Raw genomic sequence first — 56045 nt, 5'->3', positions numbered from 1 at the left:
TCGCCACATAGGTGCCGACCGCAGCGGCCGGCTCCGACCAGTTCAGGCTGCTGAAGCAGACCTGCACCTCCTGCGGGTTGCCGTTGCTATCCAGGTACACGTAACGGTCCTGCTGGCCTTCGGTGCGCCCGGTAGGGACACGGATGCCTGCGGCCAGAAAGGCGTTAATCATGGCGGCACCACACAGGGGCGTTCCGGCAGGCGTCACCGCACCATTGACCCGGCCAGTGGGCGCCAGCGCATTGTCGCCTGGCGGGCGCCCCACGCCGTTGAAATACGCCTCGTAGGCCAGTTGCCAGCCCTGGATGAAGTCCGTGGACAGGCGTTGGTTGGCCGCAGAGCGCTGCAGATCGCGCCCCACGGCCACGGCGCCGATCAACAGGCCGATGACGACCAGAACGACGCTCAGCTCCAAAAGCGAGAAACCACGCTGGCGGCGCACACGGGTGCGGCAACTGGATGCGGTGTGAAGTGAGGTCATGGTAGGCGACTCGGTAAGCGTGAAATCAATGGCCAATCGCATCGGCTGTCAGTGTGTTGTTGTTGATCGAGATCGACAGGTCTGTCATGGCGGTGGTCCGTTCGGCAAAGTCTTTGTGCACTTCCTTGGCCTCGGCCAACGACGCAATCGCGTCAACCTGAGCGAATGCCGCCAGTCCCACGCTGATCCCCGCGGCCACAATGCCCCCAGCAGCCAATCCGATCTGAGCAGACCGGACACCGGCGCTGTAGGTGGTGTCGCCAACGGCGGACACCATTTCCTTGGCGGCATCGAGCACGCCTGCGGCAGCACCTGCAATGCCTGCGGCAGCGGCTGCGACGTCGGCTTCTGCCAGCTTGACGGAGATGAACAACTGGTCACGGTAGTCGTACAACGAGCGTTCAATCACAAAAGCACCCATGGCCGCGTTGAAGTGGGCGTGGGAGATTGCGGACAACGCGGCACCGCAATGCAATTCGGCAAACAACTCCGCGTGGCTGGCAGCCATCACGATGTCGTCGTAGGTGTTGGTGACGCGCGTTGCGGGTGCCTCAAAGGTAGGCGCAGCACTGGTGGCGGTGGCATTCGCTCCATCGAACGATTGCCCATCGCCGTTGGCGTCCAACATGCCCGGCGCTGCGATCACGAACGCCACCGAACGCCTCACGCCACCCAGCGTGGTGGCGAGGCCTCCGGCAGGCGCAGGGATGACGACACTCCCCAGGTTCAGCGCAAGGCAGGCGTCGACCAGCGTGGTCGACTTGCCTGCCAGCGGGCACGGCGGACCGTTGGCGGCATCGCACAAGGGATTGAAGATGGGAGCCGCAGGCGGCGCGGATTGGGTCGCGGGCTGGGTCGCCCCCAGCAGGACCGCCGTGGACTGGGGAATGGGCGGCGCGGTGGCGTTGGGACCATCCGCATTTTGAGGCCGGGGCTTTGGCGTGCGAATGCGCAACGGGTTCATTCGGTCACGGGCAACAGCCAGGTCCTGGTCCAGTTGCGCGGTTGCCGCATTGGGCCGGCGGTAGACGCCATAACGCAACGCCTTCGCCTCCAGGCTGGGAATCCCCAGCGCTCGCCACGGCAGGAAACCCACCTGGCGCAGCCCCGCGCCGTCGGAGCAGGCCTCCACGCCATTGGCGTCCGCCGCAGGGCAAGGCAGGCGGTAATTGGCATGCAGAAAGCCCACAAGGGCATCGCGCGCCTGCTGCTGCGCCGTTATCTGCACCGACGTGACGCGCTGGCGCTCAGCCAGCTGCCAAAGGATCACCGCAGCGGGCAGGATGATCCCCAGGGCCAGAAGCACCACCGACAGTTCGACGAGAGTAAAGCCCCTCACTTTGCGCTTCATGGATTGAGCCCTTTCTCGTCCAGATTGATGGCATCGGTGAGGGCATTCGTGAACGACTCGTAGACCTGGATGGCGTAGGTGTCCGCGGCGAGGCGCTTTTGCCGCGAGACCTCCAGCGCTGCCTTCGCTTCGTCAAGCGCTTGGGCCGCAAGCACGGTTTCAGCAATCGATGCGCCCAGGTTCACGGCGGCAATCGCAACGGTAAAGGCGGTCACCCCCTCGGTGTTCGCGGCCGACGCAATGCTCAGCACCCCCCCGGCCGTCGCAAGTGCCAAGCCCATCGCGGCAACCGCCACACCCGTCTCTGCGCTTTGAACGGCAGACTCTGATGCTGTGATGTCGAACAATCGCAGGGACCAATACTCCTGCATCACCCGTGCAGTGTCGTAAGCGGCATAGGCCCCCTGCGCCGCCGCCTGCATTTCACTCAGGCGGGCCGCGCATCCAATGCGTGCGCTCAGGTCGGATGGACCGACCGCCAGGCTCAGATCGTCGAAATCGTGGGTCTGGGGGCGGCCTGGAAAATCGAATTTCCACGCAGGATTGGCGCCTGCGGCATTGTTGCCATCAAAACGGTTGTTCTCACCGGGGTGCACGAGGACGTAAGCCACGGGAATGGAATCCGTTGCATTCCCCGCAGACAGCGCACCTGTCGCCGTGGGGTTGGCAGCATACTGGCGCAGCACGGCGCACCAGTCCAGGCCGTTGAACACGGCGCGGCGGGTATTTTTTGCCCTGCCAATGGCACTGGTCGCATTCGCCAAGGCGGAGGTCACACCTGCGCTCGGTGTAAGCCCCGTCTGGTGCGCGGGCACAGCAAGGCCGGTGAACTCGATATACAAGTCCGGGGAAGCCAGTTTTGGGGCGGTCGCGGTATTGAGCGCCAGGTCCATGGACCCACCGCGGTTGACGCCGTAGTGGATCTGGTTGAATTGGCTGCCCAGGCCCAGGGTACGCCACGGCAGGAACACCGCGTCGGCATCGCCGCAGGCCTGGACCCCCTGGGCATCTGAAGCAGGGCACGGCATGGTGCTGTTGGCAAGCACGAAACCTTCCACGGCCGACTGGGCTTCCGCCAGCTGGGCCAGCATGGCGGGCCGCTGCAGAGGCTCACGCGTGGAAACGACCCAGCGCCACACCAGCACGCCAAGAATACCGATGACGGCCATCGCCACGGCCAGTTCCACCAAGGACAGGCCGCGCTCCCGGTGCAGAAGAAAGCGCTTCATCGGATGCCTCCCTTCTGGTCGGCGCGCAGGAGGATTTCCATGGCCCGTTCGATCGGCATGGGCGTAACGGCCCCATTGTTGGTGATGTTGCAAGGTGGCGGGTTGTCCTGCTGGGTCTTGAGCTGCTGATAGATGGCTTGGGCATCCGTTTCCCGCTTCTGGGCCACTGTCAGCTCGCTTTGCAGAATCGCGAGTTCCTTGCGCAGCCTGATGGGCAAAAGGAATTTCGCGTTCGGGTCAGGGCTGGTCCTGGATCCACCAAACAGATCCACGACACCAGCCAGCACATTGGAGGAAGTGTTGACAGGCCCCAAGGGGCACAGTCCATTGCTCAAAGAGCAACCCGGCTGGATTTCAGTGGCTCCGTTGAAGCGCCGGTAGGGTCCGGCGTCAACCAAAGCGTTGTAGGCTGTTTGGAAAGCCGTGGCCGCAGGCCCCAGGTTGGCCTGCGCGGCGGCCAGATCGCTCTGGGCGGTCGCAAGGTTGGTCTGGGCGTTGTTGCGCTCAGTCACGGCCTTGTCGTACTCTGCCTGCAGCGCCACGGGGTCATTGAGCAGCGTGCGCTGCGAGGTCTTCTCCAGCATGGTCTTTTGCAGCGCCGCCTTGGCAACGGGATCGGTCGCAACAGCAATCTGCGCATTCAGCGAGGCGATGTCCGTATTGAGCTGGGCAAGCAATGCTGTTCTGTTGGTGATCATGTTCCCGTAGGACGTGACTTCACCGCTCCAGGAGGTCACCGCAGCCTGGTAGTCCGCGATCCGGTAGTCCGCGTTGGTTTTGGCCGCCGTGTAGTCGTTCCAGGTGGTGGCAGCCGTCTGCAGGGTCGCCACCCTGTCATCGATGTTCGTGGAAGTGGCGCCCGCTCTCACATACGCGATCAACAGGTTGATGGCATTGGTCCTGTTGGTGTCAGCGTTGTTCACGTCATTGGTTTTGCTCGTGACCGCAGCCTGTTTTGCTTGCCTGGCTGCGATGGCATTGTCCCACTCGGTCTTGGCCGCATTGACCGAAGAGCTGAGGTCGATGGTGGGGCACACCGCGCTCAGATCGGCACTGCCATCGGCCAAGGCCAGCGCGTTTCCGGCCATCACAGCGGCCACAACGTTTGCGGCGATGGAAGCAATGTTGAGGTATATGACCCCTCCCGACAATGCGGTCGCAGTCGCGTGGATGCCGATGGCGGCACAGGCGTTGACGGCCAAGCCCAGCGAGGCAGCACAAGTCACCGTGTCGACAACGGTATTGGCGGCATCCGAGATGGTTTCCAGAACCAATGCACCGGTTTCGACGGCGGTGATGGCGGCGCCCAGCGCGGCAAATGCCACGGCCTCCTTGGCAGAGGCGATATTGTCCGTACGCATGCCATGCACCTGCTCAATCACATCCACCCCCAGGGCCATGGTGTTGATGGAGTCGATCAACGGGTGGCAATGGAATGCGGACAGGAGACTGGCATGTGAACGCTCCAGCACGATGTCGTTGTAGAGCGCCAGCACCGGCCGGCGGCCCGGGTCTTCGACCATGCTGTCGCTCCCGGTGTTGGCTCCATCAAACAGGTTGCCGTCGCCATTGGCGTCCCCATTGCCCGGATGCACGAGCGCATAGGCCACGGTCCTGACAGGTGTCGCGTTCACCTCCGCCATGCCGGCAGCTGGAGCGATGGCCCGCCCTGCGTCCAGCCGCTGGCAGAAGTCCGGCAGCGTAAGGACGTTGGCCGTGTAGGTGCCGCCCGTGGCAGTGGTCTCGCGCATGGTGGCGAAAGTGCGACCGGTTTCGTCATACTCCAGCGGCCTCCAGGAGTCGTCCAGCACCGTCAGGCTGTTCGTGCCCGTCCCACGCTGCACGAGGTAGCGCAACTGGCCCACATCCACACCGGCATCGACACCCGCCAGGGCCATGGTGACCGTTGGCAACCATCCACTTTGGTTGCCGGCGCCACAGTCCGCCACACCATCGCGGTCGATGTCAGGGCAAGGCAGGCTTCCGGCCACCGTGACGTATGCAATGAGGGCCCGGTCTGCTTGCGAAAGGGCCTGGCGTTCCTGGCGGGCGGTGTTCACGGCCGAGCGTTCGCGCCACTGCAGGTAGCCAATGGTTGCAAGGCCTGCCATCACGGAGATCAGCAGCAGCACCTGCACGAGGCCGAACCCGCGTGAGCGGCCGGGCGCTCTGCGTGCGCGGTGGGCATTGGAATGGTTTGTCAGCATGGGAGATATCTAGGCAAACGCCGTTACGGCAGACTTTTGCGCAGCCAGCCGGCGAGTTGGGCCGGGGACTCGGCCACGACCACATCGTCGGAACCGAAGCGCAGGGGCGCCGAGGGGCTTGCAGCACAAGTGCTGACAGGCACATGGGGGGCATCGAATCGGCTCCCATCGTTGTCCTTGTCATCCAGCGGAACGATCACCCAGTAGGCCGCAACCATGACCAGGTTGCCAGCGCAGTCAATGGCGCCAGCGGGCCCGCCATCTCCGGTGAGGTAGGTTCTGGCCGTTGCCGCCGTTTTCCTGGATGCCGTGTTCAATGCCGCAATCAGGTCCGTGGTATCACGGTAGTTGGGACTGGCACTGGCATTGGGGTTGGAAGGATCAGGCACAGGGTCCCCGGTCCGCTCCTTCACCAAGGCAAGGTCTGCATCAGCGGTATCCACGACATTGGGGTCACGGAACACCGAATAGCGCGCACGCAACAGCGGCACCGGAAGCTCCAGCCCCACGCTCACATAGGGGAACCAGCCGACCTGCGTACCTGTGGTGCAGACCCCTGCGGTCAGTGCCTCGTAGCCGGTGCCCGCAACGCTGCTGTCAGGGCATGGAAGCCGCCCATGGCGCAGCGCAAAAGCGCGGACGATGGATTGCAGCTGTTGTGCTTCGGCCCGGCCCCGTTCGATCTGCTGCTGCGCTGTCACGGTTTCGTACCCGCTGAACGCAGCCCAAGACATCAGCCCCGCCACCACCAGCGCAACAGCAAGCTCCACCATGGTGAAGCCCGCCTGCGCAGCACGTTGCGCGGGGAGGTTGCTGCGGAGTGCGGCACAGGTCATTGCGCCTTCCCTGCGGGCGTGGCCCGGCGCGCATAGGTCTGCACATTGGCGGCAGCAACGCTCATGGCTTCGCTGACGCGGGGCAATTCTTCAAGAATGACGCGACGCCGGGCCACGTCTTTGGGGTCCAGGCTGTTGGAGATGGTCTTCAGTTCGCGGTTGAGCGACTGGACCTTGGCACTGCCTTCCAGCATCACCCGCAATGCCTGAAAATAGCGCGGATCCAGCTCACCCTGCGACAGGGACTCCAGTTCGTTGAGCGCTGCAATCACTTCGGTGGGCGAGGCGTCAGGCCCCTGTGCCGTCAGCGTCGCAAAGCGAGCGCGCACCTCAGTCAGGCGCCTGCGGCGCTCCTGCGAATTCATGCCGGAGGCCGGTGCCACAACCGCACTTGCAGCCTGCCCCGGCGCTTGGGAAGCGGGCGCGCCAGCCATCGCCAGATCCCGGCCTTGTTCCTTCACACCAGGAAGGGTTGCTGCGGGCGATACCGCCGCGCCTGCCGCACCAACAGCTACCGGCTCGGGCGCGCCCGAGCTCCCAGTCCACACGCCTACGGCGAATACCAGCGCCAGCACGAGCAGGCCAGCGGCACCGCCGATCAAAACACCCTTGCGCATCATTGCTCCGTCCCAATTTTCACACCCACGCCAGCAAGGCGGCATGAAGCAAGCGATTCACACGCCCGCAGCACACTGCAAAACGCCGTGTCAGAGGCGAAAAGGCTTTCAGCCTTCATTGCCCGCCTCCCAGCGTATGCCCGACCGACTGCCGCACCAGGTCGTACACCGGCAGCAGCAGCGCCACGATGAGGAACAGGAACAGACCGCCGGCGATCAGGATGATCACCGGCTTCAGGATTTCGGCCAGCGACTGGACTACTACTTCCAGGCGCTTGCGGTAGTCTCCGGCCAGGTGGGCCAGTTGCTGGTCCAGGCTGCCGGACTCCTCGCCCACCGAGATCATGCGCACCGCCATGGCCGGGAAGCCGCCCACACGGCGCATGGAGGAAGACACCGATTCACCACGCGACACCGATTCGGCCACCTGGATCAGGCGGGTACGGTAGTAGCGGTTCTTGGTGGCGCGACCCAGGATGCGCAGGCTGGACACCAGGTCTACCCCTGCACGCACCAGGATGGACAGGTGCTCCGTCATGTGTGCCATGCCCGAGGACACCAGCAGCGTGCGCGAGATCGGCAGGCGGTGCAGCAGGTTGTAGGTGGCCAGCTGAAAGCTTTCCGAGCGTTTGAACAGCACGGTACCCGTGATGGCGACCACGGCGACGACGAGCAACACCCAGGGCAGGTGGGTCGAGAGCATGTTGGCGAACGAGACCAGGCCTTCGGTAATGGGCGGCAGCTTGGCCTGCATCTGCTTGAACAGCCGGGCCATGTTGGGCACCACGTAGTAGATCCAGAAGATCGCCACGCCGATGATGGTGGCGAACACGAAGGCCGGGTAGATCAGCGCGGTCTTGATGTCGCGCTTGATGTTGATCATGCGTTCCACGTGCTCTGCCGCCTCGCCCAGCATGCGGTCGAGCGTACCCGTCTGGTCGCCGATGGAGACCAGGTTGCGCACGGTCTCGGGGAACACGTCGGGGTGGCGGTTGAAGGCCTCCGTCATGCCCACGCCCGCGTTCAGGTCGTCAAGCATGTTGCGGGCCACGTAGGCCATGGCGCGGTTCTCGCTGGTGTCGCTTTCGTCCACCAGGGTCTGCAGCGCATCGAGCGCAGGCACGCCGGCACGCATCATGAGGCCCATGTCGCGCAGGAAGCCCGCCAGGTCTTCGCCGCGCACCTGGCGGCGAAACACGTGCATGAGGATCTCGGAAAAGAAGGCCAGCCAGGCAGGAAAGCGGAACAGGCTGAGCACCGTGCCATCGGTGTCCGATTCGATGCGCATGCGCACCGACACCTCGCGCTTGACCGCCAGGCGCAGCAGGCCCGAGCGCACGCCGCCATGCGGCAGCAGCACCCGGTAGTAGTAGGTATTGAGGGATGAGGCCATGGGTGGTGTCCGCCGAAACGGGTCAGTCCTCGCCCACCGTGCGCAGGATCTCTTCCATGGTGGTCTCCCCCGCCAGCACGCGGTTGCGCGCCAGGGTCAGGATGGGGCGCATGCCGGCGCCCATGGCGCGCTGGCGGATTTCCGCACGCGTGGCGTCGGAGGCGATGGCGTCGGCCAGGTCGCGGTTGACGACCAGCATCTCGTACACCGGCAACCGGCCCAGGTAGCCGGTGTCGCGGCAGTGGTGGCAGCCCGCGCCGTGGAACACCTGCGGCGTCGAGTCGGGGTTGGTCAGGCCCAGCCAGCGGCGTTCATCCTCAGTCGCCAGGCGCGGCTTGGCACAGTGCGGGCATATGCGGCGCACCAGGCGCTGGTTGATCACCGCCACCAGGTTTTCGGCAATGGTTTCGGTGTCCACACCCAGCAGCTTGAGCCGGGGCATGACACCGAAGATGCTGCCCACGTGCAGGGTGGAGAGCACCAGGTGGCCGGTGGACGAAGCGTCGAGCGCGGCACGCGCGGTCTCGGAGTCGCGGATTTCACCCACCAGGATGATGTCGGGGTCATGCCGCAGAAAGTGGCGCATGGCGTTGGCGAACTCGTAGCCCGCGCGGCGGTTCACCTCGGTCTGGCAGGCCACGGGCACGCGGTACTCCACCGGGTCTTCCACGGTGAGCACGTTGCGCTCGATCAGCGGCTGCATGCGCAGGGCGGCATGCAGCGTGGTGCTCTTGCCGGAACCCGTGGGGCCGGTGATCAGGATCAGACCGTGCGGCTTGGCAAAGGCCTTGGCCATCACGGTCACGTCTTCCTGCAGAAAGCCCAGATCGGCCAGCTTGTCCAGGCTGCTGCGCTCAGGCAGCAGGCGCAGCACCATGCGCTCGCCGAATTCGGAGATAAGCGTAGACACGCGGATCGTGTAGTTGTGCTCCATCACCTGCGCGGTGAAGCTGCCGTCCTGCGGCAGGCGCTGCTCGCTGGCGTCCATGTCGGCCTGCAGCTTGACGTAGACCACCAGGCGGTCGAGTGCGGGCGACAGGGCGAACACCGGGCGCAGCACGCCGTCCACCCGCAGCAGAACCGAGCGGCTGCGCGCCGTGGGCGCCAGGTGGATGTCGGTGGCGCGTTCGCGCACGGCCAGGTGAAGCATGTGTTCAAGCAGGCGCGCCGGGCTGTAGGCACGGTCGATGTCAGCTTCGAGCTTGCGCACCTCGCTCTCGACCAGGCGGGTGGGCGGGTTGTCGGCAAAGTAGTAGTGCTGCTGGATGGCCTGCGCCACGCTGTCGAACTCGCCCTGGAAGAAGTGGCAGGACTTGCCCAGCTTGCGCAGCACCAGTTCGCGCACGGCGTCGGGCTGGGCATCGCCCAGAACCACCTCGATCTGGCCTTCGTGCTCCCGCACCGGCAAAAAACCGTAGGTCAGGCACAGCGAGCGGTTGAACACGGCTGCCACGGCCGGGTCGGGCTCGGGCATCTCGGCGGCGTTCACGAACAGCAGGCCGCGCTGGCCGGCGAGTTGGCGGGCCACCTCGTTGGCACTGGCAAAGCCCAGTTCCACGAGCAGGTTGCCCATGGGCACCTTCTCGATCTTCTGCTTTTGCAACACGTAGTCGATCGCCACGGATGAGACGACGCCAGCATTCACCAGCGCCGCCCCCAGGGAAGGGCTTTTCTCCTGCAGGGCAGCCAGGCGGTCGGTGACGGAAGTGCCGGGCGGCAGCGAAAGGGCGGCGTCTAGCACCGGGTCAGCGGGCGGATACATTCTGCTGCTCCAAGATAAAGAAAGTCAGTTCGTCTGGTTTGCCCGTGGGGGCCAACCCGTGTTGCAGCTGGAAGCGGGCAAGCGCCTCCCCCGTCTTGGAGCCGAAAAAGCCGTCGTCCAGCTCGCGCGGATCGAGCAGACCCAGGCCCTTGAGCTTGAGCTGCACGTTGCGCGTGGCCTGCTGGGCCGCCAGGATGTAGCGCGCCTCGCTGCGGCCCAGCCACGCCACCCATGCATCCTTGCCCTCGGTAAAACGGCAAACACGGGGCATGGGCTTGAGCGCATTGGCATTGGCGCCCAGGGGCTGCGGCAGGCGCTGCACCTGCAGCACGTCGTCAGCGGTGGCAATGGCCTTGAGCTGGGCTTCGCAAGCAATGCGGGGAGAAACTTCGGCCACGGACACGGTCGCAGACGCTGCAGCAGCGCTGGGGTCAGCGGCCGCCGATGCGGCTACGGCAGGTGCGGGCTCTGCCACCGTCGGCATCTGCGTGACGGGAGCCGGCGTTGGCGCCTCGGGCGCAGCCTTTGGCACTGGCGCCAGCGGGTTCTTCGGGGCGGCATCGACCACCGGCGGTGCACTGCCGCCGGAAGAAGACAGCCCCCAACTGGCCAGCGCCAGGGTGGCCGTGGTTCCGGCCACCAGGCCGGCAGCAACCCAGGCCCAGCGGCGGCGTGGGCGTGCCACGGCGGCAGCGATGGTGGCGGCGTCATCACCCAGCGCCGGCATGTCCGACACTGCGCGCTGCACCAGCGCGTCGGTGATCACCGAGCCGCGGGTGCTGGCCAAGCCGTACAGGCAGCGGTCCAGCACCAGGTGGATCTGGCGCAGGTTGCCCTGCGTGACGCGGTAGACGATGTCCACGGCGGCGGGCTCGATGGACAGGCGCCCTTCCGCCCCGGCGGCATTGACACGGAAGTCGAAGTACCGGGGCATCTCGTCCTTGTGCAGGCCCGACAGGCGGGCATGCTTGACGATGCGGCTCTTGAGCTGGCGCAACTCGGGCGTGGCCAGGGTCTCCTCCAGCTCGGGCTGGCCTACCAGCAGGATCTGCAGCAGCTTCTCCTGCCCGGTTTCGAGGTTGCACAGCAGGCGCACGAGTTCCAGCGACTGCACGCTCAGGTTCTGCGCATCGTCGATCACCAGCAGGCTGGTTTCATCGGCCTTTTGGCGCGCGATCAGGAACTCCGTCAACCGGGCGAGGCCCTGCTCCACCGAGTCGCTGGGGGGCAGGCCGAAGTCGCTTTGGATGGCCGAGAGCAGTGCGCTGTCCTGCAAAAACGTGTTCAGGATCAAGGCCGAGCGGCAGTTCTTGTCCTTGAGCGTATCGAGCAGGCGCCGCACCATGGTGCTTTTGCCCAGGCCCACCTCGCCCGTGAGCAGCACGAAGCCCTTGCGTGCCTCGATGCAATGCGCGACCTCCGCGAAATCCTCTTCCAATCGGGGCGTAAAGAAGTACGAGCCCGCATCCGGTGTGGGAGGGAAGGGATTGCGCGACAGACCCAGCGTCGCGTAGACAGGGCTGGTGCTCATTGGCGGGCGTTGGGTGTGAACTGGCCCAAGGCCGAACGCAGCGCAGCCGAGTCGGGAGACAGGCGCAGGGCGGCGCCCAGCGTCGCACGGGCCTCCTCGGGCTTGCCCCTGCGGCTGTGGATGCTGGCGAGGTTGATGGAGGCCTCTTCATCGCCAGGCATGCGGTCCAGGATGGCGCGGTACTGCTCGGCAGCGGCAGCATCGTTGCCGGCGCGCAGGTCGAACCAGGCCTGGGCACGCAGCAGGCCCAGGGAGCCGGCAGGCAGGCGCGACTTGAGGGCGGCCAGCTCGCGCTCGGCATCGGCCGTCTGGTTGTTCTTCATGGCGGCCACGAAGCGGGCGAAGCGCAGCTCCACAGGCGTTTCGTCCACCACGGGCGCGGGGGCTGGCACCACCACAGGCGGGGCGACCGCACGCGGGGCATGGGCGGGGCGTGGCGCTGCCGCAGGGCGCGGCGTGGCCGGGCGAACGTCGGCCTGGCCGGTGGCGGCCTGCGCGACCACCACGGCGGGTGCGGACACCGGTGCGGCGGCGGGGGCTGGGGCGGCCTGGACCTGCGCAGCAGGTGCCGGCGCTGACGGCGCGGGCGCAACCGAGGAAGGCATGGGGGCTGGCGCCGTGGCGGCAGCCACCGCAGCGGTCTGCGCACTGGCAGCAGGCGAATCGACCACCGGCGTGGCACCGGCAACCGCCGGCACCTCCACCAGCGGCTGCGAGGCCGCCAGTGCCGGCAGCATGGCCACCGGCGCGGCCGGTGCCGCCGCAGCCACCACGGGCGGCAGTGGCTTGGGTTGCTTCTGGCTTTGCCACAGCACCCAGCCCAGGCCACCGGCGACTACCACGATGGCAAATGCCAGGGCACCATCCAGCCACGCAGGGCGGCCGCCGCGCGGGGCGGTGACAGCGCGAGGCCGGGCCGTGGCAGCGGGCGCAGCAGGGGATGCCGTGGCCGTGTCCATGGATTTCAGTGCGTCGTGGATGAGGCTCATAGCACACGCACCCGCAGAACGATGACCAGCTCACGGCTGTTGTGCACCTTATTTTCGTTGCCGAACAACTTGCCCAGCAGCGGCACGTCGGAGACACCTGGGGCACCGCGGTCGTTGTTGGAGTTGCGCTGATCGATCAGGCCGCCCACCACCACCACGTCGCCGTCACCCACGTTGAGGGTGGTTGTCAGGCCCTTGTAGCTGACCTTGGGCAACGATATGAGGTTCTCGCCCCCCACCGCCACCAGTTGCAGGCTGGCCGGGTCCACATCGCTCTGCATCGGGTTGAGCATCAGCTCGATACGGCCGTCTTCACGCACCATGGGGAGTACACCGACCATGACGCCAGAAAACACCGTGTCGGTTTGCACGCTCGACGAGGTGGTGGATGCGCCGCCGCCGGGTACCGTCTGCGTGGAGGCCGATTGCGATACATAGCGCGAACTGGTGCCCACCGACAGCAGTGCCGGCGTGCCGTTGCGCACCTGTATGTTGGGGTTGGACAGCACCTTGAGGTTGCCAAACGCGCGCAGCGCATTGATGACGATGCCGTAGTTGCTACCCTGGTAAGACGCGCCAAAGGCAGGACCGGTCAGGCTGCCGATGAGCGCGGCGGGGATCGAGATGGCGCGTGCAGGGTAGCCGTTGCCCGCATTGGGCAGCGTGCCGTTGCTGCCGCCCAATTGCATGGGCGAGGAGCCGAAGCCCGTGGCCAGGCGGCTGCGCAATGAATTCCAGTCCACACCGAACTCGAAGTTGTCACCCAGCTGCACGTCGATCAGCTGAGCCTCGACATACACCTGCTTTCCCAGCACCTTGTGGATCTGGGCCAGCATCTTCTCCACCGTGCGCATCTTGGATGGGCGCGCCTTGACGTAGAGCGTGCCGGTCTGGGAGTTCAGGGTGAAGCCGCCCTCTTCCTTGATGGTGGTCACCGATGGACCTAGCGCCCCGGGCCCCCGGGCCACGTTCGCCGCGCCTGTTCCATTGGGGGCAGGTGTTCCCGTCCAGGCCGAAGGCGTGGATGGGGAATAGCCCGGCGCCTGCACGTTCGCGCCCTGCTGCTGTTGCTCCAGGCGATCCTTGGCGTCGTCTTCCAGAAGGGCCTTGAGCGCGCTGGCCACGTCTGCGTAAGGATCGGCAGAGCTGCCGCCGGAGCCCGACATGGTCAGGCTGCCCTGCTGGGCGCCCGAGCCGCCGCTGGAGCCACCGCCGCCCCCGCCGCTGCTCCCACCGCCGCCTCCATTGCTGCTGCCGAATACATTGCCCCCCGACCCCATCTGGATGCTGGACTTGGTGTTCAGGAAGTTGAGCGAGAAGAACTTTTCCTCGGTCAGGCTCACGCGCAGCGTGTTGCCGCGAAACTCGCCCGCCACGTCGTACGTGCGCATCACTTCGTTGAAGCCTTCGCGCAGGGTCACCTGGCGCAGGTACATGTCGGCCAGTTGGCCGCCACGCAGCACGTTGGGGTCCACGATCAGGTTGAGGTTGCCGGCATCGGCGAATGCGCCCAGGATCTGGCTGATGCTGGCCTTGGACATGGCCACGTTGATCAACTTGCCTTCGAGCGGATCGAACACGGGTGCCATCGGTGCGATCACCGGTGCCGGTGCGGGCCTGTTGAGGTCTGCCAGCAGAAGTTGCTGGTGCTCCAGCAGGCGCTTGGCCTCGGCCACCGCGTTCTCGCGCATCTGGTCGGCAGCCGCGGTGTCCGGCGCGGGCAGGCTGGAGGCGCTGCGCGGCGGCCCATTGGCGCAACCGCTGAGAATGAACGCGGCGCACACCAGGGCCAGGGGCTTGAAGATCGGAGGATGGGTCATATCGCTGTCCTTGGCACCGCTTGGGTGATTCATGGATTTCTTGAAAATGGGTACGTTCTTCTGTGCGCGAAGTTCAGACTGCCGGGCACATCCGCAGGCCGCAGGAGCGCATGGACGCTGCGGCACCTTTGCTCATCACGGCAGGCTCCTGATAGGGCCCTGGGCGTTGTCCGGTGCCGTGCCGGGCACGCCGGCCTTAAACTGCTGGCTGCTGATGCTCGCCAGCGAGCCATCGGGCCAGCGCAGCGTTCCGACCCGAAGCCCCACTTCGGGCAAGGTCAGCGTCTGGCGGCCCAGACGCTCGGAAATCACGACCCGGTTGGGCTCCACCTTGGTGATGCGGCCGCCTTCGGGCAGGCGCGCACCCTGGCGGGCCAGGCGGTCATCGATCACGACGGATTGCGTCTCTGTGGCCAGGTTGTCCAGGTGCAACGACATCGAACGCATGGGCATCTGCACGCTGCCGACGATCTCGCGACCCGGTGCGGGCAGCGCGATCAGGGTTTGCGGGTCCACGCCCCGGCCAGATGCCTGCTTCTGAATGCGGGCCATTGCGTCGAAAGCATCCGCCACCCGCGCCTGGTCGGTGCGCAGCGCCTCAGGCAAGGCTGCCAGCGACATCTCAGGCGGCCGGACGTTGGGCGTGCGGGCTTGGACCAGTTGCACCACGCCGTACATCGCCCATCCGAGCAATGCGACGGCAACCACATTCAAGAGCAGTGCTGCGTATTTCATGGTTTCATGTTCCCGGGTGCGGCAGCCTTGGCAACCAGTTCATAGGAGAAAGCGCCTTGAGAAGATTCGGCAGGGTCCATGGCCTTGAGCGTCCAGCCAGCGGCGGACATCAGGCTCACCCAGCGGGTCACCGATGCCGAGGCTCCGGGCGCGACCACGCCATCCACGCGGAAGGCACGCGCGCGGTTCGGGTTCTGGTTCTGCTGGGTGGCCTCCAGCTTCACCCGCACGATGCGGATGTCACTGCCCGTGGACGACTTGAGCACGGCCAGGAAGGCCATGGGGTCGTAGCGGGCGCCCTCGTCCAGCGTGCGCGAAAAATCTGCGACGGGAAGCAATTGCTGCGGCGCCTGAACGGTGGTCACTGCCTGGATGCGCTGCTGCATTGCCGCGAGCTGCGCGCGCTGGCTCTGGCCTTCGTCGCGCTGGGCATCGGCCTGCTGGCTGGTGAATGCACCCACGGCAACCAAGGCACCGCCAACCACCGCCGTGAGCGCCGTAATCGACGCCACCCAGCGTTCCGCACGCCAGGCCACGCGCTCCGCAAAGGGATTGAGGGCATGCCGGCCTGCAGCGTCGCGCGCCAGCGCGGGCATCACCGTCTGCACCCGCTCGCCGGCCAACGACAGCTCTGCAGCCTTCATTACCACAGGTGCACTGCCCAGCACGCCCTGCAAGGCCGATACACAGATCTCACCATCGGCGGGCTGGGTGCTCCACAAGGCGCCCCACTCCACCGCATCGGGCCCCAGGCGGCTGAGCAGCGCGCTCTGGTTGGCCACCAGCACCTGGGCAGAACTGGTCATGGCCGACGCGCCCGAACCTAGTGCCTGGGTGGAAGCGAACACCATGCCCTCCTCGCTGTGGGCAAAGCACATCAGGCGGCGCTGCGAGAGCAGCAGGCGCGCCTGGCCCGCGTCCACGCCATTGCACAGCAGGCCGCCGGTCGTCATCACCAGGCAGTGGTCGTTTTGCTCCTTAGCCCACTGCGAGCTGCGTTGCCACAGATCCAGCGACACCGCGGAAAAGAAGGCCTGGAACCCACCTGGCACCTTGAGCAGACGGTGCATGATGATGTGGGCAGAGCCCTCCACCAGGCCTTGCGTGCGCACGCGCTTCTCGATCAAAGCCGTGGCGTATTCGGACTTGCCTTCGAAGCGCCAGACATCGGTGAAGACGTCGTCCAGGTCCAGCACCACCAGCGCGGTATGCGTGAGCCGGGGCCAGGCAGGCACTTCCTGTGCCTGGTGGCCGTGGCAATGCACCCACCCTGCATTGGCGACGCGGTAAACATGTTCGGCGGCAGCGCTCATGGCATGGTCCTGGGCGGTGGGGCGACGGAAACCGTCTGGAAATACAGCGTGCCGCTGGCACCCAGCGTCAGCCCCTTGTCACCTGGCTGCGGCATCTGGAAGAGACCCGTTTCAGGGGACAGGGTGGCGACCTCGAAGAGATCGGCAACGAAGATGGATCCTGCACCGCCACGGCCCAGCTCGCCCAGGAACTGCGCAGCCTCCACGCGGGTAGCCGGCCCTGTCGTGCGGCGCAGCTTGCGCTCGCCCCACTGCGCGGGATCGAACCCCAGGCGGTCTACCTGCTGCGCCACCTGCTTGAGCGATTGCACAAGGCGCTCGCGCTGCTCCACCTCGGGCATGAGGTTACGGGCGCTGTCCAGGCTCTGGCGCAATTGGGCGGTCTGCTGGCGCTCGAACGCCAGCTTCTTGAGCCCACTCTGCGCCAGCCAGGCGCCACAAGCCAGCAAGGCAGTGGCCAGGGCCAGGGCCCCGAGCTTGACGGTACGGGTGCCGTTCAATTACTGCTCCATGATCCAGTGGGCGGTCAGCAGGATGACCTGGTCTTCGTCCAGCTTGCGGCCATCAGTCGTACCGCCAGCGCTGCCGGACGTATTGACCACCGCCTGGCGCGTGTCGCTGGTGTTCATCTGGGTGCTGTTACCAGCCACATTGATGGCCACGCCCTGGGTGTTGTTGGCCTCCCACTGGGTACCGGGCGCGTTCGCCTCGGTCGCAGCCGTCTGGTGGGCTGGGCGGCCCTGGATGCGGAAACGGCCTTCGCGGGAATCGGGCTTGCCATCGATCACCTGGTCCATGTAGCGCGCCAGGTCAGGTGTGAGGCCGCGGATCACCATCACGTTGCCAGCGCCGCTGGCCACGCCGGCGTCGTTGAACTGGAAGCAGACCTGCAGCTCGGCGGGGTTGCCGTTGGAGTCGATGTACAGGAAACGGTCTTCATGCCCTTCGCCACGGCCAGGGGGCATGCGCACGCCGGACTGTGTCATCAGGGTGCGCAGGTTCAGGCCTGCCAGCGCCTTGTCGCCCTGGCCGACGGTGTCTGCCGCATAGCCCTGGCCAGCGCAGATCTTTGCACCCCGGTTGGTGAAGCTGGCGGGGATGCCGGGCACGGCCATGGAGCCGGCGCGGGCGCATGCGTTGCTGTTGTTGATCGAGGTTTCGGAGCCATCGATCATGTAGGTGGGAGCCTGCTGGCAATCACCCACCACCACACCGGTACGCTGGTAGTACTGGTCGTAAGACATCTTCCACTGGTAGGCGAACTTGTTGATCGCCTTCTGGTACTCGGCATTGCGCTGCACGTCCTTGGCGATGGCCACGGCACCGATGATCAGGCCGATGACGGCCAGCACGATGGCCAGCTCCACCAGGGTGAAACCTTGCTGGACCTTGCGGCCAAGCTTGCGAAATGATTGCATCTGTTTCATCGAAATCTCCGACGAGGTGTGAGTGATAGGTTGTGAGAAAAGTGGTAGCAGGGCTGCCACCAGTTACTGGTTCATGCGGTAGATGGCCGTGACGATTTCCACCTGGTCTTCGTCCAGGCCATCGTTGTTGTTGGTACCCATCTTGTCGCGGTTGGTGCGGTTCCATTCCTGGCCAGGCACATTGGGGGTACCGTTCAGAACGCCCTCCCTGCGGAAGCGGCCTTCGCGCTCATCGGGCTTGCCATCGATCATCTGGTCAAGCGAACGGGCCAGATCAGGAGTCAGGCCGGTGATGACCATCACGTTGCCCGCCCCATCCCCCACATCACCGACGCCCGCACCAGTGGCCATCGGTTTGTTCCACTGGAAGCACACCTGGATTTCCTGGGGATTGCCGTTGCTGTCGAGGTAGACATAGCGGTCTTCGAGGCCTTCTGCACGGCCCGGGGGCATGCGAACACCGGCACGTGTCATCAGCGTGCGCAGATCGCGGTTCGCATCCGTGTCGAAAGCGCGGGTCATGTTCTGCCCCTTGGCGCCGCGGCAAATGGCCGATGGAGCCGTAGCTCCTGTCATGTCGCGGCCGGACCGGACATCTCCAGGCTTGGCGGCGGCAGCGATGAACGCGGCGCCGTTGACCATGTTCTGCGGAGCCGTCTGGCTATCACCCAGCACCACGCCATTGCGCTGGTAGTACTGGTTGTATGCCTGCTCCCACTGGTCGATGAACTTATTCTTGATCTTGGTGTACTCGGCGTTGCGCTGCACGTCCTTGCCAATGGCCACGGCGCCGATGATCAGGCCGATGACGGCCAGCACGACAGCCAGTTCGACCAAGGTGAAGCCTTGCTGGCGAGCCGAGCGCAGGCCACGCTGGGGATTCTTGAAGAAGTTTTTCATGATGGTGTTTCCCTGACCCGGCTTACTGGTTCATCTTGTAGATGGCGGTCAGCGTGATGACCTGCTCTTCATCGCGCGAATTGCCGTCCGCCGGCGCGGCGGGTACGGCACCCTGCCCCGAGGTGTTGTTGACAATCCATTGCAGGCCCGGCTGGTTGGGCGTGCCGTTGGCGATGCCCTGCCTGCGGAAGCGGCCTTCCTGCTCATCGGGCTTGCCGTCGATCATCTGGTCCAGCATGCGGGCCAGGTCAGGCGTCAGGCCGGAGATCACCATCACGTTGCCCGAGCCGGCAGCCGTCGATGGCTTGTTCCACTGGAAGCAGATCTGGATTTCCTGGGGGTTGCCATTGGTGTCGGTGTAGACGTACAGGTCTTCCTGGCCCTCGGCACGGCCTGGGGGCAAACGCACCCCGGCCTGGGTCATCAGGGTACGAAGCTGGCCTGCAACGGCACCGGCACGCACGTCCGCCACAGGGGCACGTTCGCAGACAGGCGCCGGTGCAGTGACAGCAGCAAGACTCATGTCGCCGCCAGACAAAGGTGCCACGGCAGGCACCGCCACCGTGCCAAAGGCAGTGCCGTTGACCATGATCCGCGGCGCTACCTGGCTATCGCCCACCACCACGCCGGTGCGCTGGTAGTACTGGTTGTACGCCTGCTCCCACTGGTCGATGAACTTGTTCTTGATCTTGGTGTACTCGGCGTTGCGCTGTACATCCTTGCCGATGGCCACGGCGCCGATGATGAGGCCGATGACGGCCAGCACGACCGCCAGCTCGACCAGGGTGAAGCCACCCTGTGCGGCCCGTTGGCCGGCCGAGCCATGTTTGCGCCGCGAAGGCAGGATGGGAAAAAGTGGTCGCATGATGTCCTCAGGCGTTGAAAAAAGACACACAAAAAAAAGATTGCTGAATGTAACGACTGTAAACAATGCATAACCGAAGTCAAGAAAAAAACAATCACTCATCCGGGTGGTTTTTGGTCGATTTTTGCCACCCGGATCGCATTTGTATTTCGCTGTTTAAAAAGGTATTTTTCATAGGAGAAACCAAGAAAAATCGGCCTTGTTTCGCACCCGTTGAAGAGGTAGCGAAGCATCCCCCATCGGTATGCAATTAGCCATAGTGCTTATGTATTAGAGAGACAACAAAACACAAAACAAACAAACAGAAGCCAATTTCAATAGATTTCATCAATCAAAATTGCACAGTGAATCGGCAGATTTCGCCAGAAAATCTGATATGCATTGGGAGGTATGAGCCAGGTATCCCACAGGGCCAGCAACAGGGTTTCGCGCCATTCATTCGACCCGGTCAAGAGCGACCGTATGGAGGGCTCGGTAACGACAGGAAGGTTGCAGTGCAGCGGCAGGGTTCGTCGGGCCCAGGGCCCCTGTCGGCGGGCTGCTCAGGCGGCCTTGAGCCTAGAGCGCGCCACCACATCGATGAGCCGCCCCGCCTGGTCGCGCAGCGACTCCGAGGCGGCGGCGGACTACTCCACCAGCGCGGCGCTCGTCTGGGTCATGCCATCAAGCTGCGAGATGGCGGTGTTGACTTCGCCCACGCTCTGGCCCTGCTCCTCGATGGCGCTGGCGATCTCACCGATGAGGCTGCTCACGCGCTGCACAGAGCCCAGGACCTTGTCCATGGTCTGCTCTGGCGCACGGTCAGGGCGGCCGAGGTCTGCTCGATGCTGGCAGCCGCGGCCTCGGTGAGCACCGAGAGGTCAGGGCCGCCGCGGCTCAGCTCCTGGCTGGCCACGGCAATGCTGTCCGCGCTGCGTCGCACTTCGATGACCGGCGCATTGAGCGCGCCCCACATGCGCGCCAGCGCGCGGTGTCCGCCTCACTGCGGCAACGCGCGGATCACCCGGCAGGGATTGCCCGCCGCCAGCACGCGTGGCGGCACGTCGCGCGTGACCACACTGCCTGCGCCGATCACGGCGCCATCGCCAATCGTCACGCCAGGGCAGATGATGGCGCCGCCGCCGATCCAGACGTCCTCACCGATGGCCACGGGCAGGCACAGCTCGATGCCGGTGGCCCGCTCGGTGGGCGACAGGGGGTGCGATGCCGTATAGATCTGCACGCCGGGCGCACACAGGGTGCGGGCCCCGATGCGCACCGGGGCACCATCAAGCACGACGCAGTTGAAGTTGAAATACGCGCCCTCGCCCAAGGTGATGTTGTAGCCGTAATCGCAATGGAATGGCGGCGTGATATGCACGCTGGCGGGCTGGCCTGGCAGAAGTTGTGCCTGCAACGCCTGCAGTTCGGCAGCGGCCTCGGGCGCCGCGTGGTTGATGGCATGGCACAGCTGGCGGGCGCGCAGGCGGTCGGCCACCAGCTCCGGGTCGGCGGCCTGGTAGGGCGCGCCGGCAATCATCTTGTGTTTCTCGGTTGTCATCAAGCCATTGTGGCCCGTGGCCTCAAGCCCCTTCGCCAGCCAGCGCAGTCCACTTTCGCTCGCTGCGCGCGGACTCCACCACCCGCTCGATGAAGCGCACGCCGCGTGCACCGTCTTCCACGCGCGGGTAATCGGCCGCCAGCGGGTCGGCCGGCTGCTCGGCCGCATGGGCGCGGATGTCCGCCGCCACGCCCAGGTAGACGTTGGCAAAGGCCTCGATGAAGGCCTCGGGATGGCCTGATGGAATGCGGCCCGCGCGCAGCGCCGAGGGGCTGAGCCAGGGCGCACCGCGCGTGAGGATGCGGCGCGGCCCGTCCACGGGCGAATGCACCAGGTGGTTGGGGTCTTCCTGGCGCCAGGTGATGGTGCCCAGGGTGCCCGAGACCTGCAGGCGCAGGTCGTTCTCCAGGCCCGCAGCCACCTGCGATGCCACGATGATGCCGCGCGCGCCATTGGCGTAGCGCAGCAGCATCTGCGTGTCGTCGTCGAGGCGGCGGCCCGCGCCGAAGGCGGTGAGGTCGGCGCACAGCCATTCGGGCTCCATCCCGGTCACGGTAGCGGCCAGGTTCTCGGCATGCGAGCCGATGTCGCCCATGGTGCCCACGGCGCCGCTGCGCGCGGGGTCCAGCCGCCAGTCGGCCTGCTTGTTGGCACCGCCCTCTTCCACCGCCGTGGCCAGCCAGCCCTGGTTGTATTCGACCGTGATCTTGCGCAGCGTGCCCAGGGCGCCGCTGCGCACCAGGTGGCGCGCCTCACGCACCAGGGGGTAACCGGTGTAGTTGTAGGTCACGCCGAACACGGTGCCGGCCTGGCGCACGGCGGCCACCAGTTCATCGGCCTGAGCGCTGGTGTGCACCAGCGGCTTGTCGCACACTACGTGAAAGCCCGCCTGCACAAAGGCCAGGGCCACCGGGTGGTGCACGTGGTTGGGGGTGACGATGCTGACCAGGTCGATTCGCTCACCAGCGGGGCGGCGCAGCTCGTCGGCCAGCAGGTCCTGCCAGCTGCCGTGGTTGCGCTCGTCGGCCAGGCCCAGGGCGGCGCCCGAGGCGCGGGCCCGCTCGGGCGAGGACGAGAGCGCGCCCGCCACCAGCTCGAACTGCCCGTCCAGCGCCATGGCCTTGCGGTGCACGGCACCGATGAAGGCGCCATTGCCGCCGCCCACCATGGCATAGCGCAGCTTGCGTTCAGAGGACATGGAATCCCTTGTTGGTCATTATTTCGGTTGCTCGTCGCGGGCAAACACGGCGTCGAAGGCGCCTGCGGCGGGCTTGAAGTCGAGCCGCTTGCAGAAGGCAGCGCTTTCTGTGGCACCGTGCACGCGGTCCATGCGGCTGTCTTCCCACTCCACCGACAAAGGGCCCTGGTAGCCGATGTCGTTGAGGGCGACGATGATGGATTCGAAATCGATCATGCCGCGCCCCACGCTGCGAAAGTCCCAGTGGCGCCGCGCATCACCAAAGCTGGTGTGCCCGCCGAACACGCCCACCGTGCCGTCGCCCCTGCCCCACCACACGTCCTTCATGTGGGCGTTGTAGACGCGGTCGGCAAACTGGCGGATGAACTTCACGTAGTCCACGCCCTGGTAGGCCAGGTGGCTCGGGTCATAGTTGAAGCCGAAGCGCCGGTGCCCATTCACAGCGGCAATCGCGCGCTCGGCCGAGGCGATGTCGAAGGCGATCTCGGTGGGGTGCACCTCGAGCGCGAAGTTGATGTCGTGCTGCTCGAACACGTCGAGGATGGGGCCAAAGCGCTGGGCGAAGTCCGCAAAGCCCTTGTCCCAGTACGCCTGGCTGGTGGGCGGGAAGGCATAGATGGCATGCCATACCGATGACCCGGTGAAGCCCGTGACCGTCTTCACCCCAAACTTCGCGGCGGCACGCGCCGTGTCGGCCAGCTCGCTGGCTGCGCGCTGGCGCACGCCTTCGGGTTCGCCATCGCCCCACACATGGGGCGGCAGGATGGACTGGTGGCGCTCGTCGATGCGGTCGCACACCGCCTGACCCACCAGGTGGTTGCCAATGGCAAAGCATGCAAGGCCATGCTGGGCCAGCAGCGCATGCTTGTCCTTCACATACTGCGCGGAGGCCAGCGCCTCCTGCACGTTGAAATGGTCGCCCCAGCAGGCCAGCTCCAGGCCGTCATAGCCCATGCTGCGGGCCAGCGGCGCGAGCTCGGACAGCGGCAGGTCGGCCCACTGGCCGGTGAAGAGGGTGACGGGTCTTGGCATGGTGGAGCTCCAGAAAATGGGGGCAGCGAACAGCCCACCGGGCGGCCGCCGCTGCGATGGGGCGAGACCCCCATCAGGCGTCCCGATCAGAATGGCGAGTCAGGGAAGTAGAAGCTCTTGGCGTTCTCTTTGGTGATCAGCACCGAAGGGATGATGGTCGTGGGCGGCAGCTTGTCGCCCTTGATGCGTGCCTCGGCCGTGAGCTTGATCGAGTCGTAGATGAACTTCGGCGAGTACGACACATTGGCCTGGATCAGCGGGTTGCTGCCGTCGGCCAGCGTCTTGATCATGCCCTTGGCACCGGCGCCGCCGAACACCAGCTTGATGTCCTTGCGCTTGGCCTGCTCGATGGCCTTGAGCACGCCCACGGCCATGTCGTCATCGGCCGCCCAGACCGCGTCGATCTTCGGGAAGCGCGTGAGGTAGTCCTGCATGACCTTGAAGGCGTCGTCGCGGTTCCAGTTGGCGTACTTGGCGTCCAGCAGCTTGATGTCGGGGTGGTTCTTGAGCACCGCGTTGAACGCGTCCATGCGCTCGTTGTCCAGCGTGGTGGCAATGCCGCGCATGGCCACCACGTTGCCCTTGCCTCCCAGCGCCTTGGCGATGTACTCGGCCGGGATCTTGCCGAAGGCGGTGTTGTCACCGGCCACATAGGCGTCCTGCGCGCTGGTGTCGGTCAGGCCGCGGTCCACCACCGTCACGTAGACGCCCTTGGCCTTGACCTGGGCGACCGGCTTGGTCAGCGCGGCCGATTCGAAGGGAAAGATCACCAGGGCGTTGATCTTGCTGACCGTGACCAGGTCCTGCAGCTGGTTGGCCTGTTCGGGCGCACCGCCGGCTGTCTTGACGATGACCTGCAGGCCGGGGTTGGCCTTCTCCAGGTCTTTCTTGGCTTGGTTGGCCCAGTACACGATGCCGCCCGTGAAGCCGTGCGTGGCCGACGGAATGGCCACCCCCACCACGACCTTGTTGGCCTGGGCCACGGCCGGGCCGGCCAGCGCCAGCGCTGCGGCGGCGCCCACGGCCGAGAGGGCCAGGCGGCGGGTAAAAGTAAGTTGGCTGTTCATGATGCGTTGTCTCCTGTTGCTGTTGCTTTGATGAAAAAGGCCATGGAAGCTGGCCGACTGGGGAACACGAAAGTCAATAACACCTACCGAAAAACCGAGAAACCGATTCAAGAGGCCATCACCGTTTTCCGCGCTGCATGAAGGCCACTGCAATGATCACGAAGCCCTGCACCGCCGCATTCAGGTACACGCTGATGATGCTGGTGAGGTTCAGGATATTGCTGATGACCGACAGCAGGATGGCGCCCACCACCGTGCCGGTGATGGTGCCCGCACCGCCCTTCAACACGGTGCCGCCCACGATCACTGCGGCGATCGCCTCCAGCTCCCACAGCAGGCCCGTGGTGGGCGATGCCGAGCCCAGGCGCGGCACGTAGAGCAGTGTGGCGATGCCCACACACACGCCGAGCAGCATGTAGGTCAGGATCTTGATCTTGTGCACGTCCACCGCGGCGTACTGCGCCACCTGCTCGTTGGAGCCGATGGCCTGTACGTAGCGGCCGTAGGCCGTACGGTTGAGGATCACACCGCCTACCAATGCCACCAGCAGGAAGATCCACACCGGGATGGGTACGCCCAGCAGGTTGGCGTAATACACGGGGCTGTAGATGTCGGACAGGTCGTTGTCCAGCGTGATGGCGCCGCCGTTGGAGAAGTAGGTGAGGTAGGCGCGGAAGATGCCCAGCGTGCCCAGCGTCACGATGAAGGGCTCGATGCGCCCCTTGGTGATCAAGAGGCCATGCACCAGGCCGAACACCGCGCCCAGCACCACCGCCAGCAGCATGCCGACCACCACGGCGGCCATGGGCGAGCCCAGCACGGGTGCCATGGCGTTCATGAACAGGATGACCGAGCCGGCGATCAGCGCCGCCATGGAACCGACCGACAGGTCGATGCCGCCCGAGATGATGACGAAGCACATGCCCACCGCGATGATGCCGATGAAGGCCGTGCGCGTGAGCACGTTCATCACGTTGTCATAGGTGGCGAAGTTGCTGTTGAGCAGCGTGCCGGCAATGCACAGCAGCGCCAGGCCGATGACCGGGCCCATGCCGTGCAGCTTGCCCCACCAGGCGGTTGCGGCACCGTGGCGGCTGCCGCCTGCCTGTGGCGCGGCGGCGGTGTTCTCAGCGGGTACCTGTGGCATGGACGATCAACTCCTCTTCGGTCAAATGGGGTTCTTGCAGCGTGGTCTGCAGCCGGCCGGCGCGCATCACCGCGACGCGGTGGCACAGGCCGATCAGCTCCATCAGTTCGGACGAAATCACGATCACCGCCAGGCCCTGCGCCGCCAGGCGCTGCACCAGGTGGTAGATCTCGCGCTTGGCGCCCACGTCCACACCGCGCGTGGGCTCGTCGAGCACCACCACGCTGGGGCCGGGGTGCAGCACCTTTGCCAGCGCGAGTTTTTGCTGGTTGCCGCCCGACAGCGACGATGCGCGCACGTCGAGCGAGCCGGTGCGGATGCCGAACTCCTGCACCGCATCGCGCAGCGCGGCCTGCTCGGCCGCCGGGTTGAGCCAAGGCTTGGCATAGCGCTCCAGCGCCATCAGCGTGAGGTTGGGCCGCAGGCTGAAGTGCACATGCAGGCCCTTGCCCTTGCGGTCTTCGCTCAGGTAGGTCAAACCGTGGCGAGCCGCATCGCGCGGGCTCTTGAGCTGCACCGCCTTGCCCGCCAGCTCCACCGTGCCGGCAGAGCGAGGGCGCAGGCCCAAGAGGCCCTCGAACAGCTCGGTGCGGCCGGCGCCCACCAGGCCGGCAAAGCCCAGTATCTCGCCGCGCCGCACCTCGAAATCCACGTCCTGCGCCCAGCCGGGCACGGTGAGGCCGCGCACCTGGAGGATGGGCTCGCCTGCCGGAGCGGGCAGCTTGGCGGGGAACAGGTCGGCCAGCTCACGGCCTACCATCAGGTTGGCCATCTGCCGCCGCGTGACGCTGGCCGTGGGCTCGCGTGCCACCAGCAGGCCGTCGCGCATCACCACCACCTCGTCGGTGGTGCGCTCCACTTCGTCGAGCTTGTGCGAGATGTAGATGATGGTCACTCCCGCGGCCTTGAGCTCGGCCATCAGCGCGAACAGGCGCTCCGTCTCGCCGGGGGTGAGCGTGGCGGTGGGCTCGTCCATGATCAAGAGGCGCGCATTGCGGGCCAGCGCGCGGGCGATCTCCACCAACTGCTTTTCGGCCACGATGAGCTTCTTCACGCGGGTGTCGGGGTCCAGCGGCAGGCCGACCTGGGCCAGCGCCTGGCGCGTCTTCTCGCGCATGGCCTTGTCGTCCAGAAACAGGCCCTTCCTGATCTCGTGCCCCAGGAAGACGTTCTGCGCAATCGTCAGGTCGTCCGCCAGGTTGAACTCCTGGTGGATCAGCACGATGCCCTGGGCCTCGGCCGCGCGCGAGCCGCCGCCGGGGGCGCGCACTGCGCCGTCGACCACCACCTCGCCGGTGGTCGGGCTCTCGTACCCGGCCAGGATCTTCATCAGCGTGGACTTGCCCGCGCCGTTCTCGCCCAAGAGGCCATAGACCCGGCCCGGCTGCAGCGCAAAGCCCACGCCGTGCAGCACGCGCACGGGCCCGAACGCCTTGGTCACGTTGCGGAACTCGACGGCGACGCTCATCGTGCGGCCCCTCCCGAACGGGCAGACGACTGGGCCATGCTCTCCTGCATGGCCAGCACACCGGCGCCCACCACGCCGGCATCGTCGGCCAGGGGCGCGTACTGGATCTCCAGGTGGCGCGTGGACAGGGCCAGCGAGCGGTGGTACACGCTCTGGCGCACCGAGGCCAGGAACAGCGGCCCCATGTCGGCCACGCGCCCGGCGATGAACACATGCGACGGGTTGAAGAAGTTGACGATGGAGGCCAGCATCTGCCCCACCAGGTTGCCCGCGCGCTGGATGATGGCGTTGGCCGCCACGTCGCCCGCGCGGCTGGCCTGGGCGACGTCCTCGGTGGTCAGGGTGCCGGTGGCCTGCAGGCGCTCGGCCAGCAACGCGCTCTCGCCCGCCTGGGCTGCGGCCAGCGCCATGCGCGCCATGGCGGGCGCGGCGGCCATGGCCTCCACGCAGCCCTGGTTGCCACAGTGGCAACGCGGGCCGGCCTGGTCCACGCAGATGTGGCCCACGTCGCCGGCCGAGCCATTGGCGCCCCGGTACACCTGGCCGTGGCAGACGATGCCGCAGCCGATGCCCGTGCCGATCTTGATCACCAGAAAGTTGGGCAGGTTGCGCTGCAGCCGCCAGAGCTCGCCCAGCGCCATCAGGTTCACGTCGTTGTCCACGAACACCGGGGCGGCGAAGGCTTCGCGCAGGTAGTCGCGGATGGAAAAGCCGTCCCAGTCAGGCATGAGCGGGGGGTTGACCAGTTGGCCGCTTTCAAAATCCACTGGCCCCGGCACGCCCATGCCGATGGCGATGACCTGCGAGGCCGGCAGCCCGCAGCGCGCCATCAGTTCGCGCATCAGGCCGCGCAGCCGCGCCAGGATCACGCCCGGGCCCTGGCGCACGTCGATGGGTTCGCGGTGCCGTGCCAGCACGGTCATGTCGGGGCGCATGATGGCCACCTGCATGCTGGTGGCGCCCAGGTCGGCGCCGATCACCACGCCCAGGGTCTCGCTCAGGCGCAGGGTCTCGGCACGGCGGCCTCCGGAGGACTCCTGCAGGCCCACCTCGTCGAGCAGGCCCTCGTCCAGCAAGGCCGCCACCCGCGCGTTGGCCTTGCTCTTGGAGTAGGCCAGCCGCTGCGCCAGTGCATGCCGCGACGCGCCCGCCGACCAGAAAATGGTTTGCAGAACGTCCAGGTCTTCGGTGCCGCAGTTGTGCCAGCGTGCCAAGGCTTGTCTCCTGTTTTTTATGTGGCTGACCTTGCAAGGCCGCAGTGGGTCCCATCCAGGTCGCCTGCACCTTGGTTGGTGCGTTGGACAAATACTATGCGGCCCACTTAGGCCACACAAGACTTAACTTAGACCTAATTTAGGTCAAACAAACATCTTCATCGCTTTGTCACGGTGGCTGGGTCCACTCAGGCAGCAGACCAGAGTCCGCGACTGCTTCAGGACACCGAGAAACCAACACCGACGAGGGAATCCATGACATTGCGATTGACTGCCGCGGCCTTCGCCGCCCTGGCCGCCACCCTGATCGCCTGCGGCAGCAGCGGCGGCAGCGAGCCGCCGTTCACCGTCAAGCTGATCGGCTTCAACGACTACCACGGCAACCTGGAATCCCCCGGCACCTTCGGTGCCAGCGCCGCCGTGCCGGCAGCCGACCGCCCGCCCGTGGGCGGCGCCGAATTCATGGCGGCCCATGTCGCCAAGCTCAAGGCCCAGAACCCCAACAACGTGGTGGTGGGCGCCGGCGACTCGATCGGCGCCTCGCCGCTGATCTCGGCCCTGTTCCAGGACGAGCCCGCGGTGGAAACGCTCAACCGCATCGGGCTGGAGTTCAACTCGGTGGGCAACCACGAGTTCGACAAGGGCTCGGCCGAGCTGCTGCGCCTGCAGAACGGCGGCTGCAAGACCGGCGAGCCCAACAGCTGCAAGGGCTCGGTGGCCGGCACGCCGGTGCCCTTTGAAGGCGCCAGGTTCAAGTGGCTGTCGGCCAACGTCATTGCCACCGCGACCGGCAAGCCCCTGCTGCCGGCCTATGGCATCAAGGAGTTCAAGGGCGTCAAGGTGGCCTTCATTGGCATGACCTTCAAGGCGACGCCCACCGTGGTGACACCCACCGGTGTGGCCGGCCTGGAGTTCCGCGACGAGATCCAGACGGTGAACAACCTGATCCCCGAGCTCAAGGGCCAGGGCATCGAAGCCATCGTCGTGCTGGTGCACGAAGGCGGCTTCCAGTCGGGCACCGTGTCGGACATCAACGGCTGCGAGGGCGCGCTCGCCGGCTCGGGCATCGCCACCCTGGTCAAGGGCCTGGACAACGCGGTGGACGCGGTGATCAGCGGCCACACGCACGCTGCCTACAACTGCAAGCTGCCCAACGCCACGGGCCGCGCCATCCCGGTGACCAGCTCCAGCTCATTCGGCCGGGTGCTGACCGACATGGATCTGACCATCGACCCGTCCACGCGCGACATCACGGCCATCGCCACCACCAACCGCCTCGTGGTGCGCAACGACCCCACCGTGCCTGCCGATGCGACCGTGGCCAGGATCATTGCCGGCTACAACACCCTGGTCTCGCCCATCGCCAACACGGTGATCGGCTCCATCGCCGCCGAGCTGCCCAACAGCCGCACCGACGGCGCCTGCAACATGCCGGCCGGCGACCTGGTGGCCGACGCCATGCTGGCGGCCACGCAGGGCCCCACCTTCGGCTCGGCGGTCATTGCCCTGATGAACGGCGGTGGGGTGCGCAACCCCGGCTTCACCTTTGCGAGCAGCACGGTGGGCGAAGGGGCCGGCAACGTCACCTATGGCGAGGCCTTTACCGCGCAGCCCTTCGGCAACAGCCTGGTGACCATGTCGCTCACGGCGCAGGACCTCAAGGATGTGCTGGAAGAGCAGTTCGCGGCCTGCAAGGGCCAGTCGACCACGGCCACGCGCGTGATGCTGCCGTCCAACGGCTTCAAGTACACCTGGGACGGAGCCAAGGCCTGCGGCGCGCGCGTGAGCAATGTCACGCTGCGCAATGGCAGCTCGACGGAGACCATTGTCGACGCCTCGGGCACCGTGGTCAATCCGACCAGGAGCTACCGCGTCACCATGAACAACTTCATGGCCGATGGCGGTGATGGCTACTCCACCTTCCTCAAGGGCACCAGCCGCCTGGGCGGCGCGCAGGACATCGACGCGCTGGTGGCCTACCTGTCGGGCTTCAAGGCGCCCAAGGCACCGTACACGCTGGGCAGCAACCCCAACGATGCGGGCGGCACGCGCATCAACCGCACCGGCACCAGCACCGCATGCCCGACCGGCGCCGTCACTTCCTGACCGGCCTGCTGGCGCTGGCGGCAGCCGGCCCGCTGGCGGCCTCGCCGGCCACCGAGGAAAAGCTCAAGGCGATCATGCAGGCGGCGGCCGGCCGGCCACCCGACGCCGAGCGCCTGCGCGAGCGCGAGGCCCTGTTGCGCGAGGCCGAGGCCGCGCTGGCAGCCGGCGATGCGCAGACGGCCGAGCAGGGCTTCGACCGCGCCGCGATGATCCTGCATTCCGCCGACACCGAGATGGGCTTGGTGCGCAGCTACATGCAGTCGGGCCAGTACCGGCGCGCACTGGCGTTTGGCGCCCACACGGCGGGTGCGCACCTGGACGTGGTCGGCGGTGCGGCGCTGTATGCCTGGCTGCTCCACGCGGGCGGACAGGACGCTATCGCCCGCAAGCTGCTGGCGGATGCGCAGGCGCGCGCGCCGTCGCAGCCGCTGGTGGCCGGTGTGGCCCGTGAGCTCGCATCGGGTGCGCCGCATGCGAGCGGCAACATGCTGCTGGCGCCCGCGCGGCTGGCCCCGTACAGCCACCCCGGTCACTCGGCAGCGCTGCCGCGCGGCGTGCGCCTGGTTGCGGCCGGTACGCTGCTGGATGAAGGCCGCATGGCGCTGGTGCCCGCACGGGCCGCCGCTGGTGGCCGGCGCCTGTGGGTTCGCAACGGGCTGGGGCAGTTGGTGCCGGCCACCGCCATGCCGGTGCGCAGCGACGGCGGGATCGCCCTGCTGCGCCTGGGCAGCCCGCTGCCCGCGCCGTCCATGGGCAGCGTGCCCGCCGACGTGTTCCCGGGTGCCGTGGCCTTCGCTGTGGCGTATGCGCAGACCAACGATGCGGGCGCCGCCTGGCCCCTGCTGCGCACGGGCTTCGTCGGTGCCGCCAAGGGTGCGGATGGGGACCGTGAGCTCGATGCCTCCATGCACCAGGGCCTGGCGCCGGGTGGGCCCGTCTTCGACCAGGCCGGCCGGCTCGCGGGCATTGCGCTGCCTGAAGGTGCGGGCGCCCGGCTGGTGGCTGCACCCCGTTTGCGCAAGACGTTTGCGGGCCGGGTGGTACTGCCTGCATCCCGGGACAGTGGCCGCCTGGGGCCCGATGCGGTTTACGAAGCGGCGCTGCTCAGTACCTTGCAGGTGATTGCCGCGCGCTGAGGCGCGGGCAAGCTGCAATGCCTGCGCTTGTGCAGGCGCGTCTTCTGCTTTATGGCGGAACCCTGGCGCTGGGCACTGATGGGTGCATGGCTAAATGCTGCTTGAGTCGGTGGCAGTCCACTGAAAACGAACCGACTCTCGCAGCCACCGAAAATGCACCTCGAGGCCCAGATAGTCGCGATCACTTGTGTTGAACGCGGTCTGCCGCTCAAGGCAGCGCACGAAGAAGCTCAAGCACACCTCCCTTTGTCTGCCAACCTTGGCAAACCAGGGCTCGTCCTGAATCCAATAGCGCTCGGCAGACAGGTAGCACTCGCCGGTCAGCTTGTCCAGGTCGGGGAATGCATTGCCAGAAGGTAGCCCACTGACGTACTGCGCCACCCGGCGCCACACCTCGGCGTCGATCGCGGCGCGCACATGCTGGAGGGCGTCGTAGTCCACGTCCTCGAAGCGATCACACCGCTCCACATCCACTGGCCCCGCCCATGGTGGACTGGGAATGCGCGCAAAACGAAGCTCAGGCGGCATGGAGGACATAGCAAACCCATGGCTCCTGGTTCTTGGTCTTGAACACGGCAATGCCTTGCAGATGGTGCAGTGCCAGGGCGCACAGCTCGTCCATATCGCCGGGGGTGGCGCGCAGTTGCGGGGTATCGAACACCTGGTAGCCGGTCTGGGCCGCCAGCTCCCTGACTTGAGCGGCCCTGTTTCTTGACAGCACAGGGAACACATCGTTGACCCACGCCCAGGCCAGGCTTTCCAATGCGGGGAGGTAGGTGACGATAGGTGTCGCCTGGTACACGCATGTCCGGCCACCATCGCCGGTGAGTGTCAGCGTCGCTGCTTCTTCATCGATGTTCCACGCAGAAAAGCCGGCAATGGCCTCGCTGAAGGCCGCCTGGCTGGCCCGGTAGCCGTCCATGGCAATGCGCAGCAAGTCTGCGAACCGGGCGTCTGTGGTGTCCTGATGGTGGCGATGGAGATGCATGGGAGTTCGGCCGATAGTATCCGGGTGTCTACTCAGGTGTCGTGGTGCTGCAGGCGGGACAGTAGGCAATCGGCCATCCAGCCCCGGCACCATTCCACGATCAGTACATTCCGCAAATTGTCCTGCACCTTCGCCCGTCACCCTGCCCATTGACCGTATGCCACAAGCCGCAGTTCCCCGCTTCATCACCGCGAGGGCCCGGTGGCTGGCTTGGCTGTGCGCGCTGGGCGCGCTCGCGGCGCCGGTAGCGCGCTTTCTGCCAGCCGACAAGGTGCAGTCGCTGCAATGGCTGGTGGAGCTGCCGGCCCACTGGCAGTGGCTTTACCTGGTGGTGGGCGCGACCTCGCTGGTGCTGCTCATGCTCTCGGGGCGCAGCGGCATGGGCAAGGGGTGGCTGGCCCTGCCGGCCCTGGCAGCCCTGGTTCTGGGCGGCGTCTTCCTGTGGCAGCCGGCCACGCTGCCGCGCGGTGCCGAACCGGCCGACCCCGGCGCGGTACTGACAGTGGGCACTGCCAACCTCAATGCGGCAACCACCGACTTCGGCCCGCTCACCGACTGGCTGGCCTTGGCCGATGCGCCCGATGTGGTGTTTCTGCAGGAGTTCACCGAACTGGCACAGCAGGCGCTCATCCGCAACCCTGCAGTGGCCGCGCGCTACCCTCATCGCCTGGCCGTGCCCCAGCCCGACCCGTTCGGCCTGGCCATCCTGTCGCGCCACCCCCTGTCGGGCCTGCAGACGCTGCAACCGCAGGACCTGCGCGACACCCTGCGCCTGCGTGCCACCCTGGCCTGGAATGGCAGGGCCGTGCACCTGAGCGCGCTGCACCCCATGCCGCCGCTGGACCAAGGCTTCGCCCAGGCCCGCGACCGGGCCCTGGTGCAGGAGGCGCAGCACCTCACAGCGCAACCGGGCGGCCTGGCACTGATGTCGGGGGACCTGAACATCACCCCCTGGGCGCGGGGACTGTTCGCGGTGGACGGCAGCATGCGCCGCGCCAATGGCATGGCACCCAGCTGGCCCAATGCCTTCGGCTGGCTGTCGGTGCTGCCGCTGGACCATGTGCTGGCATCGAGCGGCTGGCAGGTGGTGGGCGGGGGCATCGGGCCGGATTTGGGGTCGGACCATCGGCCGGTGGTCGTGCGGCTGACCGCCGCGCCTTAAGCGGCCTTCTTCGGTGCAGGCGCCTTGGGCCTGGATTTCTCCTGCGCCGCCCGCGAATCATTGAAATCCGCCGCCGCGCGGCACCCTGCGCAAGGCCATGTCCGACAGGGCACATGCATTCCCTCCTACACTTTTCAGCGGGCAATGCAATAGCCTGTCGTGAACCAAGCTCCAAGCCGCGCGACAGCATCCATGCCGTGCGCAGCGCTTGCCAGAACGGAGCACCACCGATGAACGCACCCAAGGACCTGTTCCTCCAGCCCACCCGCTCTTTCCAAGACTTCCTGCGCACCCGCGAGCGGATCTCCAACGACTACATCAACGGCCACCCCGAGCCGCTGGCGGACATCGCCACGCAGCACGACCACGCCACCTTCTTCCCGCCCGGCGGCACCACGGTGCAGGGAGCGGCCGAGGTATCGACCAGCCAGCGCCAGGGCGCGCAGAGCTTTCGCAATGGCAGCACGGGGCAGTTCGAGATCATGCAGAGCGCCAGCAGCGGCACCCTCGCGTTCTGGACCGGGGTGCAGCATGCCGAGGTGGTGATGGAGGGCAAGGACGAGCGCGTGTCGATGCAGTAGCGCACGACCGAGGTGTTTCGCCTGGAGGATGGCCAGTGGAAGCTGATCCACCGCCATGCGGACATGTGCAAGGACGGCGGCGCGAAAAGCTGAGACTCTGCGCAGCGCGAGCCACCCGCATCAGGCGGGCTTGGCCGTCACCAACGTCTTGGCCGGCCGGCGTATGGTCCACAGCGCCGTCGCCATCAGCACCACACCGCCCAGTTGCACCGGGCTCAGCGTGCGCCCGTACACCGCCCAGTCGACCAGCACCGCGGTGAGCGGATAGACGAACTGCAGCACCGCGATGTGGCCCAGTGCCAGACGGGCCATGCCGGCGAACAGGATCACATAGGCCAGCCCCGTGTGCAGCACGCCCAGGCCTGTGAGCCAGGCCCAGGCAGCCGCCGTATGCGGCCAGCCGAAGGCCAGCGGCGCCCACGCCAGCAGCACGGCGCCCACCAGGCACTGCCACAGCGCCAGGGCAAAGGGGCTGATGGGCGCGGGCGCGCGGCTGGCCAGCAGCGTGACGGCGGCATAGCAGAACGAGCCGCCCAGGCACATCAGCACCCCGGCCAGGTAGGCCCCGCCATCGGCCGTGCCGACGGGTATGCCATCGAGCAGCCCGGTGGTGAGCACGAGCCCGGCCAATGCCGCCAGCGTGGCCATCCATTGGACTGGAGAGACGGCCTCGCGCAGAAACAGCGCACCGAACACGATGACCCAGATGGGCTGCACGTGGAAGATCACCGTGGCCACCGCGATGGAGGTGCGCGGGATGGCCGCGAAGAACAGCGCCCAGTTGAGCACCATGAACACGCCCGTGGCGCAGGCCACCCAGCGGCTCTTCGCCTGGTGGCGCAGCAGCAGCTCACGCCCCCGGCCCGTGGCCAGGCACCAGGCCACCAGGGCCAGCGCGCCGAAGGCGCAGCGGAACCACACCGTCACCAGCGGGTGCTGGCCGGCCTCTTCCACGAAGACTCCGATGGTGCCCAGCAGCACGCCGCCGGCGATCATGAGCCATTGGCCCGTGCGCTCGCGGGCCTGGGTTGCAAGGTCAGGGGTGCTGGCGAGTGACGCGGGCGAAAGGGGCAGTGCAGAGGCCTTGTGGTTCATGGCGCCAATGGTCGTGAATTGATCGCCACAGGTAAAGCGCATAGTTCGCGGCACAGCCATTCGGTAATCGAATACATTGATTGGCAACCATCCTCGTCTACAGACCTACGCGCATGAACTACCCCGACCTGCAGATCGACTGGCTGCGCGCATTCGTCGCCGTGGTGGACGCGGGCTCGCTCTCCGGCGCGGCCCCCCTGGTGCACCGCTCGCAGTCTGCCGTCAGCATGCAGATCAAGAAGCTCGAAGCGGCGCTGGGCCGCCCGGTGCTGTTGCGCGGCCCGCGCCACCTGGAACTGACGCCCGTGGGCGAGGAACTGCTGTCGTACGCGCGCCGCATGCTGGAGCTGCAGGCCGAAACGCAGACGGCCCTGTTCGGCCCACGGCTGGCGGGCCGGGTGCGCCTGGGCGTGCCGGACGACTACGCATCGACCTACCTCACGCCCGTGCTGCGCAGCTTTTCGCACCGCTACCAGGGGGTGGAGATCGAGCTGACCTGCGAGCAGTCCACCTCGCTGATCCCGCGCGTGGTGCGCGGCGAGCTGGACCTGGCCCTGGTCTCGCGCGACAAACCGCAGCGCGGGCGCTTTCTGTTCCAGGAGCCGCTGGTCTGGGTGGGTGCCGCGCAGTTCGAGGCCTGGCGGCGCGACCCGCTGCCGATTGCGGTGTACGAATCGGCCAGCCTGGCGCGCATCGCCACCATGAAGGCCCTGGCCGCGCGGCGCCGCGCCTACCGCATCGTGTACCACAGCTCCAGCCTGGCCGGCCAGCTGGCCGCCGTGGAAAGCGGCCTGGCCGTGGCCGTGCTCACGCGCTGCAGCGTGCCGCCCAACCTGCAGATATTGCAGAACCTGCCGGCCGAGTTCGACCTGCCCGCCCTCGATTCGATGGACGTGTCGGTGCTGCGCAGCAAGGAGTCGCAGCGCTCACCGGCGGTGGATGCGATGTATGAGCAGATGGTGCGCACGTTGGGTGGGTGACAGCGGATATTTCTCACAGGGACGAGAATGAAGCACATTCCACCAGGAGACACCCATGACCACAACCGTACCCGCCACTGCCCTGCAACTGCGCTCGCTCGTGCAGCCTGATGCCACCTTGCAGATCAGCCTCGAACCCACCCCCGTGCCCACCCCGGGGCCCGACGAGGTGCTGGTGCAGGTCCAGGCGACGCCGATCAACCCATCGGACATCGGCCTGCTGTTCGGGCCGGCCGACCTGTCCACCGTGCAGGTGTCCGGCAGCGCCGACCGGCCGGTGGTGACCGCACGCATCCCGGACCGCGCCATGCCCGCCATGGCCGCACGCCTGGGCCAGAGCATGCCCGTGGGCAACGAGGGCGCGGGCCTGGTGGTGGCGGCAGGCTCCTCGCCCGCCGCCCAGGCCCTGCTCGGGCGCACGGTGGCGCTGATCGGTGGGGCCATGTACGCGCAGTACCGGGCCATGCCCGCCGCGCAGTGCCTTCCGCTGCCGGCCGGCACCACGGCGGCCGAGGGCGCGTCGTGCTTCGTCAACCCGCTCACGGCGCTGGGCATGGTGGAGACCATGAAACGCGAGGGCCACACCGCGCTGGTACACACCGCCGCCGCCAGCAACCTGGGCCAGATGCTCAACAAGGTCTGCCAGAAGGACGGGATCGGCCTGGTCAATATCGTGCGCAAGCCCGAGCAGGCCGCATTGCTGCGCGAGATCGGCGCCCAGTACGTGTGCGACAGCAGCGCACCCGGCTTCATGGCCGAGCTGACCGATGCCCTGGCTGCCACGGGTGCGACCATCGCGTTCGACGCCACAGGCGGCGGCACGCTGGCCGGGCAGATTTTGCAGTGCATGGAAGCCGCCATCAACCGCAAGGCCACGGAGTACAGCCGTTATGGCTCTGCAGTGCACAAGCAGGTCTACCTGTACGGCCACCTGGACACCCGCCCGACCGAGATCCAGCGCACCTTCGGCATGGCCTGGGGCGTGGGCGGCTGGCTGCTGTTCCCGTTCTTGCAGAAGATCGGCAACGACGCCGCCCAGGCGCTGCGCCAGCGCGTGGCGGCCGAGCTCAAGACCACGTTCGCCAGCCACTATGCGCGCACGGTATCGCTGGCAGAGGCGCTGAGCGCCGATGCCATTGCCTTCTACGGGCCGCGCAACACCGGTGCCAAGGTGCTGATCGATCCGTCGAAGTAGTCGGGGCGCGCCAACGGCGCCAAATCAGGCGGCAGCCAGCACGAGTTCCAGCAAGCGCTCATGCGGCCCCAGCAGCGCATCACCGCCGATCAGCCTGAGCGCCCCGCCCTCCCCCCTGACCACCAGTTGCGGCACACCGCGTGCGCCCACGGCGCGCAAGGTGGCTTGCGAACTGGCCACGCGTCCGTCCATGGCGCGGTGCAGTGCGGCATCGGGCGCCAGGGTCTGCGCGGCTGCGTCGGGCAGGCCCAGGCTCCTGAGCACATCGGCCAGAACCTGTGCATCGGCCGTGTCACGGCCATCGACGTAGCGCGCACGCTGCAGGGCGTGCAACACATCGAGCTCGCGGTCGGGCGCGGTCTGCGCCGCGGCGGTCAGCGCCAGGGTGGCGGGGCCGGAATCAAAGCGGCCCGAAGGCGCGCCCAGTATCTTGTCGCGGTAGGCCTCGCTGAACGGCTGGCCGGTGAGCTTCTCGATGCGCTGGTCGTTGGACCAGGCATAGGCGGCAAATTGCGCGTCCATGGGCCGGGCACCAGCGCCTGCGAACAGGCCCGAGGGCGCCAGCGTGACATGCACGCCGGGGGTCCCCTGCAGGCGGCCCAGGGCAGGCGCAGCGGCGTAGCACCAGCCGCACAGGGGGTCAAACAGATACGTCACTGCCGTTGTCATGGTCTTGGGTCTTTTTCAGTAGGTTGGGCGAGCGCCGTTTCGAAAAGCGCCAGCTCTTCTTCCAGGGTGCCGCGGCTGCGGAAGTGGCGGTTGGCGCGGTCGTACCAGTTCTCGGCGTCTTCCAGATCGCCTTCCTGCAGGTGCAGGATGCCATGGAGCCAGGCCGCCAGCAGGGAGCCATCGTGCTGCACCAGATCGTGCGCTTCGTTCCAGCGCCCGGCGCGCAGGTGCTGCAAGACGGGTTGAAGTGGGTGCGTTGGCATGATCTGGTGGTCCATCACTTTGGGGGATTGGTAAACCTGTTGCTTACCACTTCATGTCGCCCTTGTTCACTTTTGCACCGATATCCAACGACAAGCCCATGGGCGCTGCGGGGTAGGCCTTTTTCATCGCCTCGATCAGCTCGGCGCTGGTCTTGGTCGCTGCGGCGTTCTTCTCGAAGGCCTGCAGGTAGCCTTTGGTGTAGGTCACATTGGCAGCGGTCAGTGCGGTGCCGGCGCCCATGTGGCCGGGCACGACCACGGCGGGCTGCAGGGCGGCCATCTCGTCGAGCTGGGCCACCCAGGCGCTGCGCTCGGCCACGGTCTGGGTGTCGGCGGTCCACACATGGGTGTTGGTGCCGAACACGCCGATATTGCCCACCACGGCCTTCACCGAGGGGATCCAGGCATAGGGGCGGTGCGCCAGCAGGCCGGTGGTGCCACGGATTTCGACCACCTGGCCGTCCACCGTGAGGGTGTTGCCGGTGATGGCCTTGGGCAGCACAGGCGTGCGCGGCGCGTTGGCGCCCATCTTGGGGCCCCAGAAGGCAAGCTTGCCGGCGAGCTTGGCGCTAATCTTTTCCAGTACGGCGGGGGTGGTCACCACCTCGGCCTGGGGAAAGAACTCCTTGAGCGTTTCCACGCCGAAGTAGTAATCCGGGTCGGCCTGGCTCACGTAGATGGTCTTGAGCGCTTTGCCGCTGTCGAGCACGTTGGCGGCAATGCGCAGCGCGTCGGCACGGGTGAAGCCAGCGTCGATGACCATGGCCTCCTTCTCACCGTAGACCAGGGTGGAGTTGACATTGAAGCTGTTGCCGTCGGCGTTGTAGACCTTGATCTGCAGCGGCTCGGCAGCCTGTGCGGCGGTGAAGGCGATGGCCAGGGTGGCAGCGATAACGGTGGTGCGGAACATGCGGGAATCTCCAGAAGTGGGTGGTGTTGCTCGGTACAGGCTGAAGTTTATTTGCGCCAATCGATCTAATAAACCGCTTAAACTGCGCATATTTGTTGCACCAATAGATCAAACATGGACCGCCTGACCGCCATGCGCGTGTTTGTGGAAGTGGCCACCAGCGGCAGCTTCAGCGCCACGGCCGACCGGCTGGAGATGTCGCGCGCCATGGTCACGCGCTATGTGGGCGAGATGGAGCAGTGGCTGCAGGCCCGCCTGCTGCAGCGCACCACCCGCAGCGTGACGCTGACCGATGCGGGCGAGGCCTGCCTGCGCCGCTGCCAGCAGATGCTGGCGCTGGTGGAAGACATCGAGGAAGAGACCACCGCCACGGGTGAAGGCGAGCTGCGCGGCCAGTTGCGGCTGACTTGCAGCGTGTCGTTCGCCTATGCGCAGTTGGGCGCGGCGATTGCCGACTTCCTGGCGCTGCACCCGCTGCTCAAGATCGACCTGGATGCGAGCGAAGGCGCGCTCAACCTGGTGGAGCGGCGCATCGACCTGGCCATCCGCATCAGCAGCGGGCCCGACCCGATGCTGATCGCCCGGCCGCTGGCGCGCTGCGATTCGGTGCTGGTGGCATCGCCCGCGTACCTGGCGCGCCATGGCGTGCCCGCCCTGCCGGCCGACCTGGAACGCCACCGCTGCCTGAGCTATGCCAACTTCGGCAAGAGCGTGTGGGAGCTGGCCCGGGGCGGCGAGACAGAGCGCGTGGCGGTGTCCAGCCACTTCAGCGCCAACGAGGCCACCACCTTGCTGCGCGCCGCGCTGGCCGGTGGCGGCATCGCGCTGCAGCCCACCTACCTGGCCAACCCGCATATCGCCAGCGGGGAGCTGGCCGCCGTGCTGCCCGAGTGGGGGCTGCCGGTGATGGCGATCAATGCGCTGTACACCTCGCGCCGGCACCAGTCGCCTGCGGTGCGGGCGCTTCTCGATTTCCTGGTCGACCGCTTTGAGGGCGCGCCTTGGTCACTCTGAAATGAAAAAGGCCGGGGCGCCAGCCCCGGCCTTCACGTCAAAGGATCAAACGCCCTTCAAGGAAGGATCACCGTCGCCTTGGCCCGCTCGATCTGGGCCTGCGCATCGCGCGGCAGCAGCAGGCGCTGGGCCACCAGGGCGTTGGCCGCCTCGGTCACAGCGGCCACGTAGCCGGCCTGGTTGCCGTACAGCTCTTCCAGCGACACCCGGCCATCACCGGCGGCCAAGCGCGCGGCCCGCGTGGTGTGAAACGGGATGTAGCCGCCCGTGAGGTTGGCCAGGTCGGTGATGCCTGGCGTGGCCACGTAGTTGAACTCGAAGCTCGTGCCCAGTGGGGCGCGCGCCTCCACGCTCTGGATGCCGGCGCGGGTCAGACCGGTGCGCGCGTCCACCTGGGGCACCAGGATGGCGTAGTCGCGGTTCAGGTTGCGCGGAGGCAGGAGGGTGGCAATGCCGGCCTCGTCCTGCGGCACATACTGCGGTCCGAAGTCGAACAGCGGGAAGTTGTTGTGCCAGCCCAGGTAGTTGAAGTCGGGGATGGCCGTCTGCGCGCCGTTCACCGCCCAGGTCAGCCCCTTCATGGCCGGGAAGGCCACTTGCGCGGGCCGCACCAGCGTGCCATCGGCCACCTTGGGCACCTGGCTGGCGGGTGGCGTGGTGCCGCGCACCACCCAGTCCTCCAGCCCCAGGAACAGCGCGCGGAAGGTGTCGTTGAACTGCACCACCGTGCCCGTGGGGTATGGCGCGCGGCTCGGCGCATACCTGATGCTGGCCGTGCCGCCGGCCCCGCCGTGCTGGGTGCTGGCGTAGTAGTAGATGCGCGCGTTGTCGGGCTGGGTCAGGTCCTTGAGCCCATTGGCGTCCGTTAGCACCGGCGAGCCCTGCAGCTGCCAGAACTCCGTGCCCGACAGGCCCAAAAAGAACTTGGGGCAGGTGCTGGTGGCGGCACAGCGCTTCATCACCCCGCCCTGGCGGCCGCTGATGTCGTCCACGTAGTCCTTGTCCAGCCCGCGCGGCGCCGTCTGGCCGAAGGCGGTGTGGTCGGTGCGCAGCCCGCCGCCGCCGCCGGGCACGGCGAAGCGGGTGTTGATGTTGGTCTGGCGTGCGGCCACGTGGGCGTACATGCCGTCGAACACCTTGCTGCCATCGAGCGCCTGGTTGAAGCCCAGGTGCAAGAAGGTCTTCATCGCGTTGCCCGACTGCGAGGTGCCCTGCCCCAGCGTGTGCGTGATGCGCCCAGCCACCGGGTTGGCCGTGCCGCTGGCGTCGGCCCCCTTGCTGCGGAAGAAGCTCACCGTATCGCGCAGCGCGGCCAGGCCCACGCCCATGACCTTGGGGTCCTTGGCGACGTAGACCAGCTCGTACAGGTAGGCCGGGTCGAACCCGCCCTTGAGGCAGACGCTGGTGGGGCTGGGCGTGCCAGGGAAGGCTTTGGCGCCCGTGGCGTCGCAGGTGGCGAACTTCCAGTCCGCAGCGGAGATGGTCACGTATGGATCGGTCTCGTTGGCGCGCCGCGTGAGCGAATAGCCGGGCTGGGTGTTGTCCAGGCTGGCGGGCTCGTAGGGGATCATAGTGCCATTGAAAACGCCGCCGGGCAGCGTCATCGCAGGACTGGCCGCCGTGGGCACCAACTCGGCGCGGTACGGGCCGGTGATGCTGGTGCCGTCCTTGTTCTTCGCCACGGGCACGGTGGCCGTGAGGCGCGCCGCCGCGCTCTTGGGCACGTCGCCCTGCCAGGCCGAGTACAGCATCACGTAGCCGCGCTCCAGGTACACGGCATCGCTGGGCGTGGCCGTGGGGTTGAGCATGGTGAGGATGTTGCCGCGGTTGGGCGCGTCGTAGCGCAAGACCCCGCTGGCCTTGGCCATGTCCTTGGGCTTCAACATCACAAACTCGGTCTTGTATTCGGCCATGCCGCGGGCATTGACAGGCGCCAGCGCCAGGTCCTGGATGACCGCGTTCTTGGGATCGGCAGGGTCCACCTCGCCCGAGAGCGTGCCCGTGAGGCGCTCGTACGTGCCCACGGTTCCGTAGGTGCCCGGGAAGTCCTCGCGGGCGGTGATCTCGAGCTTCATCGCCGGGGCCTTGCCGGTCAGGCCGTCGTCGCTGCTGCTGCCGCCGCAGGCGGTGACGGCTGCTGCGGCCGCAGCCGTGAGAGCGATGGCGCCCCAGGTGGGAAGAGGATGTTTTCTCATGTTGCTTGTCTCCTGTGTGGTTGCTCTTGTGGTCTCTTGCTTGCGGGAAAAACGGACATGCAGCGGCTTCGCACCTCGCTCACGGGGAGTCGGGTGTTCGGGCATGGCTGCGCCCATACCGGCGGCGCAGGCGCGCGGCCGATTGGCGTCTCTTTCAGGGGTGAGCTGTGCGCGTCCTCAAAAACGCGGCACAGGGCTGCGTGCCGGCTGGGCACGCAGGTGGGCGGTTTACTCGGCTTCGATACCGGCAGCCTTGATGACCTTGCCCCACTTCACCGTTTCGGCGGCCTGAAACTTGGCCAGCTCGTCGGGCGTGGTCGTCCAGGCTTCGGAGCCCGCCATGTCGAAGAAGGCCTTGGCGGCCGCGCTCTTTGTCGCTGCACCCATCAGCTCATTGAGGCGTGCCACCACGGCAGGCGGCGTGCCGGCGGGGGCGTAGGCGGCGAACCAGTAGCCCATGTCATAGCCCTTGACGCCGGCTTCGTCGATGGTGGGCACGTCGGGCAGTTGCGAGCTGCGCTTTTGCGTGGAGTAGCCCAGCGCGCGCAGCTTGCCGGCCTTGACCTGCGGCACGCCGGTGGAGGTGTCGGTGATCATCAGGTCGATCTGCCCGCCCAGCAGGTCGGTGATGGCCAGGGGGTTGCTCTTGTAGGGCACATGCAGAATGTCCACACCCGCCAGCTGCTTGAGCATTTCACCGGCCATGCGGCTCGACGAGCTGCCGCTGCCAAAGCTGAGCTTGCCCGGCGCCTTTTTGGCCGCGGCCACGACGTCGCCCACGTTCTTGTAGGGCGATGCGGCATTGACCACCATCACCTGCCCGCCCTTGCCCAGGCCGCTGATGGGCGCGAAGTCCTTCACCGGGTCGTACGAGAGCTTCTTGTACAGGTGCTCGTTGGCCGCGTGCGTGGTGTTGGTGGTGATGAGGAGGGTATAGCCGTCCGCAGGCGCCTTGGCCACCGCCTGCGCGGCGATCATGCCGCTGGCGCCGGCCTTGTTGTCAATGACCACGGGCTGCTTGGTGTCGTTGGTGATGGACTGGCCGATGGCGCGCGCCAGCTGGTCGGTGGCGCTGCCGGCGGCAAACGGCACGACGAAGGTGATGGCCTTGGCCGGGTAGGCCTGGGCCATGGCCGTGCCGGAAAAGCCCAGCGATGCGGCCATGGCCACGGCGGCGGCAAGGGTGCGTCGGCGGGATGGGGAATGGACGGTGTTGAAAGCGCTCATGTTGTCTCCTGGTGTTGTTGGTGATGGTGAAAGAAGGAAATCGGGGTCAGCCTGGGCCCGCAAGATGCCCGGCCAGTGCCTGCGGCACCTGCACCGGCAGGTCGAGCAGCAGGTAGCTCAGCGCCTTGCCGTGGCTGTCGAGGTTCAAGGCGTCGTTGACACCGCCGTCGAGCACGTCGTCGAGCACGAAGTTCATGGCCTGCAGTTGCGGCAGCACATAGCGCACCACGCGGCCCGGCTGGCGCTGCGCAAAATGGCGCGCCACGGCGGCCTCAGTCACCTGGGCCATGAGCACATCCCACAGTGCAGGGTGCCAGGCGATGACGCTGATGTTGGAGCGGTTGCCCTTGTCGCCCGTGCGGCTGTGCGCCAGGCGGTAGAGCGGAACAGTGATGGTGTCGGTCATGCGGCCGCCCTTTCCTCTTGCACGATGGCATCGAACATGCGGTAGCCCGTGGGCACCGCCTCGCGCGGCACCAGGCACGACACGGTGCCCAGGCGTGGCCGCATGGCCGTGCGCACCCCGCCGCCGCCCGCAGGGCCACAGGTGTACAGGGCCGTCACCTCGCGCAGCAGGCGCTGGGCGCTGGCATGGTCGCGGTGCTGCAGGGCCACGCGCAGGCGCACGTCGCGGGCACCGCCGTCGCCGGTGGCATCCAGCCAGCGGCCGGCATCGTCCCCCAGCACGCTGGTCACGCCGATCAGGTCGATGCGCAGCGGGCCCAGGCCGGCCAGCCGCTCGCGCAGCACCTCGCCCGCCAGGCGGGCACGGGCCTCGGCCCGGGCGCCGGCGTAGGAGATCTCGCCCTCGGCGAACCAGCCCGATTCGAAGCACACGTTGACCTTGAGCGTGGCCGGCCGGGCATGGCCGCGCACCCCTTCGAGCCGCACGGCATCGGGCCCCACGGCGGTGACGGTGGCCTCGGTGATGTCGGCCACCACGTCGGGGGTCAGGTAGGCGGCGGGGTCGTGCAGTTCGTACAGCAGTTGCTCCTTGACCGTGCGCTCGTCGATGCGCCCGCCGGTACCCGGGGGCTTGGTGATGGTGCAATGCCCGTCGGCATCGATCTCGGCAATCGGGTAGCCCAGGCGGGCCATGCCGGGCACGTCCTTGTAGCCGGGGTCGGCGAAATAGCCGCCGGTGACCTGGGCGCCGCATTCGAGCAGGTGGCCGGCCATGGTGGCGCGGGCCATGCGATCCCAGTCGTCGGGTGCCCAGCCGTAGTGCGCCAGGGCCGGGCCCAGCACCAGGGAGGGGTCGGCCACGCGGCCGCAGACCACTACATCAGCGCCCTCGCGCAGCGCGCCGGCAATGGCCTGCGCGCCGATGTAGGCGTTGGCGCTGGCGATGGTTTCGGTGGGCATCGCATTGCCCAGGGCACCCTGCAGCAGGGCGCGGTGCGCGGGGCCGCTCAGGTCGTCGCCCTGCACCACCGCCACGCGCGGGCGGCGCAGGCCCAGCTCGGCCGCCAGTTGCACGATGCGCCGGGCCGCGCCCTCGGGGTTGGCGGCGCCGAAGTTGCTCACGATGCGCACGCCATGCGCCAGGCAGTCGCCCAGCACGGGGCGCAGCATGTCGACCAGCAGGGGTTCGTAGCCGGCATCGGGGTCGCTGCGGCGGGCCAGTTGGGCCAGGGCCAGGGTGCGCTCGGCCAAGGTCTCGAAGATCAGCACAGCCGGCTTGCCGCTGGCGATCAGGGCCTGCACCACGGGCGCGGCGGCGTCCGTGCGGTCGCCCGAGAAGCCGGCGGCGCAGCCGACCAGCAGTGTTGCGTTGTTCGCCATAAGGTGTCTTTGTCTCCTGTGCCGCACTGTAGGCACCGGGTGTTATTCTGTGAAATAGATTGTTGGTATCAATCCATCCGTTTTTCAGATTAATTTGTCGGCAATGAGCAGCCACCACCTCTCCACCCGCCAGCTCGACGCCTTCCTGGCGCTGGCCGAGCAGCGCAACTTCACGCGCGCCGCGGCCCAGTGCCATCTGTCGCAGCCGGCGTTCAGCGCCCTCATCCGTGCGCTGGAAGAGGACCTGGGCCTGCGCCTGTTCGACCGCAGCACGCGGCATGTCGACCTGACGGGCGAGGGACAGAATTTTCTGGAGTCGGCCCGGCGCATCCGCGCCGAGATCACCACCGCCCTGGCCGCCATGCGCGACGCGGCCACCCTGCAGCGCGGGCGCGTGGCCGTGGCGCTGCTGCCGTCGCTGGCTGCGGGCTGGCTGCCGGGCGTGCTGGCGGCCTACCGCAACAGTTACCCGGGCATCGAGATCGACATTGCCGACGTGCTCTCGGAGCCCTGCATCGAGCGCGTGGCCAGCGGCAAGGCCGACTTTGCGCTGGCCGCCATCCGCGCCGACACACCCGAGCTGCAGGCCGAGCCCTTTTGCAGCGACGACTTCCACCTGGTGTGCCGGGCCGACCACCCGCTGGCCCACCGCAAGAAGCCCATTGCCCCCGCCGACCTGGCCACCTGGCCCTTCATCCACCTGGCGCGCAACAGCAGCGTGCGCCAGTACCTGGAGGCCGCCTTCCACCCCGAGGCCATGCACACGCTGATGGAGGTGGAACAACTGGCCACCGTGATGGGCATGGTGCGCGCGGGCCTGGGGATCAGCGTGGTGCCGGCGCTCACGCTGTTCCACTTCGACCAGCCGGGCCTGGTCACGCGGCCGCTGGCCCTGCCCGGCCTGCTGCGCCAGATCTACCTGGTGCGTCGGCGCGACCGCAGCCTGTCGGTGGCGGCGCAGGCGCTGTACACGCTGGTGATGTCGCAGCGACCGGGCCAGGGGTAGCCCCCTATCGGTCTGTCATTGCCAAGTCGTGCACGTTTTTGGTAGTGGCATAGGCGAATGCCTACAAAATCTCTGGACAGGTGTCTTTATCATCGTGCGAAAAATGCGGTGCCGCACCGCCTTCCCCGGGCACGGCCCGATCACAGAACCAGGCACCCATGTCCTCCGGCATACCCACTACCCAAGCTTCCCTCCTGTCCGCCGGCGGCGAAATGGCCGGATTGATTGCGCGCTTCGATTGGGCCGCTACCGAACTGGGGCCGCTCGAACACTGGCCCGCTCACCTCATGCTGGCACTGGCCAACATGCTGCGCTGCCCCATGCCGATTGCCACGCTGTGGGGCGAATCGGGCGTGCTGATCTACAACGACCCCTACTCCAGGTTTTCGGGCGCACGCCACCCGGGCCTCTTGGGCATGAAGATCCGCGAGGCCTGGCCCGAGGCGGCCGACCTCAACGACCGGGTGCTCAAGGTCTGCCTGGCCGGCGGCACGCTCACGTATGAAGACCAGGAGCTGAGCCTGAACCGCGACGGCGTGCACAAGCCGTTGTGGGTGGACCTGAACTACTCCCCCCTGGTAGACGACGCAGGCACCCCGGTGGGCGCCATGGCCTTGGTGGTGGAAACCACCGACAAGGTGCTGGCCGACCGGCGCCTGCTGATGGAGCGCGAGCGCTTTGCCACCCTGTTCGAGCAGTCGCCCAGCTTCATGGTGCTGCTGCAGGGGCCCAGCCACCGCATCGAGCTGGCCAACCCCAAATACCTGGAACTGGTGGGCGACCGCACCCTGCTGGGCCGCACGGTGGCCGACGCTGTGCCCGAGGCAGCAGAGCAGGGGTATGTGGCCATGCTCGATGGCGTGTACACCAGCGGCAAGGCGGCAACGGCCTTTGGTGCCCGTTTCGACATCCAGCAGCATGCGGGCGAGCCAGTGAGCGAGCGCTATCTGGATTTCGTGTACCAGCCGATACGCGATACCTCCGGCGCGGTGACCGGCATCTTCGTGGATGGCCTGGACGTGACAGAGCGCGTGGCCGCTGAGGCCAAGCGCGACGCCTTGATCGAGTTCACCAGCCAGCTGCGCGGGCTGGACAACGTGGACGATATCAGCCTGGCCGCAGCCCGCATCCTGGGCCAGACCCTCAAAGTGAGCCGCGCGGGCTATGGCCGCGTGGACCACGATACCGACATCCTGCAGGTGCAGTGCGACTGGACGGCGCCCGGGGTGCTGACGCTGCAGGGAGAGCTCTGCCTGCGGGACTTCGGCACCTTCATCGATTCGCTCAAGAACGACGAGTTCGTCAGGGTGACCGATGCGCGCAACGACCCCCGCACTGCGGTGGCCGCCGGTGCGCTGGAGTCGCGCAGCGCCCGTGCCTTCATGAACATCCCCGTGGTGGAGCACGAACGCCTGGTGGCCGTGCTCTTCGTGAACCAGGACGACGTGCGCCAGTGGACCCACGAAGAGTGCGAGTTCATGCGCGAGATTGCGGGCCGCACCCGCACGGCCACCGAACGCGTGCGCTCCGAAAACGAGCTGCGCGGCAACGAAGCCCAGCTGCGCGAAATGAACGAGTCGCTGGAGCGCAAGGTGACGGAACGCACCAACGAGCTGATGGAGGTGGAGGCCAAGTTCCGCCAGTCGCAGAAGATGGAGGCCATCGGCCAGCTCACCGGCGGCATAGCGCACGACTTCAACAACCTGCTGGCGGGCATGAGCGCCAGCCTGCAGGTGCTGGAAAAGCGCCTCGCCGCCAGGAACTTCGACAACACCGAGCGCTACATCGGCATGGCGCAAAGCGCGGTGCGCCGGGCGGCATCGCTGACCCAGCGACTGCTGGCCTTCTCACGCCGCCAGACGCTGGACCCGCGCCCCACCGACGTGAACCGCCTGGTGGGGGGCATCGAGGAGATGGTGCGCCGCACGGTGGGCCCCTCGGTCGAGGTGGAGGTGGTGGGCGCGGGCGGCCTGTGGCTCACGCAGGTGGACCCATCCCAGCTTGAAAACGCCGTGCTCAACCTGTGCATCAACGCGCGCGATGCCATGGCCCCCAACGGTGGGCGCCTGACCATCGAAACGGCCAACAAATGGCTGGACGACCGCGCCGCAGCCGAGCGCGAGCTGCCGCCGGGCCAGTACATCTCGCTGTGCGTGACCGATACCGGCGTGGGCATGGCGCCCGAGGTGATCGCACGTGCCTTCGACCCCTTCTTCACCACCAAGCCCATGGGCCAGGGCACGGGGCTGGGGTTGTCGATGGTGTACGGCTTCGTGCGCCAGTCGGGCGGCCAGGTGCGCATCTACTCGGTGCCCGGCGAAGGCACTACCATGTGCCTGTACCTGCCGCGCTACATGGGCGATGCCGACCAGGAGAATCCGCACATCCAGCCCACCTTCGACCACCGGGCCGATGGCGAGGTGGTGCTGGTGATCGAGGACGAGGCCACCATCCGCGGCCTGATCGCAGAAGAGCTCGAGGACCTGGGCTACAACGTGATCTCGGTGGGCGACGGCCCTGCCGGCCTGCACGTGCTGCAGTCCGAGCGCCGCATCGACCTGCTGCTGACCGACGTGGGCCTGCCCGGCGGCCTGAACGGCCGCCAGGTGGCCGACGCCGGCCGCGTATCGCGCCCCGACCTCAAGGTGCTGTTTATCACCGGCTACGCCGAGAACGCGGCCGTGGGCAACGGCCTGCTGGCGTTTGGCATGGAGGTGATCACCAAGCCGTTTGACGTGGCGGCGCTGGCCGCCAAGGTACAGGAGATGATTGAGCGGTAGGGGCCGTTGGCGCGGCTACCATGCCCCTCACAGAATCAATCTGGCAGCACTTCGAAGACGATGAACTGATTGGCCTGCGTGTCGGCCGTGAAGTTGTTGTCCGCCGCCAGCACGAGGGTGCGGTGGCCATTGGGCAAGGTCTTGCCCCAGGTGATGGCTTCGATGTTGTCGAGCTTGACGCCCTGGTAGGTGATGGGCATCTCGAGCAGCAGCTTGCGTGTCATGGGGGTGTAGGCGGCCGAGCCCGCCAGGCTGGCCATGCTGGTCACGTTGGTCGTGGCATCGGTGATCTCGGTCAGCACCAGGCGGATGGTGTTGCCGATGCCCGAGGCAAAGGCACGTTCCACCGCGATGAACTTCTTGTTGCCGATGGCCAGAAAATCCGACAAGCCGTTGTCCGGCCCGAACGGCGCGCCGGCCGGCGCATCCACCGGGATCTTGGGCAACTGGTACGCATACTGCGCCTTGGCCGCGCCCGTGGCCGGGTCCAGTGCCGTCACGCGCACCACGCTGCCGGCCTGCACGGTGGTGAGCGGGCCGTCCTGGATCAGCGCATCCTCATTGGCCACGAACACCGTTCCATCAGGCGCCACCGTCAGCGCCTCGAAGAGCTTGTTGCTGCGCGCGCCAGTGGTGGTGTTGTCCACATAGTTGTAGATCGCCGGCATCTTGAACTCGCGCACGAACTTGCCGGCCGTCGTCATCTCGCGCACGAAGGGCTGGAACAGGGTTGCCGCCGTGGTACCCCAGTTGCCCTCGGACGACCAGTACAGGTTGCCATTGGGCGCCAGGCGGATCGCCTCGGGGTCCACCGTGCGGGCCGATGCGGGAAACGAGGAGCCATCCTCGCGCTGCATATAGGTCTGGCGGTTGACCTTGACCGTCACCGGGCCCGTGGCAGCGTAGTCGATGCTGAGGTTGTAAAAGCGCGGCGTGCCACGCTCGCCACCGCGGTCGTCCGAGATGGCCCAGTAGCTGCCGTCAGTGGCCTGGTCCAGCCCCGAGATGCCGCCGAACTCGACGCCTTCGAACATCGTGCCGGTGGGCAGGGATGCGGTGCCGATCAGCTTGAGGGATGCGACGCGGGATTCGCCGGTGTCGTCGTCGCTGCCGCCGCAGGCCGCCAGGGCCGTGGTCAGTGCGGCCAGGGCGAAGACGGCGGCCGAACGGCGCCAGGTGGTGTGTGCGAAGCCCATGGGGAGTGTCTTTCTGCGGGAGAGGGAAGAAAGCACGGGAGCTTGCGCGGTGAATGCGTCAAATGCGTGACACCTGGGGTGGCTGTTGCTGCCACGAAACGCGTTGGGCCGAGCAGGCCTTCGCTCAGAGGGCGACCCGCGCAAAAAGCTCCGGATAAGCTACCACGGCGCCATCCCCGCACACCTGAAGCACCCCGCTGTACCCCACCGTAGGCGCGTCGTACTGGTAGCGCACGGTATCCAGCCGGCGATAGACCTGCGGCAGCTCCTGCAAGCGCAAGTCCGGAAACGACAACCAGGCAGAGGGGGCCTGTTCCTCCTGCCCGACCTGCAAGGCCATGCGCCGGATGGCGATCATGTTGGTGGCGGGGCTGAAGTTGAGGTCCATGTCCGGGCATGCGTGCGCTGAAACACCGGTGTCCGCATCGGGTTCACCACCCTGCCCCACCCACCAGCGGCCATCGGCGCCGGGGTGAAAGCGCAAGTCCACTACGCGCCCACCGCAATGGCCGGACACATGGGCGGCCTGCGTCACCCAGCCTGTATCGACGCTGACCGCATAGCCCAGGTCGCACGCCAGCCCTTCTTCATGGAACACCGCCATGCCGTGCAGGTCCCAGCCGCCATCGGCCCGCGGGTAGACGCGGCAGACATCGCTGCCAGTCCCGCCGCCAATGCGGCGCCAGAAGAAGGTGTGTTGCGGTGCGGCGGTCATCGCGACGGTCTGCGGCACAGGGATTCCTCCTGCGATTGAATGCCGGGCGCCGCCACGTTACTGCCTACTGCAGCAGCAAACCCATCTGCATGGCATCATGGTAGATGCCATCGATGCACACGGCCTCGGGCTCGGTGCCCCAGACGGTGAAGCCCAGGGATTCGTACAACGCACCAGCAGCCAGATTGGGCAGGTACATGGTGAGGTGGATGCGGCGCACACCGGCCTGGCGAGCATGATCGACGGCCTGCGCCACCACCAGGCGCCCCAGGCCCTGGCGGCGATGGTCGGGTGCCACGAAGGTGCCCCACAACACAAGCTTGTGGCGCGACGATGCGAAGGGTTCCGACGGGGCTAGCGCAGCGGTGGCGGCGAGGGTTGCGCCGACGAAGGCGCCAAAAACCACGTTCGTCGGGGCACCGAGTTGGTCGCGAAAACCCTGAAGGGGCCGAGCCAGTTCCTCCTGCATGCCCAGGCCCAAGGGCACGGGATTGTCTGCAGCGACCAGGCGGCGCAGCGCGCTGAAGGTCTCGGCATCCTCGGCAGTGAGCCGGCGCAGGATGAATCCATCGCCCGAAGCCATCACGCAGCCACCTGCACCTCTTTGCGCATGAACACGCTGTGCACGTCCGGCGCATAGTCGCCAAACGGCCCGCTCTCCTCATAGCCCATGCGGGCATACAAACCCAGCGCCTCGGGCTGCAGGGGTCCCGTCTCCAACGCAAAACGCGTGCAGCCGCGTGCGATGGCTGCAGTTTCGACCAAGGCCAGCAGTGCCCGGGCCAGGCCCTGGCCGCGCGCTTCGGGGCGGACGTACATGCGCTTGACCTCTCCGAAATCGGCGCCCAGCACCATGGCGCCGCAGCCCAGGGCCACGCCCTGCTCCGAGCGCGCCACGGCGAACAGCGCGTGGGGCTGGTCGAGCGCGTTCAGGTCGATGCCGTGGTGGCTCTCGGGTGGGTACAAGGGCTTCTGGAAGGCGTCGAGGTCGTCGATGAGCTGCACCACGTCGGGCTGGCGGGGGGATTCCAATCGGATTTGCATGCCCGCCATCGTAAGGGATCGCACCCCACCGCTGCCTTCAGTTCGGCCGATGCACCCACCAGTAGACGAGCCCCGACGCAAACGCCAACCAGACCAGTACGATGACCACCGCCGCAGCCCGGCTCCGGGGCCGCTCCAGCACGCTGGCTGCCTTGTCACGGGCGTCCTGCAGCACCGCAGGCGGCAGCATGCGGATGACGAGCAGCAGTCCCAGAGGGACGATGAGCAGGTCGTCCAGGTAGCCGAGCACGGGGATGAAATCGGGGATCAGGTCGATGGGACTGAGCGCGTACGCGGCCACTGCAACGGCCAGGCAGCGCGCGAGCCATGGCGTGCGCGCATCGCGGGCAGCGAAGTAGACGGCGACGACGTCACGCTTGATGCGGCGTGCCCAGTCTTTGGCGGTGGTCAGGAGGGACATGGCATGCGCAGTATCCCGCAGGCGTCCTACTCTTTTCGCAGCGATACGGCCAACCAAAGCTGCGCCCTGCCCTATCCCTGCGTCTTGAGGTACTGCGCGCACATACGGCCCACCACATCGGCAACCGCCTCGAATGGGGGCAGCGCGTTGGCTGAGATGGGCAGCACCACCTCCTCCCTGCTGAGAAAATTATTGCCCTCCTGTTGCCGATACTTGACGAGCAGGTTGGTCCAGAACACGTCCGGCTCCACCTCCACCACGCCGCTGCGGCTGAGCCAAGATTTCGTCTTTGACAGCCGGATGGCGGTGAACTGGTTGTCGTACTCGGCGTACAGGGCCTGCATCGGTATGCGGGGGTCGGCAACGGTGGCCAAATGCTCGAAGATGCCGTGCATGAAAGGCAGGAACCATTGGGAATCCGGGTTGGGCGGTGCGAACGCAGGGCCGTTGAATACTGCACGCGCGCGATCCCACGATGCGCGTTGGGCTGCACCATCGGGGTTGGTGTTCACCTTGGGAGGCTTCTTCGCGGGCACTCCGGTACTCAAAGCGGCCACGCGGGCTTCGTATTCGGTGCCCTTAAACAGGCGTGCATCGGCCGCCAACAACTTGCCTTGCGCGGCCAGCGCCTCGGCCAGGACGGCTGCCACATCCAGGTTGCCACCGCTCACGGCCAGGCGCAGCGGGGTGCGCCCGCGGGCGTTGGCGGCCGCAGGGTCGAGGCCCCAGACCAGCAATTGGCGGGTGGTGGCTACGGGGTCGCCGTGGCGCATCCAGGCCACCGAGATGCCTGCGCGGCTCAGGTCCAGGCCGCCGACGTCGCCGGCGATGTACATCAATGCGTTGGAGCCTGCGGGATTGGTGGCCAGCACGTTGGCGCCCCGGCCCTTCAGAAACTGCAGCAGCGGCACGCTGCCCATGTAGGCAGCCATAAGCAGTGGGTTGTACATCTCGCGGTGGTCCAGGGCCTCGATGTCGGCGCCTGCCGCGAGCAGCATGTCGATGGCCTGGTACACGGCGTCGGCATGCCCAGCCTCGGCATCCTCGCGAAAGGGGATGCTGAAAATCTCGCCGCGCATGTCCCCCAACCCGAGAACAATGCACAGCGCGGGATCCTTGGTCTTGCGGGGATCACCTCCTGCCGCCAGCACCAGGCCCAGCCGCTCCAAAGAGCGCTCACTGGGACCGCTCCACAATTGCTCGCAGCACACGGCCAGGGGCGTGGAATTGCGGTTCTTGCGCTTGTTGGGATCCGCACCGTGCTCCAGCAGCAGGCGCAACAAGTCCATTTGTGCATCCACGCGCTGGGTGGCTGTGGGCTCGTCAGGACCATCGTAGCGTGCCCAACGGGGGCTGCAGGCCCACTGCGACGCGGGGTACTGGGACACGCTGATGCGGTCGGGGTGTACTCCGGAGCGGACCAGCCGCTCTATCTCGGCAACGATGGTTTCGAACCCGATGTCGTGTTCGAGGGTAACGGAAGAAGATGTGGCCATGGAAAAAGGAACCTCAGAAGAAAAGATGCAACTCGCTCGTCAGGCCTTGGCCATCACCGCCAGCTCCTGGTGCAGCAACAGCTCCACCTCGCTGGGCTCGAACTGCGCGGACATGAGCGGTATGGCAAAGCTGTAGGCGGCGCCCTCGCGGCGCAGCACCCAGGCCAGTTGCAGGCGCGCGAGCGACTGGCGCAGGGCCTGGGCGTCGGCCTGCACGCCGTGGCCTTGCAGCAGCCCCGCCAGGGCCACCAGGCTGGTTTCTGCCTGCTGGGCAACGTGGTAGACCACCACGCGGTCGAGCCGGCAGGCGTCGTCGTCGGGCGAGAGGCGGCCCCAGCCGGCCAGGGCGTCCTGCACGGGCTGGGAGGCCAGGGCCTGGTTCAGGTGGCGGGCCTCGATCACGCGCTCGCCAGGCTGCAGGGCCTCCAGGCATTCCTGGCACAGGATGGCGACCAGATTGGCGCGCAGGCCACTGGCATCCACCAGGCGCTCCACCAGCGCATCGCCGCCAAAGCCCAGGCGCAGGCGGCGCAGCGGCTCGGTGGCCAGGGCCTTGCAGGCGGGGCGCTCCAGCCCGCCGATGGCCAGCACCTCGCCAAAATTGCGCAGCGGGCTCTGGTAGTCGAGCACGGCCGTGGCGTACAAATCCCAGAAGCCGGCCAGCATGAACCAGCAGCGCCCCTCTTCGCTGAGCGAGCGCAGGGTCGACAGCTGGTGATAGCCGTGGTTCGACTCGTCGCGAAAGAACAGGTCGGCCTCGTCGATCAGCAGGTACAGGCGCTTGCCGGCGTACTGGGCCTGCAGGTGGTCCACGATGGCTTCGAGTGGCGTGTCGGCCGGCAGGCCGAATTGCAGCGCCATGCGCGGCGCCAGCCGGTGGTCGCGCAGCGACACGTAGTGGCACACGATCTGCGGGTGGCCCTGCAGGCGCCGCTGCACGGCCTTGAGCAGGCTGCTCTTGCCCAGTTGGCGCCCGCCCACCACTAGGTAGTTGGCCGGTTCGCGGTTGACCACCCGGGCCAGCAATTGCTCGCGCCCGAAGAAGGAGCCCTCGCGCGTGACGCCGCCGCGCGTCTGGTAGGGCGAGATGCGCGTCACGCGCAGCTGGGCCGAGAGCAGGCGCAGCAGCACCTGCAGGGGCTGGGCCGACAGCAGCCATTCGGTCTGGCTGGCGCTGTCCACCATCACGTGCAGGTTGGCGCCGTCGTCGGTGTGGGCGCGCAGCAGGGGCCAGGGGGTCTCGGTGCCGTGCTCGCACAGGATGAGCAGCACATCGGTACCGGTCTGCGCGGCGCGCAGCTGGCGCAGCACGGTGGCCTCGTCGAGGCCCGGCGCGGGGATGTAGAGCAGGCAGCGGTCCAGCGAAACCGGCAGGTCCGGTGGAAACTGCCATTCGAACACCGCGCCGGGCAGCGCCCAGTCGCGGCTCGGCTGGCTGCGGGCGGACACGCGCTCGGCCAGCACCGTGGACTGGTCGGCCGGGTCGTCATGCGCGAACTGCACGGCGCTCTGCCAGTCCCGGGTGCGGATCTCGGCAGCCTCGAGTGTGGCACGCAGACGGCCCACGGTGCGCAGCAACTGGTCGATGCGCGGCAGGCGCGAGACGGGGGTGCGCAGCAGCTTCTCGGGGCGCAACTGGGCCGGGCCGATCAGCGGGTGACGCAGCACCCACACCACGGCGCCAACGACGAAGATCAGTGCACACCACTTGATGAGGCTGCGCAGCCAGCCAAAAGGCTCTGCCGCTTCCACCGCGGCGATGCGGGCCTGGCGGATGGCATCGGGGTCCATGTCGTCGCCCTTGACGTCCTGGTTGTCCTGGCTCTGGGGGCCGGCCGCGCAGCTGATGGGCAGCAAGCCCGGGGGCATGGGCGGCTTGCCGGGGCGACAGGTCCAGTGGTACATGTCGGGCGTCATGTGCAGCAGCACCTGCGTGCCGGACAGATTGCCGAGCGCGGG

At 67.0% G+C, this 56045-nt stretch carries 52 protein-coding genes (2 of these 52 only partly in view); 9 read left to right on the top strand and 43 right to left on the bottom strand.

The annotated features are described in order from the left end of the window. The 26 genes from ASE28_RS24955 to ASE28_RS24835 all read right to left on the bottom strand — a co-directional run. Nucleotides 1-481, bottom strand: the 5' portion of a protein-coding gene (locus tag ASE28_RS24955) for a prepilin-type N-terminal cleavage/methylation domain-containing protein (RefSeq protein ID WP_057268935.1). Its footprint begins 254 nt before the window's first position; the window shows 481 of its 735 coding nt (coding positions 1-481); the start codon lies at nucleotides 479-481; the stop codon falls past the left edge of the window. A 25-nt stretch (nucleotides 482-506) separates the two neighbouring features. Next, the gene (locus ASE28_RS24950; RefSeq protein WP_057268907.1) at nucleotides 507-1832 is read right to left on the bottom strand and encodes a type II secretion system protein; all 1326 of its coding nucleotides are present in this window, start codon (nucleotides 1830-1832) and stop codon (nucleotides 507-509) included. After that, on the bottom strand, nucleotides 1829-3061 hold the full coding sequence (locus ASE28_RS24945) for a type II secretion system protein (protein ID WP_057268906.1): 1233 nt from the start codon (nucleotides 3059-3061) through the stop codon (nucleotides 1829-1831). Before ASE28_RS24945 ends, ASE28_RS24950 begins: the two co-directional genes overlap by 4 nt. Then, nucleotides 3058-5268 carry a hypothetical protein gene (locus ASE28_RS24940; protein ID WP_057268905.1) on the bottom strand — a complete coding sequence of 737 codons (2211 nt, stop codon included), beginning with the start codon at nucleotides 5266-5268 and terminating at the stop codon, nucleotides 3058-3060. The genes ASE28_RS24945 and ASE28_RS24940 overlap by 4 nt, the downstream gene beginning before the upstream one ends. Before the next feature lie 23 nt (nucleotides 5269-5291). Beyond that, nucleotides 5292-6104: a prepilin-type N-terminal cleavage/methylation domain-containing protein gene (locus ASE28_RS24935; protein WP_057206784.1), complete on the bottom strand. Its 813-nt coding sequence runs from the start codon at nucleotides 6102-6104 to the stop codon at nucleotides 5292-5294. Beyond that, nucleotides 6101-6721, bottom strand: a complete 621-nt coding sequence (locus ASE28_RS24930) for a hypothetical protein (RefSeq protein WP_057268934.1) — start codon at nucleotides 6719-6721, stop codon at nucleotides 6101-6103. The genes ASE28_RS24935 and ASE28_RS24930 overlap by 4 nt, the downstream gene beginning before the upstream one ends. Before the next feature lie 115 nt (nucleotides 6722-6836). Continuing rightward, nucleotides 6837-8114 carry a type II secretion system F family protein gene (locus ASE28_RS24925; protein WP_057268904.1) on the bottom strand — a complete coding sequence of 426 codons (1278 nt, stop codon included), beginning with the start codon at nucleotides 8112-8114 and terminating at the stop codon, nucleotides 6837-6839. Nucleotides 8115-8136: 22 nt separating this feature from the next. Beyond that, nucleotides 8137-9876, bottom strand: a complete 1740-nt coding sequence (locus ASE28_RS24920) for a GspE/PulE family protein (protein ID WP_082604444.1) — start codon at nucleotides 9874-9876, stop codon at nucleotides 8137-8139. Beyond that, on the bottom strand, nucleotides 9860-11407 hold the full coding sequence (locus ASE28_RS24915) for an ExeA family protein (protein WP_057268903.1): 1548 nt from the start codon (nucleotides 11405-11407) through the stop codon (nucleotides 9860-9862). Before ASE28_RS24915 ends, ASE28_RS24920 begins: the two co-directional genes overlap by 17 nt. After that, nucleotides 11404-12396: a tetratricopeptide repeat protein gene (locus ASE28_RS24910; protein ID WP_057206790.1), complete on the bottom strand. Its 993-nt coding sequence runs from the start codon at nucleotides 12394-12396 to the stop codon at nucleotides 11404-11406. The genes ASE28_RS24915 and ASE28_RS24910 overlap by 4 nt, the downstream gene beginning before the upstream one ends. Continuing rightward, nucleotides 12393-14216: a pilus (MSHA type) biogenesis protein MshL gene (gene mshL / locus ASE28_RS24905; protein WP_057206792.1), complete on the bottom strand. Its 1824-nt coding sequence runs from the start codon at nucleotides 14214-14216 to the stop codon at nucleotides 12393-12395. The genes ASE28_RS24910 and mshL overlap by 4 nt, the downstream gene beginning before the upstream one ends. A gap of 135 nt (nucleotides 14217-14351) precedes the next feature. Continuing rightward, a complete protein-coding gene (locus ASE28_RS24900; protein WP_057206794.1) occupies nucleotides 14352-14951 on the bottom strand; it encodes a hypothetical protein in 600 nt (199 codons plus the stop codon). Further along, nucleotides 14948-16264: a hypothetical protein gene (locus tag ASE28_RS24895; protein ID WP_057206796.1), complete on the bottom strand. Its 1317-nt coding sequence runs from the start codon at nucleotides 16262-16264 to the stop codon at nucleotides 14948-14950. Before ASE28_RS24895 ends, ASE28_RS24900 begins: the two co-directional genes overlap by 4 nt. After that, entirely contained in the window at nucleotides 16261-16764 is a 504-nt protein-coding gene (locus ASE28_RS24890; RefSeq protein WP_057268902.1) for a hypothetical protein, read from the bottom strand. The genes ASE28_RS24895 and ASE28_RS24890 overlap by 4 nt, the downstream gene beginning before the upstream one ends. Then, nucleotides 16765-17691, bottom strand: a complete 927-nt coding sequence (locus ASE28_RS24885) for a type II secretion system protein (RefSeq protein WP_057268901.1) — start codon at nucleotides 17689-17691, stop codon at nucleotides 16765-16767. Between the two features lie 63 nt (nucleotides 17692-17754). Continuing rightward, the gene (locus ASE28_RS24880) at nucleotides 17755-18591 is read right to left on the bottom strand and encodes a type II secretion system protein (protein ID WP_057268900.1); all 837 of its coding nucleotides are present in this window, start codon (nucleotides 18589-18591) and stop codon (nucleotides 17755-17757) included. Nucleotides 18592-18613: 22 nt separating this feature from the next. Then, on the bottom strand, nucleotides 18614-19456 hold the full coding sequence (locus tag ASE28_RS24875; protein WP_082608248.1) for a prepilin-type N-terminal cleavage/methylation domain-containing protein: 843 nt from the start codon (nucleotides 19454-19456) through the stop codon (nucleotides 18614-18616). Between the two features lie 626 nt (nucleotides 19457-20082). Continuing rightward, nucleotides 20083-20238 (bottom strand): hypothetical protein, encoded by a 156-nt coding sequence (locus ASE28_RS32315; protein ID WP_157422123.1) that lies wholly within the window; start codon nucleotides 20236-20238, stop codon nucleotides 20083-20085. Then, nucleotides 20205-20411, bottom strand: a complete 207-nt coding sequence (locus tag ASE28_RS24870; protein WP_057268899.1) for a hypothetical protein — start codon at nucleotides 20409-20411, stop codon at nucleotides 20205-20207. The genes ASE28_RS32315 and ASE28_RS24870 overlap by 34 nt, the downstream gene beginning before the upstream one ends. A 24-nt stretch (nucleotides 20412-20435) precedes the next feature. Next, nucleotides 20436-20996, bottom strand: a complete 561-nt coding sequence (locus ASE28_RS24865; RefSeq protein WP_057268898.1) for a sugar O-acetyltransferase — start codon at nucleotides 20994-20996, stop codon at nucleotides 20436-20438. A gap of 22 nt (nucleotides 20997-21018) precedes the next feature. Beyond that, on the bottom strand, nucleotides 21019-22194 hold the full coding sequence (locus tag ASE28_RS24860) for a Gfo/Idh/MocA family protein (RefSeq protein ID WP_057268897.1): 1176 nt from the start codon (nucleotides 22192-22194) through the stop codon (nucleotides 21019-21021). 18 nt (nucleotides 22195-22212) lie between these two features. Further along, nucleotides 22213-23226, bottom strand: a complete 1014-nt coding sequence (locus ASE28_RS24855) for a sugar phosphate isomerase/epimerase (protein WP_057268896.1) — start codon at nucleotides 23224-23226, stop codon at nucleotides 22213-22215. 86 nt (nucleotides 23227-23312) lie between these two features. Further along, nucleotides 23313-24293, bottom strand: coding sequence for a substrate-binding domain-containing protein (locus tag ASE28_RS24850; protein ID WP_057268895.1), 981 nt, complete (start codon nucleotides 24291-24293; stop codon nucleotides 23313-23315). 118 nt (nucleotides 24294-24411) lie between these two features. Continuing rightward, a complete protein-coding gene (locus ASE28_RS24845; RefSeq protein WP_200961183.1) occupies nucleotides 24412-25440 on the bottom strand; it encodes an ABC transporter permease in 1029 nt (342 codons plus the stop codon). Beyond that, nucleotides 25421-26908 carry a sugar ABC transporter ATP-binding protein gene (locus ASE28_RS24840; RefSeq protein WP_057268894.1) on the bottom strand — a complete coding sequence of 496 codons (1488 nt, stop codon included), beginning with the start codon at nucleotides 26906-26908 and terminating at the stop codon, nucleotides 25421-25423. The genes ASE28_RS24845 and ASE28_RS24840 overlap by 20 nt, the downstream gene beginning before the upstream one ends. Beyond that, nucleotides 26905-28122 (bottom strand): ROK family transcriptional regulator, encoded by a 1218-nt coding sequence (locus ASE28_RS24835; protein ID WP_369818281.1) that lies wholly within the window; start codon nucleotides 28120-28122, stop codon nucleotides 26905-26907. The genes ASE28_RS24840 and ASE28_RS24835 overlap by 4 nt, the downstream gene beginning before the upstream one ends. A gap of 255 nt (nucleotides 28123-28377) precedes the next feature. Between ASE28_RS24835 and ASE28_RS24830 the strand changes: the two genes are divergently transcribed. Together ASE28_RS24830 and ASE28_RS24825 are read left to right on the top strand one after the other, a co-directional pair. Next, a complete protein-coding gene (locus tag ASE28_RS24830) occupies nucleotides 28378-30228 on the top strand; it encodes a bifunctional UDP-sugar hydrolase/5'-nucleotidase (RefSeq protein WP_057268893.1) in 1851 nt (616 codons plus the stop codon). Further along, on the top strand, nucleotides 30201-31364 hold the full coding sequence (locus ASE28_RS24825) for a trypsin-like peptidase domain-containing protein (protein WP_057268892.1): 1164 nt from the start codon (nucleotides 30201-30203) through the stop codon (nucleotides 31362-31364). Before ASE28_RS24830 ends, ASE28_RS24825 begins: the two co-directional genes overlap by 28 nt. A 90-nt stretch (nucleotides 31365-31454) precedes the next feature. On the opposite strand, the gene ASE28_RS24820 is transcribed toward ASE28_RS24825, so the two are convergent. Together ASE28_RS24820 and ASE28_RS24815 are read right to left on the bottom strand one after the other, a co-directional pair. Then, on the bottom strand, nucleotides 31455-31901 hold the full coding sequence (locus ASE28_RS24820) for a hypothetical protein (RefSeq protein ID WP_162262278.1): 447 nt from the start codon (nucleotides 31899-31901) through the stop codon (nucleotides 31455-31457). After that, complete coding sequence (locus ASE28_RS24815; protein ID WP_157422121.1) at nucleotides 31882-32352, bottom strand: DUF6882 domain-containing protein; 471 nt, start codon at nucleotides 32350-32352, stop codon at nucleotides 31882-31884. The genes ASE28_RS24820 and ASE28_RS24815 overlap by 20 nt, the downstream gene beginning before the upstream one ends. Before the next feature lie 157 nt (nucleotides 32353-32509). On the opposite strand from ASE28_RS24815, the gene ASE28_RS24810 reads away from it, so the two are divergent. Together ASE28_RS24810 and ASE28_RS24805 are read left to right on the top strand one after the other, a co-directional pair. Continuing rightward, nucleotides 32510-33514, top strand: coding sequence for an endonuclease/exonuclease/phosphatase family protein (locus ASE28_RS24810; RefSeq protein WP_057268889.1), 1005 nt, complete (start codon nucleotides 32510-32512; stop codon nucleotides 33512-33514). 230 nt (nucleotides 33515-33744) lie between these two features. Next, nucleotides 33745-34095, top strand: coding sequence for a DUF4440 domain-containing protein (locus ASE28_RS24805; RefSeq protein WP_200963995.1), 351 nt, complete (start codon nucleotides 33745-33747; stop codon nucleotides 34093-34095). A gap of 120 nt (nucleotides 34096-34215) precedes the next feature. Here the strand turns inward: ASE28_RS24805 and ASE28_RS24800 are convergent, their stop codons facing one another. Continuing rightward, nucleotides 34216-35190 carry a DMT family transporter gene (locus ASE28_RS24800; RefSeq protein WP_057268888.1) on the bottom strand — a complete coding sequence of 325 codons (975 nt, stop codon included), beginning with the start codon at nucleotides 35188-35190 and terminating at the stop codon, nucleotides 34216-34218. Nucleotides 35191-35303: 113 nt separating this feature from the next. Between ASE28_RS24800 and ASE28_RS24795 the strand changes: the two genes are divergently transcribed. Next, nucleotides 35304-36170, top strand: coding sequence for a LysR family transcriptional regulator (locus ASE28_RS24795; protein ID WP_057268887.1), 867 nt, complete (start codon nucleotides 35304-35306; stop codon nucleotides 36168-36170). Nucleotides 36171-36225: 55 nt separating this feature from the next. Beyond that, on the top strand, nucleotides 36226-37365 hold the full coding sequence (locus ASE28_RS24790; protein WP_057268886.1) for a zinc-binding dehydrogenase: 1140 nt from the start codon (nucleotides 36226-36228) through the stop codon (nucleotides 37363-37365). A gap of 24 nt (nucleotides 37366-37389) precedes the next feature. Here ASE28_RS24790 and ASE28_RS24785 read toward each other — a convergent pair whose 3' ends face one another. The 3 genes from ASE28_RS24785 to ASE28_RS24775 are packed head-to-tail and all read right to left on the bottom strand — an operon-like array spanning nucleotide 37390 to nucleotide 39207. Next, nucleotides 37390-38034, bottom strand: coding sequence for a DsbA family protein (locus ASE28_RS24785; RefSeq protein ID WP_057268885.1), 645 nt, complete (start codon nucleotides 38032-38034; stop codon nucleotides 37390-37392). Then, the gene (locus ASE28_RS24780; RefSeq protein WP_057268932.1) at nucleotides 38031-38297 is read right to left on the bottom strand and encodes a hypothetical protein; all 267 of its coding nucleotides are present in this window, start codon (nucleotides 38295-38297) and stop codon (nucleotides 38031-38033) included. Before ASE28_RS24780 ends, ASE28_RS24785 begins: the two co-directional genes overlap by 4 nt. A gap of 43 nt (nucleotides 38298-38340) precedes the next feature. Continuing rightward, nucleotides 38341-39207, bottom strand: coding sequence for an MBL fold metallo-hydrolase (locus ASE28_RS24775; protein WP_057268884.1), 867 nt, complete (start codon nucleotides 39205-39207; stop codon nucleotides 38341-38343). Nucleotides 39208-39321: 114 nt separating this feature from the next. On the opposite strand from ASE28_RS24775, the gene ASE28_RS24770 reads away from it, so the two are divergent. Then, nucleotides 39322-40221: a LysR family transcriptional regulator gene (locus tag ASE28_RS24770; RefSeq protein ID WP_057268883.1), complete on the top strand. Its 900-nt coding sequence runs from the start codon at nucleotides 39322-39324 to the stop codon at nucleotides 40219-40221. Nucleotides 40222-40277: 56 nt separating this feature from the next. Here the strand turns inward: ASE28_RS24770 and ASE28_RS24765 are convergent, their stop codons facing one another. The 4 genes from ASE28_RS24765 to ASE28_RS24750 all read right to left on the bottom strand — a co-directional run bounded on the left by ASE28_RS24765 (nucleotide 40278) and on the right by ASE28_RS24750 (nucleotide 45428). Beyond that, nucleotides 40278-42416, bottom strand: coding sequence for an alpha/beta hydrolase domain-containing protein (locus ASE28_RS24765; RefSeq protein ID WP_057268882.1), 2139 nt, complete (start codon nucleotides 42414-42416; stop codon nucleotides 40278-40280). 228 nt (nucleotides 42417-42644) lie between these two features. Further along, on the bottom strand, nucleotides 42645-43643 hold the full coding sequence (locus ASE28_RS24760; protein ID WP_057268881.1) for a tripartite tricarboxylate transporter substrate binding protein: 999 nt from the start codon (nucleotides 43641-43643) through the stop codon (nucleotides 42645-42647). 46 nt (nucleotides 43644-43689) lie between these two features. Continuing rightward, nucleotides 43690-44049 (bottom strand): hypothetical protein, encoded by a 360-nt coding sequence (locus ASE28_RS24755; protein WP_057268880.1) that lies wholly within the window; start codon nucleotides 44047-44049, stop codon nucleotides 43690-43692. Beyond that, nucleotides 44046-45428, bottom strand: coding sequence for an acyclic terpene utilization AtuA family protein (locus ASE28_RS24750; RefSeq protein WP_057268879.1), 1383 nt, complete (start codon nucleotides 45426-45428; stop codon nucleotides 44046-44048). The genes ASE28_RS24755 and ASE28_RS24750 overlap by 4 nt, the downstream gene beginning before the upstream one ends. A gap of 103 nt (nucleotides 45429-45531) precedes the next feature. On the opposite strand from ASE28_RS24750, the gene ASE28_RS24745 reads away from it, so the two are divergent. Both ASE28_RS24745 and ASE28_RS24740 read left to right on the top strand, forming a co-directional pair. Continuing rightward, on the top strand, nucleotides 45532-46434 hold the full coding sequence (locus ASE28_RS24745) for a LysR family transcriptional regulator (protein WP_057206853.1): 903 nt from the start codon (nucleotides 45532-45534) through the stop codon (nucleotides 46432-46434). 212 nt (nucleotides 46435-46646) lie between these two features. Beyond that, a complete protein-coding gene (locus ASE28_RS24740) occupies nucleotides 46647-49214 on the top strand; it encodes an ATP-binding protein (protein WP_235516212.1) in 2568 nt (855 codons plus the stop codon). 35 nt (nucleotides 49215-49249) lie between these two features. On the opposite strand, the gene ASE28_RS24735 is transcribed toward ASE28_RS24740, so the two are convergent. The 7 genes from ASE28_RS24735 to ASE28_RS24705 form a co-directional block, all read right to left on the bottom strand. Continuing rightward, the gene (locus tag ASE28_RS24735; RefSeq protein ID WP_082608246.1) at nucleotides 49250-50410 is read right to left on the bottom strand and encodes an esterase-like activity of phytase family protein; all 1161 of its coding nucleotides are present in this window, start codon (nucleotides 50408-50410) and stop codon (nucleotides 49250-49252) included. A gap of 124 nt (nucleotides 50411-50534) precedes the next feature. Then, nucleotides 50535-51143: a putative glycolipid-binding domain-containing protein gene (locus ASE28_RS24730; protein ID WP_157422120.1), complete on the bottom strand. Its 609-nt coding sequence runs from the start codon at nucleotides 51141-51143 to the stop codon at nucleotides 50535-50537. A gap of 46 nt (nucleotides 51144-51189) precedes the next feature. After that, nucleotides 51190-51708, bottom strand: coding sequence for a GNAT family N-acetyltransferase (locus ASE28_RS24725; protein ID WP_057268876.1), 519 nt, complete (start codon nucleotides 51706-51708; stop codon nucleotides 51190-51192). Continuing rightward, nucleotides 51708-52169 carry a GNAT family N-acetyltransferase gene (locus ASE28_RS24720; protein WP_057268930.1) on the bottom strand — a complete coding sequence of 154 codons (462 nt, stop codon included), beginning with the start codon at nucleotides 52167-52169 and terminating at the stop codon, nucleotides 51708-51710. The genes ASE28_RS24725 and ASE28_RS24720 overlap by 1 nt, the downstream gene beginning before the upstream one ends. A gap of 37 nt (nucleotides 52170-52206) precedes the next feature. After that, complete coding sequence (locus tag ASE28_RS24715; protein WP_057268875.1) at nucleotides 52207-52590, bottom strand: YkvA family protein; 384 nt, start codon at nucleotides 52588-52590, stop codon at nucleotides 52207-52209. Nucleotides 52591-52661: 71 nt separating this feature from the next. Further along, a complete protein-coding gene (locus ASE28_RS24710; RefSeq protein WP_157422119.1) occupies nucleotides 52662-54086 on the bottom strand; it encodes an ankyrin repeat domain-containing protein in 1425 nt (474 codons plus the stop codon). A 39-nt stretch (nucleotides 54087-54125) separates the two neighbouring features. After that, nucleotides 54126-56045, bottom strand: the 3' portion of a protein-coding gene (locus ASE28_RS24705) for an ATP-binding protein (protein ID WP_235516211.1). The gene runs 294 nt beyond the window's last position; 1920 of the gene's 2214 nt are visible here — the last part of the coding sequence; its start codon lies beyond the right edge, outside the window — the gene reads right to left on this strand; its stop codon occupies nucleotides 54126-54128.

This window comes from Acidovorax sp. Root219 (assembly GCF_001428665.1).
Taxonomy (GTDB): Bacteria; Pseudomonadota; Gammaproteobacteria; order Burkholderiales; family Burkholderiaceae_C; genus Acidovorax.
Note: the sequence above shows the minus strand (reverse complement) of the source record. Positions and strands in the feature narration are given on the sequence as shown.

Coding starts and splice junctions, on each gene's coding strand:
- ASE28_RS24910 (WP_057206790.1), bottom strand. CDS start 12,396: ATGAGCCTCATCCACGACGCACTGAAATCCATGGACACGGCCACGGCA.
- ASE28_RS24740 (WP_235516212.1), top strand. CDS start 46,647: ATGGCCGGATTGATTGCGCGCTTCGATTGGGCCGCTACCGAACTGGGG.
- ASE28_RS24845 (WP_200961183.1), bottom strand. CDS start 25,440: ATGCCACAGGTACCCGCTGAGAACACCGCCGCCGCGCCACAGGCAGGC.
- ASE28_RS24775 (WP_057268884.1), bottom strand. CDS start 39,207: ATGTTCCGCACCACCGTTATCGCTGCCACCCTGGCCATCGCCTTCACC.
- ASE28_RS24865 (WP_057268898.1), bottom strand. CDS start 20,996: ATGACAACCGAGAAACACAAGATGATTGCCGGCGCGCCCTACCAGGCC.
- ASE28_RS24915 (WP_057268903.1), bottom strand. CDS start 11,407: ATGAGCACCAGCCCTGTCTACGCGACGCTGGGTCTGTCGCGCAATCCC.
- ASE28_RS24820 (WP_162262278.1), bottom strand. CDS start 31,901: ATGTCCTCCATGCCGCCTGAGCTTCGTTTTGCGCGCATTCCCAGTCCA.
- ASE28_RS24900 (WP_057206794.1), bottom strand. CDS start 14,951: ATGAAATACGCAGCACTGCTCTTGAATGTGGTTGCCGTCGCATTGCTC.
- ASE28_RS24945 (WP_057268906.1), bottom strand. CDS start 3,061: ATGAAGCGCTTTCTTCTGCACCGGGAGCGCGGCCTGTCCTTGGTGGAA.
- ASE28_RS24710 (WP_157422119.1), bottom strand. CDS start 54,086: ATGGCCACATCTTCTTCCGTTACCCTCGAACACGACATCGGGTTCGAA.
- ASE28_RS24895 (WP_057206796.1), bottom strand. CDS start 16,264: ATGAGCGCTGCCGCCGAACATGTTTACCGCGTCGCCAATGCAGGGTGG.
- ASE28_RS24850 (WP_057268895.1), bottom strand. CDS start 24,293: ATGAACAGCCAACTTACTTTTACCCGCCGCCTGGCCCTCTCGGCCGTG.
- ASE28_RS24925 (WP_057268904.1), bottom strand. CDS start 8,114: ATGGCCTCATCCCTCAATACCTACTACTACCGGGTGCTGCTGCCGCAT.
- ASE28_RS24810 (WP_057268889.1), top strand. CDS start 32,510: ATGCCACAAGCCGCAGTTCCCCGCTTCATCACCGCGAGGGCCCGGTGG.
- ASE28_RS24935 (WP_057206784.1), bottom strand. CDS start 6,104: ATGACCTGTGCCGCACTCCGCAGCAACCTCCCCGCGCAACGTGCTGCG.
- ASE28_RS24715 (WP_057268875.1), bottom strand. CDS start 52,590: ATGTCCCTCCTGACCACCGCCAAAGACTGGGCACGCCGCATCAAGCGT.
- ASE28_RS24825 (WP_057268892.1), top strand. CDS start 30,201: ATGCCCGACCGGCGCCGTCACTTCCTGACCGGCCTGCTGGCGCTGGCG.
- ASE28_RS24795 (WP_057268887.1), top strand. CDS start 35,304: ATGAACTACCCCGACCTGCAGATCGACTGGCTGCGCGCATTCGTCGCC.
- ASE28_RS24885 (WP_057268901.1), bottom strand. CDS start 17,691: ATGAAACAGATGCAATCATTTCGCAAGCTTGGCCGCAAGGTCCAGCAA.
- ASE28_RS24725 (WP_057268876.1), bottom strand. CDS start 51,708: ATGGCTTCGGGCGATGGATTCATCCTGCGCCGGCTCACTGCCGAGGAT.
- ASE28_RS24785 (WP_057268885.1), bottom strand. CDS start 38,034: ATGACAACGGCAGTGACGTATCTGTTTGACCCCCTGTGCGGCTGGTGC.
- ASE28_RS24940 (WP_057268905.1), bottom strand. CDS start 5,268: ATGCTGACAAACCATTCCAATGCCCACCGCGCACGCAGAGCGCCCGGC.
- mshL (WP_057206792.1), bottom strand. CDS start 14,216: ATGACCCATCCTCCGATCTTCAAGCCCCTGGCCCTGGTGTGCGCCGCG.
- ASE28_RS24720 (WP_057268930.1), bottom strand. CDS start 52,169: ATGCAAATCCGATTGGAATCCCCCCGCCAGCCCGACGTGGTGCAGCTC.
- ASE28_RS24830 (WP_057268893.1), top strand. CDS start 28,378: ATGACATTGCGATTGACTGCCGCGGCCTTCGCCGCCCTGGCCGCCACC.
- ASE28_RS24840 (WP_057268894.1), bottom strand. CDS start 26,908: ATGAGCGTCGCCGTCGAGTTCCGCAACGTGACCAAGGCGTTCGGGCCC.
- ASE28_RS24880 (WP_057268900.1), bottom strand. CDS start 18,591: ATGAAAAACTTCTTCAAGAATCCCCAGCGTGGCCTGCGCTCGGCTCGC.
- ASE28_RS24805 (WP_200963995.1), top strand. CDS start 33,745: ATGAACGCACCCAAGGACCTGTTCCTCCAGCCCACCCGCTCTTTCCAA.
- ASE28_RS24855 (WP_057268896.1), bottom strand. CDS start 23,226: ATGCCAAGACCCGTCACCCTCTTCACCGGCCAGTGGGCCGACCTGCCG.
- ASE28_RS24815 (WP_157422121.1), bottom strand. CDS start 32,352: ATGCATCTCCATCGCCACCATCAGGACACCACAGACGCCCGGTTCGCA.
- ASE28_RS24755 (WP_057268880.1), bottom strand. CDS start 44,049: ATGACCGACACCATCACTGTTCCGCTCTACCGCCTGGCGCACAGCCGC.
- ASE28_RS24790 (WP_057268886.1), top strand. CDS start 36,226: ATGACCACAACCGTACCCGCCACTGCCCTGCAACTGCGCTCGCTCGTG.
- ASE28_RS24930 (WP_057268934.1), bottom strand. CDS start 6,721: ATGCGCAAGGGTGTTTTGATCGGCGGTGCCGCTGGCCTGCTCGTGCTG.
- ASE28_RS24860 (WP_057268897.1), bottom strand. CDS start 22,194: ATGTCCTCTGAACGCAAGCTGCGCTATGCCATGGTGGGCGGCGGCAAT.
- ASE28_RS24875 (WP_082608248.1), bottom strand. CDS start 19,456: ATGCGACCACTTTTTCCCATCCTGCCTTCGCGGCGCAAACATGGCTCG.
- ASE28_RS24770 (WP_057268883.1), top strand. CDS start 39,322: ATGGACCGCCTGACCGCCATGCGCGTGTTTGTGGAAGTGGCCACCAGC.
- ASE28_RS24765 (WP_057268882.1), bottom strand. CDS start 42,416: ATGAGAAAACATCCTCTTCCCACCTGGGGCGCCATCGCTCTCACGGCT.
- ASE28_RS24800 (WP_057268888.1), bottom strand. CDS start 35,190: ATGAACCACAAGGCCTCTGCACTGCCCCTTTCGCCCGCGTCACTCGCC.
- ASE28_RS24920 (WP_082604444.1), bottom strand. CDS start 9,876: ATGTATCCGCCCGCTGACCCGGTGCTAGACGCCGCCCTTTCGCTGCCG.
- ASE28_RS24745 (WP_057206853.1), top strand. CDS start 45,532: ATGAGCAGCCACCACCTCTCCACCCGCCAGCTCGACGCCTTCCTGGCG.
- ASE28_RS24780 (WP_057268932.1), bottom strand. CDS start 38,297: ATGCCAACGCACCCACTTCAACCCGTCTTGCAGCACCTGCGCGCCGGG.
- ASE28_RS24870 (WP_057268899.1), bottom strand. CDS start 20,411: ATGTGGGGCGCGCTCAATGCGCCGGTCATCGAAGTGCGACGCAGCGCG.
- ASE28_RS24750 (WP_057268879.1), bottom strand. CDS start 45,428: ATGGCGAACAACGCAACACTGCTGGTCGGCTGCGCCGCCGGCTTCTCG.
- ASE28_RS32315 (WP_157422123.1), bottom strand. CDS start 20,238: ATGGACAAGGTCCTGGGCTCTGTGCAGCGCGTGAGCAGCCTCATCGGT.
- ASE28_RS24760 (WP_057268881.1), bottom strand. CDS start 43,643: ATGAGCGCTTTCAACACCGTCCATTCCCCATCCCGCCGACGCACCCTT.
- ASE28_RS24735 (WP_082608246.1), bottom strand. CDS start 50,410: ATGGGCTTCGCACACACCACCTGGCGCCGTTCGGCCGCCGTCTTCGCC.
- ASE28_RS24950 (WP_057268907.1), bottom strand. CDS start 1,832: ATGAAGCGCAAAGTGAGGGGCTTTACTCTCGTCGAACTGTCGGTGGTG.